This window comes from Brevibacterium sp. H602, assembly GCF_051172395.1.
GTDB lineage: Bacteria > Actinomycetota > Actinomycetes > Actinomycetales > Brevibacteriaceae > Brevibacterium.
The window spans coordinates 57,672-115,342 of sequence record NZ_JBPIZD010000003.1; the positions used below are offsets into that span (position 1 = coordinate 57,672).

General features: G+C 62.1%; 45 protein-coding genes and 2 pseudogenes (2 of these 47 cut by a window edge). 20 read left to right on the top strand and 27 right to left on the bottom strand.

What is annotated here, in order from left to right; all coding sequences use genetic code 11:
• The 3 genes from ACSBQT_RS03440 to ACSBQT_RS03450 all read left to right on the top strand — a co-directional run.
• On the top strand, window positions 1-1,435 hold the 3' end of the coding sequence (locus ACSBQT_RS03440; protein ID WP_435000882.1) for a glycosyltransferase. Its footprint begins 1,709 nt before the window's first position; the window shows 1,435 of its 3,144 coding nt (coding positions 1,710-3,144); its start codon lies beyond the left edge, outside the window; its stop codon occupies window positions 1,433-1,435.
• A complete protein-coding gene (locus ACSBQT_RS03445; protein ID WP_410709780.1) occupies window positions 1,432-2,427 on the top strand; it encodes a polysaccharide pyruvyl transferase family protein in 996 nt (331 codons plus the stop codon). Before ACSBQT_RS03440 ends, ACSBQT_RS03445 begins: the two co-directional genes overlap by 4 nt.
• Window positions 2,428-2,690: 263 nt before the next feature.
• Window positions 2,691-4,394 (top strand): hypothetical protein, encoded by a 1,704-nt coding sequence (locus ACSBQT_RS03450; RefSeq protein WP_435000884.1) that lies wholly within the window; start codon window positions 2,691-2,693, stop codon window positions 4,392-4,394.
• Between the two features lie 325 nt (window positions 4,395-4,719).
• Here ACSBQT_RS03450 and ACSBQT_RS03455 read toward each other — a convergent pair whose 3' ends face one another.
• From ACSBQT_RS03455 to ACSBQT_RS03475, 5 genes are all read right to left on the bottom strand, one after another.
• On the bottom strand, window positions 4,720-5,571 hold the full coding sequence (locus ACSBQT_RS03455; RefSeq protein WP_435000886.1) for a hypothetical protein: 852 nt from the start codon (window positions 5,569-5,571) through the stop codon (window positions 4,720-4,722).
• 437 nt (window positions 5,572-6,008) lie between these two features.
• Window positions 6,009-6,932, bottom strand: coding sequence for an LCP family protein (locus ACSBQT_RS03460; protein WP_410709783.1), 924 nt, complete (start codon window positions 6,930-6,932; stop codon window positions 6,009-6,011).
• Window positions 6,933-7,070: 138 nt separating this feature from the next.
• On the bottom strand, window positions 7,071-7,973 hold the full coding sequence (locus ACSBQT_RS03465) for a YceI family protein (protein ID WP_435000887.1): 903 nt from the start codon (window positions 7,971-7,973) through the stop codon (window positions 7,071-7,073).
• 238 nt (window positions 7,974-8,211) lie between these two features.
• On the bottom strand, window positions 8,212-8,772 hold the full coding sequence (locus ACSBQT_RS03470; RefSeq protein ID WP_410709785.1) for a hypothetical protein: 561 nt from the start codon (window positions 8,770-8,772) through the stop codon (window positions 8,212-8,214).
• 279 nt (window positions 8,773-9,051) lie between these two features.
• Window positions 9,052-10,374, bottom strand: a complete 1,323-nt coding sequence (locus tag ACSBQT_RS03475; protein ID WP_435000958.1) for an NAD(P)/FAD-dependent oxidoreductase — start codon at window positions 10,372-10,374, stop codon at window positions 9,052-9,054.
• Between the two features lie 896 nt (window positions 10,375-11,270).
• Here ACSBQT_RS03475 and ACSBQT_RS03480 point away from each other — a divergent pair.
• The 6 genes and pseudogenes from ACSBQT_RS03480 to ACSBQT_RS03505 all read left to right on the top strand — a co-directional run bounded on the left by ACSBQT_RS03480 (window position 11,271) and on the right by ACSBQT_RS03505 (window position 18,731).
• Window positions 11,271-12,554 carry an NAD(P)/FAD-dependent oxidoreductase gene (locus ACSBQT_RS03480; protein ID WP_435000889.1) on the top strand — a complete coding sequence of 428 codons (1,284 nt, stop codon included), beginning with the start codon at window positions 11,271-11,273 and terminating at the stop codon, window positions 12,552-12,554.
• Window positions 12,555-12,857: 303 nt separating this feature from the next.
• Complete coding sequence (locus ACSBQT_RS03485) at window positions 12,858-13,190, top strand: hypothetical protein (protein ID WP_410709788.1); 333 nt, start codon at window positions 12,858-12,860, stop codon at window positions 13,188-13,190.
• 746 nt (window positions 13,191-13,936) lie between these two features.
• Window positions 13,937-14,132: pseudogene (locus tag ACSBQT_RS03490) on the top strand (transposase); the annotation flags it as partial.
• 431 nt (window positions 14,133-14,563) lie between these two features.
• Window positions 14,564-15,670 (top strand): glycosyltransferase, encoded by a 1,107-nt coding sequence (locus ACSBQT_RS03495; protein ID WP_410709789.1) that lies wholly within the window; start codon window positions 14,564-14,566, stop codon window positions 15,668-15,670.
• Between the two features lie 170 nt (window positions 15,671-15,840).
• The gene (locus ACSBQT_RS03500; RefSeq protein WP_410709790.1) at window positions 15,841-16,803 is read left to right on the top strand and encodes a hypothetical protein; all 963 of its coding nucleotides are present in this window, start codon (window positions 15,841-15,843) and stop codon (window positions 16,801-16,803) included.
• A gap of 134 nt (window positions 16,804-16,937) precedes the next feature.
• Entirely contained in the window at window positions 16,938-18,731 is a 1,794-nt protein-coding gene (locus ACSBQT_RS03505; RefSeq protein ID WP_435000890.1) for a glycosyltransferase, read from the top strand.
• Between the two features lie 597 nt (window positions 18,732-19,328).
• Here the strand turns inward: ACSBQT_RS03505 and ACSBQT_RS03510 are convergent.
• A complete protein-coding gene (locus ACSBQT_RS03510; protein WP_435000959.1) occupies window positions 19,329-19,760 on the bottom strand; it encodes an Hsp20/alpha crystallin family protein in 432 nt (143 codons plus the stop codon).
• A 197-nt stretch (window positions 19,761-19,957) separates the two neighbouring features.
• On the opposite strand from ACSBQT_RS03510, the gene ACSBQT_RS03515 reads away from it, so the two are divergent.
• Window positions 19,958-20,173, top strand: a complete 216-nt coding sequence (locus ACSBQT_RS03515; RefSeq protein WP_435000891.1) for a MerR family transcriptional regulator — start codon at window positions 19,958-19,960, stop codon at window positions 20,171-20,173.
• Between the two features lie 10 nt (window positions 20,174-20,183).
• Here ACSBQT_RS03515 and ACSBQT_RS03520 read toward each other — a convergent pair.
• The 6 genes and pseudogenes from ACSBQT_RS03520 to ACSBQT_RS03545 all read right to left on the bottom strand — a co-directional run.
• Window positions 20,184-20,655 (bottom strand): annotated as a pseudogene (locus ACSBQT_RS03520) (ISL3 family transposase); the annotation flags it as partial.
• A gap of 197 nt (window positions 20,656-20,852) precedes the next feature.
• A complete protein-coding gene (locus ACSBQT_RS03525; protein ID WP_410709794.1) occupies window positions 20,853-21,344 on the bottom strand; it encodes a CinA family protein in 492 nt (163 codons plus the stop codon).
• A 10-nt stretch (window positions 21,345-21,354) separates the two neighbouring features.
• On the bottom strand, window positions 21,355-21,789 hold the full coding sequence (locus ACSBQT_RS03530) for a hypothetical protein (RefSeq protein WP_434593523.1): 435 nt from the start codon (window positions 21,787-21,789) through the stop codon (window positions 21,355-21,357).
• Window positions 21,752-23,212: an alpha,alpha-trehalose-phosphate synthase (UDP-forming) gene (locus ACSBQT_RS03535; RefSeq protein ID WP_435000892.1), complete on the bottom strand. Its 1,461-nt coding sequence runs from the start codon at window positions 23,210-23,212 to the stop codon at window positions 21,752-21,754. Before ACSBQT_RS03535 ends, ACSBQT_RS03530 begins: the two co-directional genes overlap by 38 nt.
• A gap of 84 nt (window positions 23,213-23,296) precedes the next feature.
• The gene (locus tag ACSBQT_RS03540) at window positions 23,297-23,494 is read right to left on the bottom strand and encodes a CsbD family protein (RefSeq protein ID WP_435000893.1); all 198 of its coding nucleotides are present in this window, start codon (window positions 23,492-23,494) and stop codon (window positions 23,297-23,299) included.
• 96 nt (window positions 23,495-23,590) lie between these two features.
• Window positions 23,591-23,902 carry a general stress protein gene (locus ACSBQT_RS03545; RefSeq protein ID WP_039209161.1) on the bottom strand — a complete coding sequence of 104 codons (312 nt, stop codon included), beginning with the start codon at window positions 23,900-23,902 and terminating at the stop codon, window positions 23,591-23,593.
• A 241-nt stretch (window positions 23,903-24,143) separates the two neighbouring features.
• Here ACSBQT_RS03545 and ACSBQT_RS03550 point away from each other — a divergent pair, with 241 nt between their 5' ends.
• From ACSBQT_RS03550 to ACSBQT_RS03570, 5 genes are read left to right on the top strand one after another with little or no spacing between them, the layout of a single operon-like run.
• A complete protein-coding gene (locus ACSBQT_RS03550; RefSeq protein WP_410709797.1) occupies window positions 24,144-24,806 on the top strand; it encodes a TetR/AcrR family transcriptional regulator in 663 nt (220 codons plus the stop codon).
• A 40-nt stretch (window positions 24,807-24,846) separates the two neighbouring features.
• The gene (locus ACSBQT_RS03555; RefSeq protein ID WP_410709798.1) at window positions 24,847-25,935 is read left to right on the top strand and encodes a hypothetical protein; all 1,089 of its coding nucleotides are present in this window, start codon (window positions 24,847-24,849) and stop codon (window positions 25,933-25,935) included.
• 42 nt (window positions 25,936-25,977) lie between these two features.
• Window positions 25,978-27,033: a hypothetical protein gene (locus tag ACSBQT_RS03560; RefSeq protein ID WP_435000895.1), complete on the top strand. Its 1,056-nt coding sequence runs from the start codon at window positions 25,978-25,980 to the stop codon at window positions 27,031-27,033.
• Complete coding sequence (locus tag ACSBQT_RS03565) at window positions 27,023-28,435, top strand: PIG-L family deacetylase (RefSeq protein WP_435000896.1); 1,413 nt, start codon at window positions 27,023-27,025, stop codon at window positions 28,433-28,435. Before ACSBQT_RS03560 ends, ACSBQT_RS03565 begins: the two co-directional genes overlap by 11 nt.
• Window positions 28,432-29,142: a glycosyltransferase gene (locus ACSBQT_RS03570; RefSeq protein ID WP_039209172.1), complete on the top strand. Its 711-nt coding sequence runs from the start codon at window positions 28,432-28,434 to the stop codon at window positions 29,140-29,142. The genes ACSBQT_RS03565 and ACSBQT_RS03570 overlap by 4 nt, the downstream gene beginning before the upstream one ends.
• Window positions 29,143-29,273: 131 nt before the next feature.
• Here ACSBQT_RS03570 and ACSBQT_RS03575 read toward each other — a convergent pair whose 3' ends face one another.
• Window positions 29,274-29,417, bottom strand: coding sequence for a GPGG-motif small membrane protein (locus tag ACSBQT_RS03575; RefSeq protein WP_162835624.1), 144 nt, complete (start codon window positions 29,415-29,417; stop codon window positions 29,274-29,276).
• Between the two features lie 341 nt (window positions 29,418-29,758).
• On the opposite strand from ACSBQT_RS03575, the gene ACSBQT_RS03580 reads away from it, so the two are divergent.
• On the top strand, window positions 29,759-30,496 hold the full coding sequence (locus ACSBQT_RS03580; protein ID WP_410709801.1) for an MBL fold metallo-hydrolase: 738 nt from the start codon (window positions 29,759-29,761) through the stop codon (window positions 30,494-30,496).
• A gap of 73 nt (window positions 30,497-30,569) precedes the next feature.
• On the opposite strand, the gene ACSBQT_RS03585 is transcribed toward ACSBQT_RS03580, so the two are convergent.
• Window positions 30,570-31,778: a YbfB/YjiJ family MFS transporter gene (locus ACSBQT_RS03585; RefSeq protein WP_435000897.1), complete on the bottom strand. Its 1,209-nt coding sequence runs from the start codon at window positions 31,776-31,778 to the stop codon at window positions 30,570-30,572.
• A 198-nt stretch (window positions 31,779-31,976) separates the two neighbouring features.
• Here ACSBQT_RS03585 and ACSBQT_RS03590 point away from each other — a divergent pair, with 198 nt between their 5' ends.
• On the top strand, window positions 31,977-33,608 hold the full coding sequence (locus ACSBQT_RS03590) for a hypothetical protein (protein ID WP_435000898.1): 1,632 nt from the start codon (window positions 31,977-31,979) through the stop codon (window positions 33,606-33,608).
• A 638-nt stretch (window positions 33,609-34,246) separates the two neighbouring features.
• Here ACSBQT_RS03590 and ACSBQT_RS03595 read toward each other — a convergent pair.
• The 8 genes from ACSBQT_RS03595 to ACSBQT_RS03630 form a co-directional block, all read right to left on the bottom strand.
• Window positions 34,247-34,981 (bottom strand): RES family NAD+ phosphorylase, encoded by a 735-nt coding sequence (locus ACSBQT_RS03595; RefSeq protein WP_435000899.1) that lies wholly within the window; start codon window positions 34,979-34,981, stop codon window positions 34,247-34,249.
• Complete coding sequence (locus tag ACSBQT_RS03600; RefSeq protein WP_435000900.1) at window positions 34,978-35,589, bottom strand: hypothetical protein; 612 nt, start codon at window positions 35,587-35,589, stop codon at window positions 34,978-34,980. The genes ACSBQT_RS03595 and ACSBQT_RS03600 overlap by 4 nt, the downstream gene beginning before the upstream one ends.
• 145 nt (window positions 35,590-35,734) lie before the next feature.
• The gene (locus ACSBQT_RS03605) at window positions 35,735-36,541 is read right to left on the bottom strand and encodes an anti-sigma factor domain-containing protein (protein WP_435000901.1); all 807 of its coding nucleotides are present in this window, start codon (window positions 36,539-36,541) and stop codon (window positions 35,735-35,737) included.
• Window positions 36,538-37,194 carry a sigma-70 family RNA polymerase sigma factor gene (locus ACSBQT_RS03610; RefSeq protein ID WP_435000902.1) on the bottom strand — a complete coding sequence of 219 codons (657 nt, stop codon included), beginning with the start codon at window positions 37,192-37,194 and terminating at the stop codon, window positions 36,538-36,540. The genes ACSBQT_RS03605 and ACSBQT_RS03610 overlap by 4 nt, the downstream gene beginning before the upstream one ends.
• A 133-nt stretch (window positions 37,195-37,327) precedes the next feature.
• Window positions 37,328-38,020, bottom strand: a complete 693-nt coding sequence (locus ACSBQT_RS03615) for a fasciclin domain-containing protein (RefSeq protein ID WP_435000904.1) — start codon at window positions 38,018-38,020, stop codon at window positions 37,328-37,330.
• 152 nt (window positions 38,021-38,172) lie between these two features.
• Window positions 38,173-38,958 carry a ferritin-like domain-containing protein gene (locus ACSBQT_RS03620; protein WP_435000905.1) on the bottom strand — a complete coding sequence of 262 codons (786 nt, stop codon included), beginning with the start codon at window positions 38,956-38,958 and terminating at the stop codon, window positions 38,173-38,175.
• A complete protein-coding gene (locus tag ACSBQT_RS03625) occupies window positions 38,948-39,865 on the bottom strand; it encodes a hypothetical protein (RefSeq protein ID WP_435000906.1) in 918 nt (305 codons plus the stop codon). The genes ACSBQT_RS03620 and ACSBQT_RS03625 overlap by 11 nt, the downstream gene beginning before the upstream one ends.
• A complete protein-coding gene (locus tag ACSBQT_RS03630; protein WP_435000908.1) occupies window positions 39,859-42,105 on the bottom strand; it encodes an HAD-IB family hydrolase in 2,247 nt (748 codons plus the stop codon). The genes ACSBQT_RS03625 and ACSBQT_RS03630 overlap by 7 nt, the downstream gene beginning before the upstream one ends.
• 104 nt (window positions 42,106-42,209) lie before the next feature.
• Here ACSBQT_RS03630 and ACSBQT_RS03635 point away from each other — a divergent pair, with 104 nt between their 5' ends.
• The 3 genes from ACSBQT_RS03635 (at window position 42,210) to ACSBQT_RS03645 (ending at window position 45,519) form a co-directional block, all read left to right on the top strand.
• Window positions 42,210-42,992 carry an SDR family NAD(P)-dependent oxidoreductase gene (locus tag ACSBQT_RS03635; protein ID WP_435000909.1) on the top strand — a complete coding sequence of 261 codons (783 nt, stop codon included), beginning with the start codon at window positions 42,210-42,212 and terminating at the stop codon, window positions 42,990-42,992.
• 77 nt (window positions 42,993-43,069) lie between these two features.
• Window positions 43,070-43,804 (top strand): lysophospholipid acyltransferase family protein, encoded by a 735-nt coding sequence (locus ACSBQT_RS03640; RefSeq protein WP_435000910.1) that lies wholly within the window; start codon window positions 43,070-43,072, stop codon window positions 43,802-43,804.
• A 14-nt stretch (window positions 43,805-43,818) separates the two neighbouring features.
• On the top strand, window positions 43,819-45,519 hold the full coding sequence (locus ACSBQT_RS03645; protein ID WP_435000960.1) for an FAD-binding oxidoreductase: 1,701 nt from the start codon (window positions 43,819-43,821) through the stop codon (window positions 45,517-45,519).
• A 37-nt stretch (window positions 45,520-45,556) separates the two neighbouring features.
• Here the strand turns inward: ACSBQT_RS03645 and ACSBQT_RS03650 are convergent, their stop codons facing one another.
• The 5 genes in view from ACSBQT_RS03650 to ACSBQT_RS03670 are tightly spaced (at most 6 nt apart) and all read right to left on the bottom strand, a layout consistent with a single transcriptional unit that may run on beyond the window.
• A complete protein-coding gene (locus tag ACSBQT_RS03650; RefSeq protein WP_435000911.1) occupies window positions 45,557-46,291 on the bottom strand; it encodes a 4'-phosphopantetheinyl transferase family protein in 735 nt (244 codons plus the stop codon).
• Complete coding sequence (locus ACSBQT_RS03655) at window positions 46,288-47,088, bottom strand: ABC transporter permease (RefSeq protein ID WP_435000912.1); 801 nt, start codon at window positions 47,086-47,088, stop codon at window positions 46,288-46,290. Before ACSBQT_RS03655 ends, ACSBQT_RS03650 begins: the two co-directional genes overlap by 4 nt.
• Window positions 47,085-48,068, bottom strand: coding sequence for an ATP-binding cassette domain-containing protein (locus tag ACSBQT_RS03660; protein ID WP_435000913.1), 984 nt, complete (start codon window positions 48,066-48,068; stop codon window positions 47,085-47,087). Before ACSBQT_RS03660 ends, ACSBQT_RS03655 begins: the two co-directional genes overlap by 4 nt.
• Window positions 48,068-48,274: an MbtH family protein gene (locus ACSBQT_RS03665; protein ID WP_435000914.1), complete on the bottom strand. Its 207-nt coding sequence runs from the start codon at window positions 48,272-48,274 to the stop codon at window positions 48,068-48,070. The genes ACSBQT_RS03660 and ACSBQT_RS03665 overlap by 1 nt, the downstream gene beginning before the upstream one ends.
• Window positions 48,275-48,280: 6 nt before the next feature.
• Window positions 48,281-57,671: the 3' portion of an amino acid adenylation domain-containing protein gene (locus ACSBQT_RS03670; protein WP_435000915.1), read on the bottom strand. The gene runs 1,259 nt beyond the window's last position; 9,391 of the gene's 10,650 nt are visible here — the last part of the coding sequence; the start codon falls outside the window, past its right edge — the gene reads right to left on this strand; the stop codon is at window positions 48,281-48,283.

Genomic DNA, 57,671 nt, shown 5'->3' on the forward strand with positions numbered 1-57,671 from the left:
TGCGGGATTGGACGAAGGTGGTCATTACACGGATAAATCTGTTGTACTCTTTGTCGCCCATGCTGATGATCGTCTTAAGGAAGAGATTGAGAATCAATCATATCCAGGGGTCAAACTAGTAGAGTCCACGGACGAGCAGTTTGCATCAAAAGCCGCTGAAGCTGCAGACTACATAGGATTCGTATCGTATGAGAATTCCTACGGCCCGAACTATGTACAAGATCGCATTAACGCGTTCAAGTACACAGATTCTAATTTTGTGACGCAGTCTTCGACCGTGCAGGCGGAAAAGGTTGTTGGTCGGGCTCACGAGTATGTTTCAGATGCGACTGTCGCTATGACCATATATTCGAATCGAGCCCTGACTCCTCAAGCACGACTCGAAATACTACGTGGATCGAATCCAGATTTGGGGAATGGCTATGCGATTCCGCCGTTTGAATCCTCTGTTCGTCAGCACGTACATACCGCATCGAAGAATTCTAATGACAACTTCGATCTGACGATTATCGTTCCGATCTATAACGCCGGCCATTTCCTCGAGACTAAATGCGTACCGAGCATTCTACGAAATGCGAGGAGCGACCGATTTGAAATACTTTTGATCGACGACGGTTCGACGGACGGGATCACCCCTGAAATCTGTCGGCGTCTTGAGCGTGAGATGCCCAACGTTCGTGCATTCCTCTTTGAGCCGGGGGGTAGCGGCAGTGCTTCACGTCCCAGGAACAAGGGTATAGAGATTGCCAGCGCGCCGCTGTTGGCTTTCCTAGATCCGGATAATGAAATTTCGGATGGGGGCTATGATCGACTACTCGAACTACTCGAAACTGCTCGATCTGAATACAACGAAGTGAAATTCGTATCCGGCTACCAAGTGAAAGTTGCCGCTTCGACTACGGTGACCGGCCGTCATACAAACCAAAGCATGTCTGTAATCCGAGACTTCCGTGGCAGCTACTTCGAGCGAGGACGATTCCCTGTAGTCTCGACGCAGGCTGCAGTGATGGATAAATCACTCTTCGAAGACGGTGAACTTCGTTTCGTGGAGAAGGCAGCAGGGCAAGACTCTCTGTTTGGGTGGCTGCTACTTCTTAAGGCTGGAGACGGGGCGTTTACAAACGATGTGCACCTCATCTATTACGCCGAGCGGCCTGATTCTGTTACGAATACAGTTGATCTCTCCTACTTTGAGAAGAAGCTGATTATGGAAGAAGCTCAAACGGAGACACTGAAGCGCCATCAGCTAATAGATCAGTATGTCAGTCATCATTTCTACAATTTTTTGGAGAATTGGTATGTGCCAAAATTGAATCTTGTGACTGAATCTGATCGAAACGATGCAATTGAAATAGTGAACAAAATTGCAGGTCTGTACGGCCTGAATATTGATGTGAACGACCATATTATCGTCGACAGTGAGGACGCGCGATGAAGAAGATCGCACTTGTTGGATATTTTGGATGGGGAAACTTCGGCGATGAACTGTTCTTGAAAGTTCATCGGCAGGAGCTTGGTAAGGAGTACGAGCTCAACGTAGCCAATGACCTGCTGGTCCAACCATATTTTTCGAGACCAGTGTCGGAGATTGTAGACGAGTCGGACGCTATTCTCATCGGTGGTGGCGATTTGCTCAACCCACTGCGAGTGAGTGATCTTTATTGGCAGACTGAATATCTTAGGAAGCCTACATTTGTCTACGGGCTTGGTGTTCCAAATCAGCCATTTAGGCGGGAGCACGTGTTGGATGTTTATCGGCGTTTCTTCGCGCACGAGAACTGTAAACTGATAGTCGCCCGGGATGTTGAGAGCTATAACTGGATCAAAGAGAACCTTGATCCCGGCGATAAACTGACATGGTACCCGGATCCAGTCTGCGCTCTCGACCGGCCGAGTCCCGGCAAGAGTGAAAAGGATGTATTCGGCGTCGTCATGCGCGAGCACCGTTCTCGTAGCGACGATTTGAGTCATCTTGAAGCAGCGATTACTCGAGCTCGTGACATGGGCTATCGAATACGGCATATTGCACTTGCGACTGATTCCCTTGGAGAGGGCGATCTCGCCCTTGCACGCGAGCTTGCTCAGCCGGGTGACGAGGTTGTTCATTCGGAGTCGTTAGACGAACTCTGCGTCGAAATTTCCAAGGTTGGATTGTTGGCAACTATCAAATTCCACGGTCTAGTCGTCGCTACGATGTACGGTGTGCCCGCCGTTGCCATGTCTGTAACCCCGAAGAACCGAAACTTCCTCAGGATGATCGAACGGCCTGAGATGCTTGTCAGTTACACAAATGAGGGCCTTGCTGACAGGATTGTAAAGTATCCTTCACGGGTTCATCAGAAAGTTCGGGCGTCTCTGTACTACGGTGCACGAGACGGGTACCAGTTGTTACGAAAAGAACTCGCTAAAGCACTGAGCGGTTCATAAACGACGATAACGTTGCGTAGTCGAACAAGCTGCTAGCTTCGGGCGGCCCGGATTCTAATTTTTGAAATGCGCTTGGGCCGCCCGCACTGTTGTCGGCTTCATCTATTCGCGCGTCCCCGCTGAATTTCTTCGCCCAACCCCACGAAAGAGTTGGCGCCGACACTTTCAAGAGAATAATCGTCATCAAACAATGTCGTTGATAAGGGGATAGCTAGAAATGGGTACTTGGCGCGAATGTCAATTAGTCTGAGAAAGGTTATCCAATGAGCGGATACGTACTAGCTGTTGGCGATGAGTCAAGGATTCGCCGGGTCTCTCAGCTATTCGTACCTGAAGAGACCGACATTCTGGCGTTGGGCAGTGGGATGAGTCTGCTTTACGTTTCAAACTCAGGTTATGTTAGCAATGGGGCAATCTTCCAAGGCTATGGGATCGATCACATTAGGGCAGCGATGGTTTTCGCAGGTGCACCCTCTTCAGAATTGCCGGAACCCAGCCATCCAATTGAAGGAAGCTACTTTACTGCCCGTTTCAGCGCGGCCGAAGTACGCGTTGGAGCTGATTCGTACGGGTTCGTGCCGATGTGCTGGTTCAACGACGGTGGAGTTTCCGCCGTTTCTGATTCATATCTGACGCTGATCATGATGCGTCAGGAACTCGGATTTTCTAGAACCCCAAATAGCGAGACAATTCTCGGGCGGATGTGGTTAAATTCGATGAGTCTTCAACAGATGGGGCGGGAAACATTCTGTGAAGAGATTCGATACGCGACGCCCGCCACCGAGCTAGTAATAGATGGACGTAACGGTGACCTGGAAGAGTACCCTATGGATCTCTCTGAGTTTTACCGCGGGTCATTTGCAGATCACGCGGATGCAGTGAACGAGTCAGCTGTTCGTATGGTGCGCACTTTCAAGACCTATGCGGCGTCTGAAAGTCTTACAACGCTGGGGCTATCAGGGGGAACCGATTCTCGAGTATGTCTCGCTGCGGCGCTGGCAGCGGACATGCAGGATAACTTGCACATAGCCAGCACTAACAAGAAGACTCGCCTCAACGATAATCAGGATTACGCTGTGGCAGTTGCACTGAGTGAAAAGTTTGGATTTTCATTGAATCAGCCGAGTAGCAATGTGCAGGGTTCTCTGACATCCAACGATTTGCTCGCGGGCTGGGCTGCGACTGGGATGGGACTGTACGACGCGCTCTACATGCCAGCGAAATTTAGGCATCGACCGATTCCCGTCTTTGCAGTTGGTGGTCAGGGTGCAGAAATCTCTAAAGGCAATTTTGGGTGGCGTCCTCTTGAGGCGATAAATATGCCACCTGAGGCATTGGCTCAAGCAGCTAGAGCGCTAGAGGCTATGGGTATTTCAAGGGAACACAAATGGGGATCCGAGTGGCATTACATCGGATTTCGAAATGCGATACATGGGGGGAGATCCACACTGAGTAGTGATTATGTCGCTCGCCCAGCAGCGCAGATCCCGTTGATTGGTCTTAGCCGATCCGGCGAGAATGAGCTTCCTGCGCCAGGAAAGACTTCACCGAGCGTTGTGTTGGACCTGTTGATCAAACTGAACCCGGGAATGGCCACTGCTCCGTTCGACGACGTGCGTAAGAATGTATCCGAGCACTACGTTGAGAAGCGTCTCGATGAACTCGGTGGGCCAATCGAAGCCGATCACCTGAGTCCCTACGTGCAGTACGGTACTCCGCAACCTGCCAAAGGTACGTGCATTTCTCAGACGGAACTTGCTCGTTCAGCGGGGTATGAGGGCAACTTGGACCCATCGACTCTGCTGCCGCTTGCTTACGCCGGCGTTAAAGACTTCCGTGACGTCGTGCCTGAAAGCATTATAGAGAAAATCGATGGACTGAACTCCGGTAGTCGAACTCGAATTGGTGCCGCTACAAGAGAAGCTGGTGCTCTTGGAAAGCTAATTGCGTTAGGTACCGTGGCCTAAATATTGAATTCTTGTATTCTTTGATTTCGTGTGGCCAGTTATGGGTGTTGCAGGAAGTGCTCAGTGGATTCGGTGCAATTGAGTCACGAGTTCGAGTTACGAACTGAATCACGGGGGGGGGGGGGGTGCTCTGATTTCGACTCGTGGAATTGAACTCACGATACTAATTGAGCTGAATGTGGCTGATTTTGCCGTAGCGTGATGCTACTATCTAATGCCTATGGGGCTGCTCTTTCGGTATTTGAGTGTTTTTTCGAGATCCGACTGCCTGTTCTATAGGGTGTTCATTGCAACTCGGTGGGATTAGTTGCGCGGGTGCGCGGCGTTAGGTATTTCTCGTAATTTCCAGTGACTTCAGTGCTGAAGCTAGAGCACTCCAATCGGAATTGTCGCGGGCGGCTCTAAGTATGTTTGTGAATGACTGACCGTCCGGACCTATGTGCCCTGGACCCAAGTTCGGCATCAAATAGATGATGTGGTTAGTGGAATGTGCTTCATCACTGAATGGTGAGTAGTGCTTCTCGATGTGGTCAGCATCGCCAGCGTTTTGGATGTAGATTACTTTTGCCTCATTCTGACGAGCATAAAGCGGCATGACTTCGTGTGTGAACGGCGGCCAAGCTGAATCGAGCTCATCTTGGCCCCATGCGATTTGCATGTATCTGTCCACCGCGGCTTTTGTGAATTTTGCGATATTTGTTTGAGGGTTTGACGCGACAACGGTGGAGTCTGGGAGTACTGCGCCTTGGAGTAGGGCTGCAAACCCGCCTCCTGATGGGCCAAACAAGATGGGGCGGGTGCTGGCTGTAACCTTTGTAAGGAACTGCGCGATGTCTTCTTGAAGTAGGGGCTGTTGGTAGTTTCCTGCGTACCATGCAAGTCGCAACTCGGTGGACAGGATTATGCTGGGATCTGAAATGAGTATTCGATTGATACCAAGGCCCGCGGAAACGCTATTGCCAATCCATGCTGGGACGTGTTGCATTTTCGCTGACGATGTTCCAGAGAATGTTACGAGTGTCGTGTCTGAATCACGCCAGTCATAGAAGAAGTGAAATGGTACGCCGTGTAGCTCAATTTCCACAGTGCCTCGGATGGTTTCGCGATTTTGCAGGAAATCTTCGACTGATTTGAATCGGGTCGGAGGCGTGGAGGTGTGGATTTGGCGCATCGTCATGAACTGATAGTATCCGCACCTTAGCGAGGAACCAAAGTGGGTTTGATCGTCCATCCTGCGAAGATATTACAAATCACAGCCCTGCTGCGGAGTTGGGACTGTATGAAGTTCGAACTGAACGAGGCTGTCGACCAGTCGGAGGGCGGATGAGACGTGTTTGCGACTTGGGTTAAATGTTCGATCGCCTTCGCCGAGCTTGATGCTCGTCTGGCGAAGTCTTCTGCGGAGATGATTTCTAGTGTTGACTTCTAGAACTGTGCTGAGGCCTGGGATTACTCGTCCGTTTCTGATTTGCTCCTCAGCTGTGGGTTGAGTGAGATTGTCCCCGGGGCACCAGGATTGTTGAAAGTCGGCTTTTTGACGCCTTATTGTGGGAATGTTTGAGTCGGCACCTTAATGGTTCTGGATCGGGCTATGGGCATTTGGTTGAGTATTGTTCAATATCCTGCGGACACGAGGTATCGGAAGAAGTCTGCGAGGTCGTTGCTGGCCAAAGCGTTCTTCAGCGCCGGAACCGCCTCGGGGTCGAAGTCGATGATGACTGTGCCATCATCCTCGCGACGCGAGTTCGTCGGCACGGTGACCACAGCGATGTCTTCATTCTGCAGCGTGCGGAGACCATTGGCGATCTTGACGAGCTCACCTGTCGTCAACTCGGCGTTGTGCTGAATCCCTGAAGCGAAGTGACCGAGCACGGCCGCGCCCTTGTTAGGATCTTTGACCAGTCCGCCCGATTTGAGTGCTTGAACGAGCGCACGCACCACCGCGCGCTGGTTGCGGGTTCGCGTCTGGCCGGCATCATCGACGGGGTCCGCTGCGGTGAAGATCGACGATGTCGCTCCGTCGAGGTTGTTCGTTCCCTCGACGAAGTCGGTGCTGCTCGCGCTGAACGCAGCGCGGCTGTACACCTGCAGACCATCGAGCTCGTCGATGACGCGCCCGAGCGCGTTTGATTCCAGCTGCGCGATGTGATCGATGCGGAGGCCGAGGAACTCCTCAACCATGGCGACGACAACCGGCCACCCGCCCTCGTCGGCGATGGTCGCGAAAGTCTGACCGGCCTCAATCTGAGTGGAGGGGTTGAGAACGAGGGCTGCGGCGAACTCGCCAGCGGCGGGTACATGGATGACCGCGAAGATGTCACCTTGGCTCGATGACTGCGGGGCCGCCTCGGCGAGGTTTCCGGGATTCGTCACCCGAAGCATCAAGGTACGGGAATCGTCCGCGTTCGGACGGATGTCTGCGGGTGGGAAGGCCGCCTCGGCGGGGATGGTCTTCGACGCGTCATCGAACTCGGCGCGGGCGGAGTTGAGGTCCTTGAGAGAACCGATGGCGGAAACCATCTTCGTCAGCTTGGCCATGGCAGTCCCACTTCCTCTGTCAGGTCACATGGTGATGGTCCCAATAATAGCCGCGGGTGAGATCGGCTCGTGTACCGATCTCACCCGCGGTGAAGACTGCTGTGCTGGGCCGCTGAAGTCAGCGGAGGAGTGCTGGACTCAGCGGAGGCCGAAGAGCTTTCCGAAGGCGCCCCCGGACGACTGAGTCTCCGACTGTTTGGCTTCCGGTGCCGATTCTGCCGGCTTCTCAGCTGGAGTCTCGGCCGGCTTGACCGGGGGTGGGGGAGGGAACTGCTCGGCGGCGGGCTCTGCTTTCGGGGCCTCCGATGCTGCGCTCTCCGGAGCCTTCGGCGCGGGCGGGGCAGTCTCGTCAGCGACTGGGGTCGGGGTCACAGACTCCGGAGCTTCGGGCTGCGGAGCCTCGGGAGCCGGGGCCGCCTCAGCGACGGGCGCCGGTGCTTCGGTGGGGGCCTCGTCCTCATCGGTGGTGTCCGCAGAATCGGCGGGGGCATCCTCGGCGAGGTTCTTGATCAGGGAGAGCTCGAATTCGAGCGTGATCTTGTCGCTGACGAGGACACCACCGGAATCGAGCTTCGTATTCCAGGTGACGCCCCAGTCCTTGCGGTCGATGCGGCGCGAGCCCTCGAGGCCGGCGCGCAGGTTGCCGAACGGGTCGGTGTCGATGCCGATGAACTCGAGAGGAACGGAGACGGTCTTCGTCGTATCACGGATCGTCAGCTCACCGGTGACGATATAGGAGCCTTCGTCGACCTCGTCGATGGCCGAGGAGACGAAGCGAATCTCCGGGTAGGTCTCCACGTCGAAGAAGTCAGCCGAGCGCAGGTGGGTGTCCCGGTCCGCGCTGCGGGTGTCGACGCTCGCGGTCTGGATGATGACCTCGGCGGTCGAATCGGCGAGGTCCTCGGCGATGTCGGCGAAGCCGGAGACATCATTGAACGCTCCGCGCACACGCGAGACCATGGCGTGGCGTGTGGAGAATCCCAGTCGAGAATGTGAGGGATCGATGTCCCAATGACCTATGATCCCAGGATTTTCTGTCATGGGGGCAGCTCCTTCGGTTCCTCCGCGCTCCTGTAGAGGAGGCTGTCGTAGTCGGTGTGCCAATTCGCAGATCGAGCGATCATTGAAAAAGCAATCGCCTACGTAGTCTTACACGGGCGGTCGGGTGTGTGCCACCTCGGTGCGGGCTGGTGAGGCGATGGCGGCGCTGACGTCGACCGCCGACCGTCCGGTTCAGAGATCACCCGCTGCAGACTCGATTTTCGCCCTCGTATCAAAGTCAATTCAACAGTGCCGCGACGAAGGGGACGGCGTGATTCCAGTCGTCTCCGTCCGGATCGGCAATTCCCGCCTTGTCCGCCCAGGTCTGGTCAGCCTCGGGGTGCGGGCCGACCAGACCTGCCATACCGTCACCGTGGTCGTAGCGTGCTGCGGCGATGTCGCCGTTGCCATAGCGCGCGAACACGGCGGCGCGATCCTCGGGTGGAGGAAGGGCTGCGCCCTCTTGGAAGAATGTCTGGCGATGATCACCCATCCAGGCGACGTCGACCACGGTCTCTCTGCTGTCGGTGACTGGGAATTCGGGACGACCGACCTCACCGTCGAGGTCCGATTCGACGAGACCGAGGGCGACCGGCCCCGCCAGGTAGGCGCCCATGCACAGACCGAGGTAACGACCGCCATCTGCAACATACTGTTCAAGGCCCCCGACGAATCGAGGCGGCAGCGCTTCGGCGGCAGCGTCGATGTCATCCCCGCCACCGGGTTGGAGGTAGAGGTCCACGTCTGCAAGGGAATCGGCCTGCAGCGGCAGACGTTCATCGCGACCGATGAAGACCACCTCGACGTCGGTGAAAGGCTCTCAGCCGTTGTGCGACCGTCTCGGGGCACCCGTCGCACGCGGCCTCACCGCGGTACACGGCCACGAGCAGGGAATCCGGACTTGAAGTGTCTGCGGCGGCACAGCCCAAGGAGGCGGCCGCAGTGAAGAGACAGGTCAGGAGGGCCGCAACAGCCCGTCGGATGGGGGTGGTCATGATGGCTAGGCCCGGGGCATACCCGGACTCCTCCGACACAGATGGGGGAGTTCCGCAGGTTGCGGTCATCGTTTCGCACTAGGTTAGTTGTCGGAACGGCGGGAGGCAGTTGAGAGTATTCCGGCGATTCCCTGCCCGGCTCGATCACCGGAGACCAAAGCGCCTTGGATCGAGCCGGTGTCACGGTGGTCGCCGCAGACGAATATTCTCTCGGAGATCCGCTGCACCGATCGGTCGATCAGCGGGGGAGCCGAGGCCGGCAGTGCGTGCGGAAGCCGATGATTGATCAGAACCTGCCACCTGCGGGTCGACGTGGCGTAGATGCGTTCGAGATGCTGCCGGATCTCCCGTTCGTCGGCCAGACCGTCGGGCCGATCGAGCAGCGTCGTTGCCTCAATGAGCGCCGATCCCGCAGGCGCGTAGCTCGGTGCTGCATTTGAGACGACTGCAGTGTGCCAGACGGGCCCATCTGGGCCTCCCTGGGGAGCCGAGGCATCCAGCACCAACAGCGGATCCTCGAGAGGAGGTTCCGGAGCTTGGAACCACCAGGTCGTCAGTCCGCGAGTAGGAGGAGTCTTCTCGCCGGTCAGCTCCTCGAGATCCTCAGCACCGACTGCGGTGACAGCGACACGCGCCCGTATCCGTCCCCGGTCGGTGTCGACTTCCACACCATTGTCGGTCTCGCGAAGGTCTCGTACGGCGGTGTTCACGCGCACGGGCGCTTCGAGAGACGCCGCCATCTGCTCGGGCAGAGCAGCCATGCCTCCCCTGGGCAGACCGGGGATCGCGCGCACGAACGATCTCATCAGCAGGCGAGCATAGTTTGCCGAACTCGCGCCAGTACTGTCGGCCAGCACACCGGCGAGGAACGTGTCGATGACGTCATGGCGCAACGCTCCCGTGACTCCCGCAACATCTAAAGAGTCTGCGAGAGTTGAGTCCCGCGTCGCCCGCGAGGCTGACGATGGCCGCAGCAGAGTCGGCCCGAGCCACCTCAGAAGCCCGCGGATCTCCTTCGGTTTAATCAGTCCAGAGCTCAACACCGATGACTCGCGGCCAAGCCGGCTCAAGGATGCGCGCAGCGTGGTCAGACGCTGTCCCTTGCGGACCATCACTCCGGCGCCGAAAGTCTGCAAGTCCAGTGAGGCGACGTCGATGAAGGCGCGCACTGCAGGGTACGAGGGATTGAGCAGCTGAAACCCGCGGTCACAGAGGAAGCCGTCGATTCGATCGGTGCGCACGCGACCGCCGACACCATCACTCGATTCGCAGACCTGGACAGTCAAGCCGTTGCGCTGCAACCGTCTGGCACACTGCAGGCCTGCGAGACCTGCTCCCACGACTACAACGTCGGCGTCCACGATTCTCCTCTTCTCGGTTCGACACCAGCATACGCGTCGCGCCACCGTGGAAAATCGAATCATCGGAATGCTGTGGGCTTTGAGACCGAGAACGCCAGCTCAGGTCATAGCGGACGTGCCGACGACCGTGGACGGCAGCGGAGATGTCCGAGACGGCTGATGCAGATCTCGCCAACGGGAATGCCGCGGATCGGGGACTTCAGCAGAACCCGGGAGTGTCCCGAAACGGAGCGATTGTGCAGCAGCGAATGCTTCTTCCGGAGCAGGTCTCACTGGGGGCATCTTCAGCTGGGGTTCATCGAAACACCGCATGTTCCAGTGGGTCTGCAAAGTCATCTAATCCAAGAAGACGAATTGCTGGTGGCGATCGGACCTCGACTTGAGTGGCGGCACGAAGGGACCAGCGCAGTTTGCAAGAACGGGTAGCGACAGCGTTTCTGACCAGGGAACTCGGGTGGGGAACGTATGAGGCTGCGCGGGATCTCCTCGTCGCAACTGACGATTCTTTATCGTCTGTGTAGGGGAGAACAACTTCACGGCCCCTGTCGCAGTGACTGGCCCTTTCAAGACCGACCGGGTTGCATACGGAACTGAGTAGAGCTTCAGTGCTGCAGGCTGACCTCAAACCGTGTGTTCCAATTCAAGGTCCGGTAACGGTAGAGGTTCGTTTCAGTGCTCGCGGAGATTCACAGCTGAGGTCTCGGTCGAGTAGACGGGGCTATCGCGTTCACATCATCGCTGACAGACTGAAGCCAAGAGCCCACCCAATGATCTCCCGCGGTTTCAGTCTCGGACTGTTGGCCGAGAGAGCACTAGCTGAGCGATTGCGGCAGCTACACGGTTGCTCGACAGCATGTCTTAGGAGGACAGACAGCATGAACGAAACTTCTACCGATCAGCGGGCTACAGGCGAGGAACCTGTGGCGCGAACCTGCGAAGTCGTGATCGTCGGCGCTGGCTTCGCTGGCCTCGAAGCAGCCAAGCGCCTCGGGCGGGCCGGAGTAGACGTGCTCTTGCTCGATCAGAACAACTATCACCAGTTCCAGCCCCTGTTGTACCAAGTGGCAACCGCCCAGATCGCCCTGTCAACGGTGGCTCGCCCGCTGCGCTCCATCCTCCACAGGGAGCAGAAGCATGTCACGATTCGAACTGCTCAAGTAGCTGCGATCGATGCAGCGAAGAGAACGGTCACCACCGCAGACGGTGTGCGCTACCGGGCGGAGATACTAGTGATCTCCTCAGGCGCGGAGCCGAACTTCTTCGATACTCCCGGAGCGGAAGAACACGCCTACCCCCTGTATTCGGTCGACGACGCCGCCCGATTGTCGTCAGCACTGCTCGGAGCTGTGGAGCGAGCATCCGCGAACCAAGAACACGCCACCAACAGAAAGTTCACGGTTGCCGTCGTTGGCGCGGGTCCCAATGGCGTGGAAACTGCCGGGGCCATCGCCGAAAACATCAGGGACGTAGTCGGCAAGTACTATTCGCACAGTTTCGCTTCGTCGTGCGCGGTTCACCTTGTAGACATGGTCGACACTGTGCTTCCGCCCTTCTCGCAGGCATCGCAGCAGTACACCAGAGACCGGTTGGAGAAACTCGGCGTCAAGGTGCATTTGGGCAGTGCGGTCGCGGAAGTCTCCGATACAGATATCTCCCTTGCTGATGGGACGAAGATCGATGCGGAGATCGTCGTCTGGGCCGCCGGGTTGAAAGCCTCGCACCTACTGGAGGCCGCCGGACTCACGACCGGTCGTGGCGGACGGGTCGATGTGGCCACAGACCTCACGGCACCGGAGTGCCAGGGAGTCTATGTCTTAGGCGATGCCGCCAATATCGTCGATGCCAAGGATCGGAAGCTGCCGCAGCTCGGCTCGGTGGCCAAACAGTCGGGCCGATGGGCGGCAGAGAACATTCGCGCCGACCTGACTGGACGGCCCCGCCGCGAATTCAAATTCGTCGATATGGGGTATATGGCAATGATCGGTCGATGGCAGTCAGTGGCCGAGCTGACTCCGCGCCGATATCAAGTGCAGGGGATGCCGGCGTTCCTTGGCTGGCTGGCAGTCCACGCATTTCTCCTCTCAGGCTGGCAGCAACGTGCCGCCGCGGTGGCGTCCTGGGCTCGTGACTATCTGACGACGAGTCGTCCTCACGCAGTGGTCTACCGACCGGAAGCCTATGAGATCGCCAGGTATGCCCGAACAGACCAATCATCCACGGTCTGAGGGCGATTTGAGATTGTTCACCGGGCGCGCCATACGGTGCGCCCGGTGTCATACGCGTTGGTTGAGCACTTCGATGGCCGGCCGACTTGAGCGTTCCAGCATGAGCAGATGTTGTGGTCGAGACCTCAGGTGTCGAGTGCGGGATGTTTCAGCAAGGGCCAGCGCTGCCTGATTCGTTCCAGGCCAGGCAACGCTCTGGGCGAAGATGCCGCTCCCAATTGTGCGCATTAAACGGTGCTCTCTCATCGAATTGGTCGGACTTGATGGGCAGTCGAGGGACCGCCGGACTGTTAGATTGTGTCCATGAGCACAGAAAAGATAACAAAGCGACCCGACTTCCCCCGACCTGGGCGGGCGCAGGCTCCTGCCGGTGACGAGGTCGAGAAGGTCTTCGAGCGTTTCTCTCCCACTTACGAGAAGCAAGCAGCGGATATCTGGGATGCGCTGGAAGAGCAGGATCTGAAAGTCTGGATCATCGACGGTGGTGAGAACGATGGCGAGACGATCTGCGCGGGTCGAGCCTACGATGACGCGGCTTTGGTGATCCATCTCGAAGACCCCAACGAGGCACTGGCTGTCGCAGCGGCCCGGGACGCTGGCAAGCTTGACGACTACATCGCCTCCGGGCTGGGGTGAGTCCCGGGTGCGATGATAGAGCTAGTCGTTGAGTAGGCGGACTCTTCGACAAAGCGTAGCTGTGGACATCTCAAGGTCCCGGGCTGCTTGTGCAGCAGTTTCACCACTGTCGATGAGTCGAATCGCTTTACGGATTTGGCTGTCGGCGATGGGACGGGGTCGGCCACCGAGGTCAGAGCCGCTTTCTCTGGATCCTTGATCGAATCGGTCATGCACACGGCGGCATCACCCCAGAGAAAATCGAGGACCACATCAACCTCGGTTTCGACCGAGCCCAACTGGGGGTCATTCAGCTACATAACCTCGGTTGCTCCCAGGGCAGGCAGCGTCGCGAGCTTCAGCTGATCGCGGCCCGCGGCGACAAGCTGCGATGCCCCAAGATGCTTCGCGACCTGCACGGCGGGCCGTCCAGCACCACCCGTCGCACGAAGGACCAGAACGCACTGGCCCGTCTCGAAACGGACTCGACAGCGCAAAGCGAACCAGGGTGCCAGGGTCGGGCTCGATGCATTGGCAATCTTCACGGGGTCGGCCGCTGCAGGAAGAATAATACTGCGAGCACGGTTGATCACGGTCCTATCTGTCATGGCGCCAGGTTGACCTAGGCCCTGGACGAAGTCATACAGATTGAATCGTCCGACACCCTTCCCACTTCGTCGACCGCGGCAATCGATGCGAGGCCGTTAGGGGCGTTATAGTGCTTGCCCGAGGCGCTTCCGAGGATCTCGTTATTCACCCCGGCTACGAGCACGTCGACGAGCCGGCGGGCCGACCTTCTCGCGTACTCTGCCCATCCGAGAACGTCGAATGGGCCTGCTGAGGCGTTGAACGGAAGACTGGAACATCTACGCGGTATCGCGTTAGGTTGTCCGCGACCGCGGCAACTGTCTCATCCGGTCGTTACTCCACGTTGGTGGAATGGACCGGCTCCTACTGCCCTGATTATGAAGAGCCGATTAAGGGAAGTAGTGCGCCTCGGAGGCGGGTTCCCGATCTTCGTGTTCTACCGGAGCCGCCTTGACCCGTTGATGCGTACCATCATGGACCCCGCCGAGCCCTTCCATACCTCCAACCCCCACAAAAAGGACTCCAACGGGCGACGCGAAAATTATCCGTAACCGCTGCCGCACTTGGAGATGCCCGCTGGGCTGATGGAGCTCCTGTGAGCAGACACCCTGGACCCATGGGAATCTTCGTCGCTTTCCGCGCCGTCCTGGAAGCTATGTGAATTCGTGCAGAAGCCTGTTATTGTGATTACAATGTAAACTCGTTTGGTGTGGAAGCCTGGAAATGACAGGGCGCATCGCAACCGCGATCTCTGCCCCATTGCGAAGAGGTCCGTCTGACATCGTCGGATGAGATGACAGCGGCGGGTGAACGAACGTCTAACGCCAGAACGGAGGCATCGAATTTTGCGGATCTGTCTGATAGCGTCGAGCCGATTTCCCATCTGTGAGCCCTTCGCGGGCGGCTTGGAGTCTTTCACACATGCTGTAGTGAAGAAGCTGGTCTCCCGTGGGCACTCAGTCACGCTGTTTGCCGCCCCCGGCAGCGATCCCGAACTCGGCGTCGAGATGATGGTCCCGGAGCACTTCCAATCCTCGGAGGCGGCTCAGAACGACGTTTCGGCGATGCCAGAAGAATGGATGCGGCAGCATCACGCCTACTTGGAGCTGATGCTCGGCCTGGCCGGGGAAACAAAGTTCGATGTCATCCACAACAACTCACTCCACCACCTGCCGTTGGCATTGTCCTCTCTGGTGCGCACACCGATCGTGACGACACTGCACACACCGCCGACACCGTGGTTGGAATCGGCCGCGGCTTTCCGTTCGCCGTCGACTTTCTTTGCGGCCGTCTCCAGCGCGACATCTCAGTCCTGGTCGCACGCGCTGGACAGCACTCTGATCTCCAATGGAGTGGATACGAATCTGTGGCAGGCGGGACCCGGCGGTCCTGCCTGTGTGTGGACAGGGCGCATGGTCGCCGAGAAGGCGCCCCATATTGCAATCGAGGCCGCCCGCGCTGTCGGGTTCCACATCGCACTCGCAGGCCCGATTATGGACGAGGAGTACTTCTCCTCTGAAGTGGTCCCGCGCCTGGGCGACGATGCCTATTACTGCGGGCATCTCAATCAACAGCAGCTGCGCACTTTGGTGGGTTCATCTGCCGTGGCTGTCGTGAGCTCGCAGTGGGACGAACCCTACGGTTTGGTCGCCGCAGAAGCCTTGGCCTGCGGGACTCCTGTGGCGGCGTTTCCAAGAGGCGGACTCGTCGAGGTCGTCCGCAGCGACGTAGGAGCGTTGGCCGGCCAGCTCACTGTCGAGGCATTGGCCCAAGCGATCCGCACTGCTGCCGGGCGGGACCGTGAGGCGGCTCGCAAATATGCGGTAGAACACCATTCCCTGGAGCGCACCGTCAGCGGCTATGAAGCACTGTATCGTCGTGCGGTTACCACTGTCGCAGGAAGTGCCGCGTAATGAACGTCGACCAGCGCTCTGTTCCTCCCATGATCGGGTGGTATATCCACCACCAAGGTTCCGGACACTTGCACCGCGCCGTGACTATGGCACGGGAGCTGACTCGTGCCGGATGGCACGTTACCGGACTGTCCTCCTTGTCTCGACCCGAACAGTGGTCAGGAGCATGGGTGAAACTGGCACGCGATGATGGGAATTCCGTCTACTGCGGAGCCGCAGCGGCGGCAGAACCGCCGGCCGATGCGTCCGTCGGAGGCCAGCTGGAACGAGAAGACGTCACGGCGGGCGGGAGTCTCCACTACGCGCCGATCGGGCATTCCGGGCTGGTGCGGCGCTCTGCACAGATCTCTGCATGGATCGATTCCTTCAGGCCTCAGCTGATGGTGGTTGATGTCTCAGTGGAAGTCGCGGTTCTCACACGCTTACACGGGATACCGGTGATGACTGTGGTCTTGCCAGGAGATCGCGGCGATTGCGCTCATCAGCTCGGCTTTCGACTCAGCTCGGCGATCCTTGGCATGTGGCCCCCGGCAGCGGACGGCATCGTCTCCGGGATCCCAGAAGACAGCGAGCACAAGTTCCATGCCCTCGGCGGGCTGTCCCGATTCCCCCTCCCCGAGGCGTCACAAGACGAGCATGCGGACAGGCAGCCTCGGGCGGACGTGAGCTTTTCCATCGTTGTGCTCAACGGCGCAGGCGGAGGTGCAATGGTAGAGGACCTTCCGCATCTACTCAGACAAGAATTTCCCGCCGCAGAAGTCACTGTCCTCGGCGGTCCGGGTGGGATATGGGTGAAAGACCCCTGGCCGGTGTTGTGTGAGGCCGCGGTCGTGATCACCGCGGCAGGGCAGAACTCGATCGCCGAAGTCGCCGCCAGCCGCACCCCGGCAGTCGTCATCGCCCATCCACGGCCCTATGACGAGCAGAATTGGATGCTCGAGACCCTCGTCCGAGGTTCGTGGCCAGTCGTTGCAGGTCCTGAGACCAGCACCGCCGCGGACTGGGCTCGGGTAGTTGACCAGGCGCTGCGACTTGATGGTCGGCGATGGTCTACCTGGTGCGATGAGAAGACATCCGGACGGTTCATCCGCCTCGTGCACATGTACTCCGACGACACCTGCGGGAATAGATGATGGTCAGTTCTGCGACAAGACGGCCGGACACCTACGTCATCACCGCCGTCCATGGACGGCACGACCATCTGCGCCGGCAGCGAGAAAGCCTGGCTCTCAGCACCGTACGACCGGCAGACCATATCGTCATTGCAATGAACGATGAGGACCTTCGCGGTCTTGAGCCGTCTCCTACCGTACCCCTGTCGGTCGTTTCGATCCCTAATTGCGGCCCTGCCCTGCCCTTAGCGGCTGCGCGGAACCTCGGTGTTGCTCACACCGGAGGCCACCCGGATGATCTGCTCATTTTTCTCGATGTGGATTGCCTCCCGACGCCCGACCTGATCGAGGCTTATCAGAGTGCCGCGCAGGCCCACCCGCGGGACCTGCTCTGCGGTCCTGTCAGCTATCTGCCTGATGTCGAACTCGATCCGATCACCCCAGGCTACGCCGAACGTCTGACGCGTCTGTGCGAACCGCACCCCGCCCGCCCCAACCCGGCGCCGGGGGAGATTCTCCTCGCCGGTGATCACGACCTCTTTTGGTCGCTGTCGTTCGCCGTCCGCCGTGAGATGTGGGAATACATCGGCGGCTTTGACGAGGACTTCGTCGGCTACGGGGGAGAAGACACCGACTTTGCATGGCAGGCCCGCGAAGTAGGGATAGCGTTGGCCTGGGTGGGCAGCGCTTCCGCCTTCCACCAGTACCATCCGGTGTCGTCGCCGCCGGTGGAACATCTCGATGACATACTCACGAACGGTCGCCTGTTCGCGCACAAGTGGGGTCAATGGCCCATGCAAGGGTGGCTGGAGCGCTTCGAAGCGCTTAGTCTAGTGCAGCGATACGCATCCGGATATCAGGCGGCACCCATCACTGTGGCTTCGGTCCCCGGCTCCCACGTCTATATTCGCCACCTTTCCAATCTGGATAATGCCGCTCCTGCGATTATCCGTCTGCCCGACCCTCCTCCGACACGCGCTGACACCCCCGTTGGGGCGCCGTGGTGGCCGCCGGCAATGCTCGATCCAGAGTGGGTCCGGGACTGCGAGGCGGATGTCTTCCACATCCACTTCGGCTTCGATGCTCACTCGCCTGCGCAGCTGCACGCCGTCATCGACGCACTGGAGGTGCGTGGGATCCCACTTGTCTACACTGTCCACGATCTGCAGAATCCCCATCACGAGGACGACGTGTTGCACTCTTCCCAGCTCGACGTCCTTATCCCCCGTGCCACTGAGGTCATCACTTTGACCCCGAAAGCGGCCGAGGAGATCCGGAGACGGTGGAACATCGACGCGCATGTCATTGCGCACCCGCATGTGGCGGAGTTTGAGACGATCACTGAACTTGGAGGCTCCTCCTTGCGGCGTCAGGAAGAGTTTCGACTCGGAATCCACCTCAAGAGTCTGCGGGCGAACATGGTGGGAATACCACTTCTGCAGGCCGCTGCTGGCGCTGTCACGAAAATTCCTGGAGGCATCCTGCAGGTGAATCTTCATCACGATGTCTTCGACGAAGCCGGCTCCCGGCACGACTCGGAACTTGTCCATTTTCTGCTCAACAGCGATATCGACCTGCGAGTGCACGACTACTTCTCCGACCGAGAGCTCTTCGAATACCTTGCCGGACTCGACGCCTCCATACTGCCGTACCGCTTCGGAACTCACTCGGGCTGGATGGAAGCCTGCCACGACTTCGGCACTCGCGTAATCGCCCCGGACGTTGGCTGTTACATCAGCCAAGGTGCTGATGCGAGCTACTCTTGGAGGTTCGAAAACGGAGTTTGGGCCCCAGACGCTCGGTCGCTGGACGCCGCGGTGCTGAGCGTCTCGTCCGAGCAGGAGGATCCGGTCGCAGAGATCGTCAGTCGACGCTGCCGCCAACGTAATGAGATCGCAGCGGCCCACGCCGCGATCTACCGCAGCGCCCTTGCGAAAAGCCGGTTCTGATTACTAGAACGGGTTACTCGATCGAGCCCGGCTGTCCGAGGCGCTCAGCCCAGGCCCACTGGGTGAACGTAGCGAACCACCCTTGTGAGAGCATTGCGCTCACCTTCGACTTTCTCATCGTCACCGGCGAATCAGCTCGGGAGAGTAAGCCGGGCCCCGGGCTGTAGCCCGGGGCCCGGCGCTGGACAGCATCGTGACAGTCTCACCGCCACCGTAGGTACATTGCCACGCAGGGTGCGGCGAGCAATTTGCGGCGAAGACCGAGACCAGCGTCTGCACGTTTCAGCTGCCGGCCACCTCTTATCTTTAGTTGTATCAGCGCTTCGCTGGGAGGGAGGGGAACGCTGACAGGCGATAACGCCTCGGACGACGGCCGAAGACCGCGAGAACCCGAGAACCCAAACGGTGGGAGGGGCCTCAGAGTGCCCGAAGACCCGGCACTCACAGGGGAGGCGAGATCGCCTCTGCTTGCCGTTGTACTCGTCCAGTTCTCGTAGCTCACGGTCACCGAGGGTGATCGTCCAGAACTCAGCACCGATCGCCAACTGGTCCTTTCGTGCACACATGCACTGCATGAGACGACACCAGCTACGGTGTTCAGGCGCTCATAGCCGCCGGTTCAGCAGAGCCCGAGCTGATGGCGATCTTGCGCGGTTTCGCGGATTCGGCAACCGGGATGGTGAGACTCAGTACGCCTGTGTCATAGCTGGCCGTGATGTTGTCGGTATCGAGATTGTCGCCGAGGACCAGTTGACGACTGAATGTTCCACGGGGCCGTTCCGCAGCCGCCGATGACTCCACGTGATCCGAGGCAGGCCGCTCAGCTTTGACGGTGACGACGTTGTTCTCGACGTCGAGGTCGAGATGCCCCGGTTTGATTCCCGGGAGGTCGAGTTCGACGTGGAAGGTGTCGCCGTCGCGCCAGGCGTCCATAGGCATCATCACAGGTCGGGTAGAAGTCCTGGTTGCTCCGAACACTTCGCGGGTCAAGCGTTCGACTTCTCGGAACAGGTCAGTGCGCATCATGATCATTTCTGAAACCTCCTGTTCTCGATGTGGTTGTGGTCAGATGATAGGAGCTACACCATCTGACGCATAAATCTTTTAAACTACGAATATGAGTTTGTCAACCTCCGGAAGGGCTCGAATTTGATGGAAGGTGAGGGAAGAGATGTGAGCCTCAGTGAGCACACATTCTCGATTTCGGTCACAGCTGAGCTGACGGAGTGGGCATCCAGTCGTTGCGGCAGTACGAGGCCCGAGGGCTTGTCAGTCCAGCCCGCAGCGAAGGCGGGACCCGGAGGTTCAGCCGCAGCGCCGTGGCTCGAGTCCGACGGCTTCGAGAGCTGATCGAGGCAGGCGCGAAGCTCACGAGTATCGGCATCATTCTCGACTTGCAGGACGAGAACACCTCGCTTCGCTACGAACTGAGGAGGAAATGACGAGAGAGAAGTACAGGCTCGGGGCCGTGATCTGCAGGCGGTGGCCGTCCGCGAGGATTACGCATTTCGCGGTGTGCCAGGACGCGGCGGGCTTGGAGGTGATCACAGACGCGGTTTCGTGGTCGAAACGCGAGCACGCAGCGCCCAATCGAGTCCGGTACGCGAGATCTTCGCTCGTGGTGGTGCCGCGGCAGCGTTGTCTTGGTGCCATGAGTGGCCGCATTCCATGCTTCTTTACGGGCGGGGCGAATATGGAGCGTGGTCGGCCAGTGGCCGAAGGGTTTGTGAGCGAGACGACGGGCGACGGTATCGCGGACGATCTCGTGCCCACCACCCCGTCGGTGCAAGTCATCAGCCGCGTTCGACCGGCATTCAGAGATAGGTCTGTGGCCGGTGATGTGTTGGCCGATGCAGGTGAGATCGAGGGCGTTGAGCCGGCAAAATGACGTGAGGCCAGAGGTCGAGGACTTAGGCGCGGTCACGACGAGGTTTTTCGGATGAAGAGTGTGAGAACTCCGATGATCGGAAGACCGCGACGGCGATGGGTGGCGCCGCCCGTTGTTCTGGATTTGCAGCTCCGTGCTTCTGATTATCGAGAGCCTCTAACCCTGCATCACTTTGCCTTTTGCCGCGGGGTGTGAGCTTCTCAGTCAGTGGGCAGTGATGTTCGGACGTTATTTCAGAGTGTTTCGCGCAGGACATCCCGCAATAGTGCCAGCGCCCGTTCCTGGGTCTGAGCGAGGATCGCGATCGGTTCACCGGAGAAGACCTGTCGTTGGGAATAAACTTCGGATCCGACAGCGACAGCAAGCCAAGTCGTGCCTGGCTCGTTCCCCTCCTGGCCCGAAGGGCCCCCGGCGCCGGAGGCGGCTACGGCGGCATCGGAGCCCAGAAGGGTGCACGCAGATCTTGCCATACTCTCGGCAGCCGTCTGCGAGATGACTGGCCCCCGGGGGACTTTCAGCAGTCGATGTTTGACATCGCTGAAATAGGCGACGACAGCACCCGCGAACCAATCGCCAGAACCCGGCACAGCGGCGAGCTGGCTGGCGATCTTGCCGCCTGTCAGTGACTCGGCAACACTCACGACTATCTGGTGGGTCTCGCACAGTTCACCCAACTCAGAAGCGATACGGGCGGCGCGGTCTTCGTATTCTTCGGCATTGCTCATGGCGTGCGTTTCACCGTTCGTCGGGGACGAGATCATCGGTGCTCATGACCTCTGCCAAAGCCTCCTGCAGGGCTCTGCGCGCGATGGGGCAGGGGATGGTGAGTTCGAGACGGCGGTTCCTGGCGTGCTCAGTCGCCTGTCGCATCAGCTCCCGGCAGTGTCTGTTCGCCTCTGTCTTCTCAATCGCTTCGCAGTAGACGAACATCATCGTGTTTTCGGCGGGGACAAGATTGTAGTGAAGGGCCGCCACGAGTCGGCCCGGAAGGTAGAGGTCGTATTTCGATGCCTCGCGGTTGTTGAGCAGGATATAGGAATTCATGTCGCTCTCAGTGAAGTATTCGGATATGAGGTGGGCGCCGCGGGATGAGATCGTGCGTGGGACGCCGCCGATCGAGTCGATTGCGTCGTCAATCAAAAGATGTAACCTTCTGCGCGGCTCGGTCATGATGGTCAGTCGCTGACTTTTCCGTTGCGGGACCGAGCGGCGCGGCTGCTTGCAAAGCTGCGAGGAACCTTTGGGCCCAGCGATGTACATCATGGTCCTCGACCGTTACCGCCATCGCTGCAATGCGCTCTCGTGCCTGGGCGGTGTCCAGGCTTGCGGCCTGGTGCATCCCGTTCTTCAGCTCTGAGATGTCATGCGGATTGACGACGATGGCTTCGGCGAGTTCGTCGACTGCGCCTGCGAACTCCGAGAGCACAAGCGCTCCGCCTCGATTTCTACGGGCGGTGACGAATTCCTTGGCAACGAGATTCATCCCGTCGCGGAGGGACGATACTACGAGGACATCGGCAGCGAGGTACAGGGCCACAGTGTCCTCGAACGAATACGAATGGTGTGAGTATTGGACGATGCCGCGACCCAGCGTCGCGAAACGACCATTGATCCGTCCCACCAGTCGCTCCACTTCGTCGCGGAGGTCCTGGTACGCTGCGATTCCTTCGCGAGAGGGCACAGCCACCTGCAGGAAGTTCGTCGTCTTCGGTGAGAGCAGGTCGTCGGCGAGGAGTTCATCGAACGCCCGGAGGCGGTGGGGGATGCCTTTGGTGTAGTCGAGACGATCGATGCCCAACATCAGAACGTCCGGATCGCCGAGATCGTGGCGGATCCGGGCCGCCGACCGAACGACGGTCGCAGAGTCTGCGGCTTCGCGGATTGCAGCGGTATCGACCGAGATGGGAAAAGCATCGATCAAGGGAGACGGGGCATCGACATCGACTGCAAATTTCCGCGCTGCCGACCGGAAGTTCTCCGCGTCCGAGTTGCGCTGGAATCCGATGACGTCGGCCCCGAGCAGACCTTCGACGACTTCTCTGCGCCAGGGCAGCTGCCCGAACAGCTCGACGGGGGGAAACGGAATGTGGTTGAAGAAGCCGATTCGCACGTCGGGTCGGAGCTGCCTGATCATGTGCGGGACCAGTTGCAGATGATAGTCGTGGACCCAGATGGTGGCTCCAGAGGCGGCCGATCGGACGGCCGCCTGCGCGAACCGGGAATTGATCGCCTCGTATGCGCGCCACCAAGTGCGATGGTACTGAGGGGTGACGATGAGGTCGTGGTAGAGCGGCCACAGCACGCCATTGGAGAACCCCTCGTAATAGGCGCGATGTTCTGCCTCAGTCAATGGGACAGGAACGAGTGACATCTGGTCGAATTCGAATGGCACGATCGTTTCGTCGAAGCATCCAGCCCAGCCGAGCCACGCCCCACGTTCGGCTCTGACTATCGGCGCAAGTGCGGAGACGAGGCCTCCCGGCGCGGCCTGCCAGGTGTCTTCGCACCGGTCGACGGGTAAGCGGTTCGCCAGGACGATGAACGAATGTTCAGGGTTGGTCTCTGCCATGTTCTTCTCGCTCTTCTGACTCATCTGCCGCTGAGACTCGTTGAGTTCTTCTCCTGCCGGGGCAGCGGAAGGGCGAGAACCTGGTCCTCGCCCTTCCTCCGGGCAACGTCAGTGCTTCGGACCGTTCCTCAGAGATTCGGCGGCTTCACGAGCCGTGTCCCTGATCTCTTCTGCGGCTTGTCTGCCCTCGGCCTGGATCTTGTCGGTCTTGCCTTCGGCCTCCAGTCCTTTGTCACCGCTGGTCTTGCCTGCGGCAGATTTCGCGGAGCCCTTGAGCTTGTCGACTTCGGGGGAGCTGTCGTTCATCTTTCTTCCTTTCGCGTGCATGACCGGTCTCGCGCAAGCAGGCAGGATCCGATGCGATGGGAGATTCTGTGTGAGAAGTGTTCGGCTGCCTGTGCGTCAGCTGTTGATCAGCAGCAGGATCTTGCCGTGGTCGAGCTTCTCTTCGAGGTCGTCGGACTCGTTCGACGTGAAGCCGAACTCCTCGAAGATCGCACGCAGCTCGTCGCCCTTCTTGTCGTACCGGGTGCCCACGAGATTGCTGAGATCGTCGGGTTCGTTGGCGTTGACGCTGCCTGCGACGCGGTCGGTGCGGTCATCGTCATGGGAGATGACGAAGAGGTCATCCTTGGCGATGCCCGCTGCCGCCTGGCGCTTCACTTCATCCATCAGTGCGGTATCGTCCTGGAATTCTTTGACTGCGGGTTTCATGTCGACTCCTTTCATGTTTACGACGTAATCACGCTAACAGACACTGTGGGTCTGCGCGAAGAGCCTACGGCGAATTTTGCAGGGGGTTCTCGTTTTTGCGGTGCCGATGTAGCCTGGACGGCATAGCATAAAAGTGTTTACGCGCTAATCGCGACTGAGCAACGAAAGGAGGTCCTGGACTGTGTGACATGTGACGCGAGTGAGCAGGTTCAACGTTGTCAATTCGGGCAGGGAGGATCCCATGGCCCAGAACCGTCTGACCAGAAACGACATCGTGCGAGCGGCGATCACCTTCGTCGACGTACACGGACTCGATGCGCTGACAATGCGACGCCTCGGGCAGTCCCTCGGGGTCGAAGCCATGGCCTTGTATAGGCATGTCTCCGGACGCGAAGACCTTCTCGAAGCGATGGTCGAAGGTCTCATCGACAGTCTGTTCGATAACCGGCTGATGAGGCAGACGCCGTCATCGTGGGAGGACTATCTCCAGCGGGTGGCCAACACGACGAAAGAACTGGCGCTCGATCATCCCGGGATCTTTCCCCTGATCGCTACTCAACCGTCCCAAGCCCCGTGGCTGCGTCCTCCATTGCGCAGCCTGCGCTGGGTCGAAGAGTTCCTCTCCACTCTGCAGCAATTCGAGTTCTCCGATGCGGCCGCGGTCGGTGCCTACAAATCGTTCACCAGCTTTCTCATCGGGGATCTGCTCCTGCAAGTCCATTCCACGAATTTCGCCATCACCGACGAAGACGATCACGACAGGCCCGATGACGACTCCGACTTATCGGAGTATCCCACCGTGAACGAGCTGAGTGACCTGCTCAGCGAAGATCATCGCCAACGCCAGTTCGACGATGCCCTCGACGAACTCATCGAACGCATCCGCCTCTCACCAACCAATTAGCCATACCCTCAGACAGCTCACTGAGCTGAGAAGGATCAATATGCTCGACACCTCTTCAGAGGCCCTCCAGGTCCTTCTCGTGGCCGACCCGGGCCTGCCCAGCCGCCGAGCGGCCGCTATTCATCAACGACTCGAAAGGCTTCTGCAAGACGCGTATGGGGTCACAACGACCTTGTACACGGCGACTGACACCATCCGCTTGACACCGGAAAGCGAACTCGACCTCAGCGCTGTCGAGGACCTTCGGGCCGACTACCCGGACGTCAACATCGTTCTGATCCTCACCGAGATCCCGCGCCATACTCAGGGCGACCCGCTGATCGCCGAGGTCCATTCCGACAGCAACTTAGCGATCGTGTCCTGTCCCACTCTTGGCGCATGGTCGACCAAGCGCCGCATCATCAAAGTGCTGATGAGTTCGGTCAACAAGTTGGTGCCGTGGGATCCCGAAGACACGACCCGCCGGTTTCTGCTGCGCTGGTCCGACTGGTCCGACAACGAAGACGCACAGCACCAGTCGCTGCATGCACACACCATCACCGGAGGCCCACGTCTGGTTCTGGGAATGACGATGGCCAACGACCCGTGGCGCACCGTCCCGAAGCTTTCTGGAGCCCTCGCCGCGGCATCGGCCACAGGAGCTTTCGGCATCTTCTACAGTTCCATCTGGCAGATGTCGACCTATCTGTCCACCACGCGGCTGCTGTCGATCGGCGCGGCCGCCATCCTGGTCATGGTCACCTGGCTGATCATCAACCACAAACTCTGGGACGAACCACGCAAAGACAACCTGGCGACGGTAGTGATGTACTACAACTTGTCGACCGTCCTGACCCTGCTGATCACCGTGCTCGCGCTCTACGCGGGACTGGTCGGCTTCATTCTGCTGGGCGGCCTCGTCGTCATCGACCCCGAGTTCATGTCAGCCCAGATCCAGCAGGAGGCGGCGGTCGCCAACTATCTCGATATCGCCTGGCTCAGCGCAGCGATGGGCGTCGTTGCCGGCGGTATCGGCGCAAGCTTCGACTCCGACGTAGATGTGAAACGACTGACTCACGGACAGCGTATGCGCCAACGGGTCTACACCGACAACCACCCGGACACAGATGATGTCAGCCAGACCGCCTGATGGCTGATAAGGACCTGCCCGACGATTTCAGAAAGACTCGACATGAACACACAGCATCGGTTAGACGTCACTGGGATGATTTCGGCGCCTCTGGGCTCCTGGCGCGACGAACCTGCCTGCCACGACGAGCTCAGGAAGCTGGTCACCAGCGATGCGCAGACCGCTGACAAGGTTCGCGCCTTGAGTCGATTTCTCGAACTCACCGGGACGTCGTCTCAGATGCGGCAGTGGGAGTCGCTGCTCGAGGTGGCGGCCGTCGATGTCGCTGTCGCTCGGATGCTTGAACCCCATGTGGATGCGCTGGGCATCCTTGCCGAAGCCGGACACGACGCACCCGATGGCTCGACCTGGGGGGTCTACGCCGCCGAGTCTCCAGCTCGCGTCCTCACCGTGGGTGCAGATGGCGAACAGACCGTGATCGATGGAGAAAAAGCCTGGTGTTCCTTGGCCGCCGAACTCTCGCACGCCATCGTCATCGCCGGCAGCGACGGGGGATCGTACGCCTGTGCCGTGGACCTCAGGGACCCCCGAGCGCAGGCCCAGCCGACTGCCTGGCCGAGCGTGGGGCTGCAGGAGATCCCGAGCGGAAGTGTCGCATTCACGAAAACGCCCGTCACCGTCCTCGGTCCGCCGAACTGGTACCTGGATCGAACTGCATTCGCTTGGGGAGGCATCCGAGTGGCAGCATGTTGGTTCGGCGCCGCCGTGGGACTGGCAAGAAATGCCGTGCGACGGCACAGCAAGCGCTCCAACCCATCCACAGTCGGTGAGATGCTGATCGGTCAGCTCGAGGCTGAGATCTTCTCGATTCGCAGCGTCTTCGCGCAGGCAGCGGCCGCAGCCGACGGGGGTGACGAGTACTCCCGTGCACGTGCCTGGACCGTGGCCCTGACAGTGCGCAATATCGTCTACTCAGGAGTTCGCCGGATCCAGCACCTGAGTCGCGAAATCGCGGGACCGGCGGCGCTGACAGGCGATGTCGGCTTCGCCAAAGCCGACGCTGACCTCACCGTCTACATCAGTCAGCACCACGGTCCACGCGATGAAGCCGCTCTCGGCACGGAACTTCGCACGAAGGTCGACCACAATGGGTTTTGACCATCGTGACACCGGCACGCCCGAAGCCTGTTGGAGGGAAGCCGGTGTGCAGGATCTTCCCGCGCTCGGGGTCGAGGCCATGCCTGCCGGGGCCACGTTCATCATCCTTGCCGCACATCCGGACGATGAGGCCCTTGGAGCCGCCGGCCTGCTGGCCCGCCTGCGCCGGTCCGCTCATCGAGTCGTCGTCCTGCTCTTCACCGCAGGGGAACGATCCCATCCGGCGTCTCCCACCCACTCGACGAAGGAACTCAGAGAGATGCGTCTGCGCGAGTTCGATGCGGCACTGGATCTGTTTGATCACGAGCGTCTGTCCCGCCGTTTCGTGGGGTTGCCTGATGGGCAGCTGGACGCATTCAGCCAGAGGATCGTCGACGAGATCGCGGTCGAAGTGGACCAGCACCAGGGGCACGTCGTGCTCGTCTCACCCTACAGCCGGGACGGACATGGCGATCATGAGGCGATCGGAGCAGCAGCCCTGCAGCTGGGGCGTGACCGCCACACGACGGTGCTCGAGTACCCGATCTGGTACTGGCATTGGGCAGACCCCGCCGACGAGGCGTGGCGCAGCTGGTCGTTTCTGCCCGATCCAGCGAACTTCGACAGGCAGGCAGTGTTCGACGGGTATCCGTCGCAGGTGTCAGCGCTATCCGATCAGCCCGGAGACGAAGCAATCCTCAGCCCCGCTCATCTCGAACACTTCCGTCGTGGTGGAGACATCTTCGCGGTCTCGGACTTCCGCGACGGTGCGGCTCCGGTTTCCTGCGGCGGCGGCAGCTCACAGACGCTCCACGACGCCAGTGCGGCCTCTGCGGTCTTCGACGAAGTCCACGTTCAACGGTGTGACCCCTGGCAGGTGTGGAGTTCCGAATATGAGATCGCAAAACGCCGGAATCTCCTCACCCATCTGCCTGCGGTTCCGTACGCTCATATCCTTGAGATCGGCTGCTCGGTCGGCGCTCTGACCCATGAGCTCGCTGGTGTCGGGGCGCAGGTGACGGCAGTCGATGCGAGTTCGCAGGCTCTGCGAATCGCCAGACGCCGAGGGGCTGCGCCTTCATCGGCAATCAACTTCGTCCATGCCACCATTCCCTTCGAGTGGCCCCAGGGCACTTTCGACTGCGTCGTGCTGTCGGAGACCGGCTTCTACCTCAGTCGTTCCCAGCTCTTCGACACCTTGGAGAAGATCGATGGCTCGACAACGGTTCGTTTCGTCCTCGTGCTCTGCCATTGGAGGGGAGAGATCGACGATTGGCCACTGGATGCCGATGAAGTGCATCGCATCTGCTTAGGCGCCTGGCCTCGTCATCGGATCGAACACCGGTATGAAGGGGATTATCGTCTGGACATCATCACGATCGACAAGGATTTCCGCCCATCCGCGGCCGAGGGGCACGCATGATCACGCGTTTGGGTGTGATCATCCCGGCTCATAATGAGGAGGAAGACATCCTCGGGTGCCTCGAGTCGGTGCAGCGATCGCGCTCATGCGCTGTCGAGAGAGGCATCGACTGTCGGTTTCGAGTACTTGTCGTGGCAGATGCCTGCACCGATGCCACGGAGGGCATCGTCGAGGATTTCGCCGCCCGACATCGCGACGTCTTCGTCCTCGCGACCTCTTTTCAGTCCGTGGGTCGAGCCCGCGACTTCGGATGGAGGCACTTCATGCGAACAGAGAAATCGACGACAGAGCAAGACTCCGACTCGGCGTGGATCGCATTCACAGACGCCGACAGCAGAGTGCCCGAACATTGGATCACCACACATCTTGAACTCGCCGCTACAGGTGTCGATTGCCTGGTGGGCACTGTGGCCCCACGCCCGGAGACAGCATCGACCGAACTGATCGCAGCTTGGCATGCCAACCACGAACTGCTCGAGAACCACCCGTACATATTCGGAGCGAACATGGGTCTGCGCGCCGGCGTGCTCGAAGCCATGGGCGGCGTACCGCCGCTGGTGTGCGGTGAGGACGAGGCAATCGTCGACGCGGTGCTGCGGGAGGGCGGAGATATCCGCAGAACCGACGACTGCAGAGTGCTCACGTCTGCTCGTCTGTCCGGTCGCACGCGCGGCGGATTCAGCAGCTATCTGCGGCAGCTGAGCTGAAGCGGTGGTGCCTTCCGGTCCCGAAGATCGGGGCGCTTACGGGGCGGTGGCGCTCTGGTCCTGACTCGTTCTCCACCTGCACGTGAGGCGCCCCTCCGGAGAGAGACGCCTCACGTGACGGTGCGAGCAGATCAGGCGAAGATGCTCACCCCTCCTGGCCCCACGAGGCAGCCGACGACGATGAGGACGACGCCCCAAAGAATCTGCTTACGCAAGATCGCGAAGACGCCCGAGACGACGAGCAGCGCTGCGAGGATCCATAGGACAATAGCCATAATTTCTCTTCCTTATCGGTTTCGCTGTGAGCGTGGCACCACCGGATCGATAGCCGGTGCGGAATCTGATCAACGCCGAGGCTGAGCGCAACGACGTCGGAGAGCTGCCTTTCACTTGGCCGGCCGAAGGGTGCGATTCCATGTGCCTTTGCATCCTCCGAGTCTGCCGACCTCAAACAGCACTCGCCGAGAAGATTACAGCGTAAACACCGCGAACGATACCTCCTCCTTCACAGAGGGGTCGTCTTCGCGGCCACAGCGGAGTGAGAGAGGCGATCGGTCCCGACCCCCGTATGACGAAGAATGTGGACGGTACGAGGCAGGCGTGACAGGCTGATGTGATGCGTACACTCACGGTCCTCGGAGCCTCGGCCGCCCACCCCGTCCCAGGGGAGGCTTGCAGCGGCTATTTCCTTGACTGGGATGGGTTCCGACTTGTGCTCGATCTCGGCTATGGCACGTTCCCGCGCCTGTTGAGCCATGTGCCAGATGCTGAGATCGATGCGGTTGTCATCACTCACGAACACCCTGACCACTGCATCGATCTTCACGCGCTGTTCCGTTTCCGTCAGTATGCCGAGACACCGACGAAGAAGCTGCCGCTGTACTGCCCCGCCGGAGTCATCGACCTCCTCGGCGCTGTGGAACCAGGCCTTGACATGACCTCGGCATTCGACATCCATCTTCTGCCTGGGCACTTCGAAGTCGGGCCTTTGAGGCTCAGCTCCGTGTCTTTGCCGCATTTCGTGCCCAATTACGGAGTTCGCCTCGAGACCGCGACGGCAGCGGTCGCCTTCACCGGAGACACCGGACCGCATCCGGGACTCGCTGATCTCGGTCGCGCAGCCGATCTCTACATCGTTGATGCCACCGACCGACCCGGCGAGCAGGACAGCACCCGCCGCAACCTATTGACTGCTTCCGAAGCCGGTGAGTGGGCTCAGAGAGCCGGTGCCAAGCGGCTGCTTCTCACCCATTTCTGGCCAGGCAATGACCGTTCAGCGTCCGCTGAAGATGCAGGCGCGCACTTCGATGGAGAGGTCCTCACCGCCGAACCCGACTTGCGCATAGCTTTCTGACCGCTCGCACCGGCAACCGCGGCGGAGGGCCGTTGGCAGCTGACCGCCGAGACACAGAGATGGCCGGCACGCGTCACCGCCCGACATTGCCGGTGAGGACGCCGACCAAGGTCAGGACCATGGCGATGGCCAGAGCGATCGCCGAGGCGACGAAGGCGGCGGCGATGTGCTCGCTCAGGGCCGCCGCGACGATGGCCGGTCCGACGATCTGACCGATGCTGTACCAGGACGTCAGCTTCGCCGAGGCGTTCGCGACGCCCATCTGCGTGCCGACGCCGATCGTCATCATGACCACCCCGATGAAGGTGAAGCCGAAGAGGGCGGCAGCGATGATGAGGACGACCGGTGAGGATCCGAAGACCGCGAGCAGGGCACCGAAGACCTGGAGGCAGTAGCAGACGGTCAGTGCCTTGACCGTGCCGATGCGGGCGGCGACCGCTGACCAGGTCAGGGGAGAGGCTGCTGTTGCGATCCCGGCGATGAGCCACGTCGAGGCGGCCGCGGTTGTTCCGAAAACGGGACCGGCCAGCACCACGAGGTAGGTGCCGATGATGATGTAGCCGCCGCCTTGGAAGAAGTAGCCGGTGGAGAGGATCGCCATGGCTCGGCGACGGTTGGCCGCAAAGGGGGTGACCGCCTCGGCGGGATCGTCGGTGTTGGTCTCGGTCGGGTTGGCTGACTCGGTAGGGGCTGCCGCCTCGGTGGGGGTGGGGTTTTGTGGGATCCGGGCCGGGATCGGCCAGGTCCAGGCGATGATGGAGAAGATCGCGGACACGGCCGTGCAGATGAGCCACAACTGTCGCCAGTCGGCGAAGCTGCCGGCGGCGAGCACGATGGCTCCGGAGACGAGGATGCCGAAGCCGACTCCACCGTAGGAGATGCCGCCGTCGCGCGGTCGGCGGGAGTTCGCGGGAATGCGTTGGGTCACGCACACGAAGATCAGCCCCGAGGCGATTCCGGCGATCGTGCGGATGCCGCCCTGCCAGATGAGATTCGGGGTCAGGGCGACCGCGGCGAGACCCACGGTGGAGACGATGAGGCTGAGGCGGTAGACGAAGCGGTTGGGTTCGACCCAACCTTGGGCGATGACGAGGGTGCCGACGAAGTAGCCGACGTAGTTCAGCGTCGCGATCCATGCACCGGGCGCCGAGCTCCAGTGGAGGGCCGCGACCATGAGTGGCAGGGCCGGAGTGTAGAAGAACCGGCCCATGCCCATCGCCACCGCGAGACCGAGATTGCCGCGGATGGGAGTGAGAGAGGGGACGGCGGTGCTGTCGGGCACGGTGGGTCCTCTCGTCAGGCGGTGCTTCGGGCGGATGTTCGGGTGGCGGTGTCTCCGACCCTACGATGCCATGAGAATGGGGCGACCGCCTCGGCGGGAGGAGATGCGGACGTTCTCTGTGTATCGGTGGTGCGGGTGGTGTCTCAGTTCGCACTGTGGAAGTTGTTGTATCCGGGCGGACAGGGCAAAGTTATTTCCGTGAACATCAGAAGGAGTTTTCAGGGCGGCGTGCTGGCGCTCGCCCTCGTTCTGTCGGGGTGTTCGTGGTTCGATCCTGATGGTTCATCGCCCACCTCGAACCCGAGCCCCACTCCGACCGAATTCGAGCAGTCGAAGGTCGATGCGTCGGGGGCAGCTGCCGAAGTCACAGTCACTGCTGACAAGACCGGTCCCAGTTTCAGGGCTGACAACATCGGGGTCTCCTTCGAAGCCACCGATCTGGCCGACCCCCGGCTCGATCCGGCGAATTCCAACCTCGACGAGCAGCTGAAGGCGCTCGGGTCTCCGGCGCTGCGATTCGCCGGCAATGCCCTCGACCGAAGGACGTTCTGGACGTCGAAAGGGGAGAAGCCGAAGCACGGCGAACAGACCACCATCACTCCCGATGACCTCAAGCGATTGAAGAAGCTCGTCGATGTCACCGGTTCCACTGTCACCCTCGGCGTTCCGCTGGGCACGTACGATCCGGAACGCGGAGCGGACATGGCCGCGCACGCAATCGACATCCTCGGCGATTCCCTCATCGGTCTGGGGATCGGCAACGAACCGAACGGATACACCGTCGACGATGTTCCCGGTGGTGCGGTCCGCGGTGACGATTGGAACGAGGACAAATACGTCAAGCAGCTCGAAGCGTATGCCAAGGCCATCCATGCGAAACGGCCCGAGGCACCGATCATCGGCCCCGACGTCTACGACGGGGCATGGATGACGGCCTTCCTGGACTCTGGAGTGAAGAAGAAGACCGCGCTCGCGCAGCATTGGTACCAGCTCTACGACTGCGATTCTTCCTCGGTGCCTGGTCGGGGCCCGCAGGCGCCGAACCTCATCGAGCCCATTGCGAAAGAGGCGGCGAAGAAGAACCTCGGCATCGGGAAGGACAAGGCCGACGCTGCGGGGCTGCCGCTGTGGCTCGAAGAGACCGGGCCGACGAGTTGCCCGGGCACGAACGACACCTCACTGACGAACGCCTCGGCGCTGTGGGCCGCCGACTACACGCTGTATGCGGCCACCTTGGGTGTCGAGCGCATGGCCATGCACTCGATGCTCGGGGCTTGCAAGGGTGGAGCGCCGATGTCGCTCATCTGCGATCCGGCCGACCGCGGGGACCGGTCGGATGAGTTTCAGGTGAGGCCGAACATGCTCGGGCTGCGACTGCTGGTGCCGAGTGTTGGTGGGCATTTCACGAAGACCTCGGTGGCTGGCGGCGGGAATATGAGCGCCTACACGGTGGTGAAGAACGACGGCCGCACGTTGGTCACGACGGTGATCAACGCGAACGATGCCGCTTCGGTGGGCGGGAACCCTGTGACTCTGTCGATGCCGTCGGGGTTCAGTGTTTCGTCGGCGTCTCAGGTTTATGGGGAGTCGAATGATGTGAAGAGTGCGACGCAGGTGGTGCCGGCGAACCCGCTGCCGGCCGATGTGCCGTTCAGCGGGGACGGGGCTTCGGCGTCGTCGTCGTCGGGTGGGGCGTCTGGTTCGGCGTCGAACTCGCCGGATACGTCCGGTTCGCCGACCGCTCCGATCGGCGGTATGGGCGACGACGGGAAGCTGCGGATCGACCTGGCCGGGAGCTCGGTGACGGTCTTCATCATGCGCAAGGGGTGAGGAGGCCGGGCGGGCAGAGTTGTTACGGTGAGGATTTATCTAATCCAATCAGAACATTGTGTCGCGAAAGAATGAGGCAGGCAATCTTCTTCGGCATTGAATGACAGATCTGGTGTCAGTCGCTTCACATATGATGGATTTGTAGTACCACAGCGCACCGCGAGGCATCTGATGGAAACGTTGAAAGCGGAACGCTTCAATCTTTTGTGGGACAAGCTAAGTGATGCCCTTGACGATCAACAGAAGCGCAATACTGTGATGAACCTTCTGACTAAGCTGCGAACGTCAGGCAAGATCGTCAACGCAGGGAGCCGGTCGAAGTCGCGATGGAAGCTTACTTAACTTTCGTCAAGTGTAAGAGAGCTAAGTAAGAAGGATTGCCTCCCGACTGATGTCATCGCTGGTCAGCGCCGCGATTGCTTTCTTAGATGTACGGTTGTGATGCCTCAACCAAGTAAGAAAGCCGGCCTCTTCATAGGGCAGAGCAGTGGGCAACAAGCCCAGCGAACTGCAGACGAAACACCACGGTTGCCGGCGTCCTCGCGATGAGGAGATCGGCACCCGTGTTGGTTGTGTAGGCGACGACGGGAAACTGTGGATCGATCTGGTCAGGAGGACGTCGGTCGCGTTGGCCGTCATCAGTCCCAATAGTCGACGACGGACACACCGAGTCTGTCGAGCAGCGTATCGAGCTGCACTTGCCCTTCGCCTTCGTAAAGGGAGCCGATGGAGTCCCGTCCCGGGTTGAGGCGGAAGGCGTCCCGGCCTTGGCTCAGACGCTCTTCGAAGAGAACCATGACGAGCACTCGGGGCAATCGACTGACCTCTACCTGCCGGGAGTGCCAGATGATGCCGCTGAAATTCTGAGGCGAAGCATGGATGGCTTTGGCGACAGTGCGAGTGCAGGGGTAATGCTGGCTGGGGCTGGACGAGATCGCTGTCCGCTTCAGGCCAAGGTCATCCAGCTGCGGATCACGAAGGTCGGCAACCTTAAAAACTTCCGAAGCAAGCAGTTCGACGTGCAGAAGTCCGTGGAAGCTTTCCTCCTCAGCCTCCGGAATGCCGTCCACGTCGACATCGCGAAGGCTTCCTTCGAGGAGGGCAGCCTCCGGGGTTTCGGCGAGGTAGATCGCAGCAACACGGTTCCCGCCCAATTCGGAGTCGAACGGGGAGAATCGTGCGTTGCCGAACCCAGGGTTGAACTCCGTGCGTCCAAACCGGGAGTCATAAACGCGACTCCAGGCTGTGTCTGCGGGGATGGTCGTCGACGGCAGCTGGCCCTTGCGGGCCAGGTCAGTCAGTGCTCCGATCGCCACCGTGCACGTAGACGGCTCCGGACAGGTCAGGGCTTCGGGTTTGAACGCGCGACTCATGCGCCGGCTGGGAAGTCGAGGTCATCGATGTGCGCCTGGACCGAGTTTTCAACCACCTCTGGTTTCTCGTGGACCAGCTTGGCGGGGATGCGCCCGCTGAGCAGTCCAGTGGGCCGAGTACTCCATGCCCAGATTGCCCACGGTCGGACGCCGGCCTTGAGCAGCGGTTGGACGATGGTGCTGCTGACCGCCTTGTCGAGGTCGCCTTCGTCGTCGAGCTGAAAGGCGGGCACGAGGACTCGCCCTTGTGCCTCGACGGTGAATAGCCTCTGTTCGTGGCGCTGGCGCGATACCCACTGACGTGCAGCCTTTTCGTTGGAGTCGCGCATGTCAGCCACGGCCGAGTAAGTGGCCGCACCTTCACTCTCGAGGAGCCGCTTGCGAATCTCACCACTGCGGACCGCCTGGCGCTGAGTCGCTCCAGAAACGATCTGCGCATTGTCGACATAGTCCTGATCGATGTGCTTTCGCAGCGTGGCGCGACCGGAGACCCGGAGCCGTTTGCGCTGTTTGTAGAGTCGGATGGCGTCTTGAACTTCGTGTGGACTCAGCCCTTCGAAATCCACCTGCTCATCCTGGGCCATAGGTTGATGCGCCTGTGCAGTCATAGCAACCTCCTACTTCTGCTCTCCAGTGTAGCACTTGTGCAATTCCGGCAGCAGGTTATTCAATCGCTACATTTCGCCGTCAAGTTCGCCTGTCTTGGAGCAACTCCCCGAAGGGCGGAAAACTCTTCGCGGTTGACCTCGGGCCCTATAGATTGATCGCCACGACCGGGTCCGTAGTGGGTTGATCGGATCCGCCCTCCGGCTCGATGGTGATGCCGAAGACGCTGCCGTCGGTGAAAGTGTGGCCGCCGATCGTCGTCGATTCTCCGGTCATCAGTCCGGCGCTTTCTGGCCCCTCATCGCCGATCACCCACATCTGCATTGATTTCCCCTCTGGAGCCCGTCCGACACCGTCGGGGCTGATCCGGATGAGCTGTTCGGACTCCGAGGACGACACGGTGACCGTTCCTCCCTCCGGAAGCTCGTCCGTGCTCGTGCGCAGATCGTCGGCTTGCATCAGCCGTGTGGATTCGTCGAGCTGCCGCTGCGCGGCGGTGAGATCCTCCTCGAGCTGGTTCTGACGCTGCGTCTGCTGCCAGACGGTCACCCCGGATCCAGCCGCGACGATGAGCGCGGCCGCGGCGGCCGCATAAGGCACCCAGGAGCGACGACGTGACTCGCGGTGATCGGCCAGAGAGGTCGGAGGCGCGAGGGAGACCGGGTTCGCTGCAGTCGAGTTCGCCTCCGTATGCGTCGCCGGGCTCAGCAGCCCGTTCGTCGACCTCTGCTGCGCATGCGTTTGGGGGATGGAGAGAATCGCCTGTCGAGTCTCCGAGCTGACCTCGACCGGCTCGTCGGACTCGGCTGCTTCGGCCATGACGTCGGCGTAAACGGCGACCTCGGCACGGAAGTCAGCATCGGAATCGGCCAGCGTCTGAGCCTCGGCGAGCTCGGAGTCGCTGAGTCCGCCGAGCGCCAGGCCGGCGGCCAGATAGTCACGATCGGTGCTCATCGACTCGCCTCCAATTCCTTTCGCAGCTTCTTCATTCCGTCTCTGATCCGTGACTTGATGGTGCCCAGCGGCACCTTGAGGTTCTCCGAGATCTGAGCGTGGGTCAGACCCTGATAGAACGCCATGACGATCGGTCTGCTCTGATCCTCCGGCAGTCCCTTCAGCGCCGAGACTGTCCGGTCCGATTCCGCCCGGTCGATCACGGTCTGCTCGACCTCATCACCCGCCTCGGCGGTGGACCGCAGTCCATCGGCGAGGTCCCGGTCCTGCTGGGACTGGACGCTGCGCACGCAGTCGATGGCCCGTCTGCGACACAGAGTGATCAACCATGCCCGGCCCGTTCCCTTCGCGGGATTGAAGCCCGAGCACCGAGTCCACACCTCGGTGAAGCATTCCTGCAGGACCTCCTCGGCCAGTGACTGGCTCTTGACGATCCGGACGATCACGGCCATGAGGATCCTGGACTGGTTCGTGAAGAGTTCCTCGAACGCCGCCGCGTCACCCTCGCTGATCCTCAGCAGCAGCTGACCGCTGGGATCGGCCGAACCGTAGTCGCCAGACGTGGTGTCCGTTGAGGTGGGGGCCGGTTGCCGGGGTTGCGGCGCAGACTCCGGGGGACTGTGTCGAAACGTCGTCGGATCGTCGGAACTCATGCACCAATCTTCTCATCCCCCGAGCAGTGCCTGGCACGTTCGCCGGTGGTGAGAGGAGGAAAGAGGGGTGGCCAGGGGCCGATCGCGATATGAAGGATCGATCCCTGACCGGTGCTGCGAGGAGTATGGGATGTCAGTCCTTCGGCATCATCACGGCATCGACCATGTAGACCGTGGCGTTGGCGGTCTTGACTCCGCCGCAGACCAGTCCGGCATCGTCGAACTTCATGTCCTCGCCCTCACCGGAGATCTTGACCTTCGAGCCTTCGACGGTCTCGTGCTCACCGGCGATCTCATCGGGGGAGAGCTGACCGGGGATGACGTGGTAGGTCAGCACCTTCGTCAGCTGGTCCGAATCCTTGGCCAGGGCGTCGAGGTCGTCCTTCGGCACATCGGCGAACGCATCGTCGATCGGGGCGATGACCGTGAACTCGTCACCGTTGAGGGTGTCGACGAGGTCGACATCGGGATTGAGCTCACCCGAGACAGCCTTGGTTAAGGTGGTCAGCATTGGGTTGTTCGAGGCGGCAGTGGCCACCGGATCCTGGCCCATGCCCTCGACAGAACCGGCCCCGTCCGGGTTCGCCTCCGCGTAGGCCGAGCAGCCCTTGCCGACGAGGTCGGAATCGGCCATGGAGGAGTCGCCGGACTCGTCTGGCATCTCGGACTCGCCCGAGTCAGCGGGCTGAGATTCGGAGCTGCCCGATTCCGAACCGGACTCCTCCCCGCCGGAACCGGAATCCATTCCGCAGCCGCTCAGAGCCAACAGGCCGATGGCGCCGGCCGAGAGGATGGTGGCGGTGCGTGTGCGAAGCAGTGTCTTCATTGTTCTTCTCCTAATCAACAGTGATGCGTATTCGCGCACAGCTGTGAAGTGATCTCCATTGCTCGCTGTGTACTGGGTATTCGGTGCGGTGCCGGGATCGGATGGGCGGATGGAGAAGAAACCTGAGTAATCCTTCGCGGAACCGGCGGCAATCAGCCGACTCCCAAGCGGGCGAAGGCATCGCGGAAGATGGTCAGCGAGTCCAGACCCGGCAGCTTCTGGACGCTCTTGTCGAGCTTGTCCAGTTCGTCTGTGTGCTCTTGGAAGAGATGACTCATCACGTGCTTGACTTCGGCATCGTCCATCATCCCCGAGCCGACAGGCTTCCACAGCTTTCCCAGCGCCAGGCGCACGATCTTCTGAGCTCGTGGGTTGTCTTCGAGCCTCTGTCGTGCCTGAGTCGTGTAGAAGGCCACATGTCGAGTCTCCTGTTTGGCGATGCGCTCAAGCAGCGGAGAGAGCACCGGGTGGTCCTGCATCGCCGCCATCCTGCGATATCCGGCTGTGGCGGAGAGTTCGTTGGCCGCACCCCAAGCCATATGCACGGCAATGAAGTCCGTGCCCACCATGTTCGACAGCAGCGACTGCTTCGCGGGTCCCAGCGCGAGTTTCCACCCCAAGCTCATCCGCTTGGCTTTGACCTCGTCGTAATCGACGTGGATCCCGTGTTTCTCGAGCACGGCGGCCAATGCCTCTCCGTGCCAGAACTCCTCACGGTTCCACATGGTCATGAATGCCGCCGTGGCGTCCTCGCTGTGTGAAGGAGTGACGAGCAGCTCCCTGACGAAACATGTGGTGTGGTATTCGACGTCGCACATGTATCGCACCGACCGGAGAGTGTCTCTGTCCAAGGGCATGTCATCGAACACATCGAGATCCAGATCGGTCCAGTTCACCGCCTCGGACGTCTCGGCGTACTTGTCGAAGTCAAAGGCCATGGTTTCTCCCTGCTTGAGCATGGGCTCTGCGCGTCGAGCGCAGCGCCGCCGTCACTTGGTTCATCGAAGGCTGCGGGTTCCCCGGCAGGAACCGTCCGATCTCGGCATCCGAGTCGATCAGACGTCGTCTGTCGGAGGCAGAGGCGAAGATGCTTGTCAGAGCGCTGGCTTCATCCGGTTCGGGCACTCCGACGATCCTCAGAGGAGCCCACGGCCGCATGAGGTGAGCACGAGCGGTGAGGGCTTCGATCCGTGATCGTCGGATCCGAGCCACCGCCTCCGAACGGAAGAAGCGGACGATCGCCTCGCGCCGGTCGATGATCTCGGTCAGGACGCGAGCGGCTTCACCGCTGAGTCGTGTACGCACTGCCCGTTCAGCTGCCTGGAGGCCCGCCTCCTGTATCGCGAGCCTGGCCATGTGTCCGGCGGTGAGAGGTTCCTTGACCAGTCCGCCGACGACAGGTGCGAGGATCGGCAGGCCCCGTTCGACCCACATTCCGCGCAGTCTCCGTGACCTGCCCCCGCGAAGGTCCTCAGGGCTGAGGGTGGTTTCGAGCATGTCGCGCAGTGCCCGCGCCAACCAGTACCGCTCGTAGCCCCATCCCGTCACGAAGGCTGTGATTCGCGCTTCGTTGGACGTCCAGGAGGCGAACATCGCCCGGGTCTCGGCCAGCGCTGAGTTCTCCAGTCGCCATAGGAAGCCGAGATCGTGTGCCACGTCCTCGGTCATCTCGATGCGCTCGGGGTCGAATTCGATTCGTCCTCGAGCGTGAGCAAGATAGTCGTCGACATCGAATGCTGTGCGGAGCACGATGGGATGCTCTGCATCGGAGAACAGTCGTCCTCTGACGTGCCCGGGCGGATGTTCGATGAGGGGGTTGTGGAGTGTTCTGTCGCTTGTCACCATTCCATCACTTTCCATCGCTTCTTCAGTGCCAGGCCGTAGAGACCGAGATCCGGAGTGACGGCAACGGGACTGCCGACGAGTTCGAGCCATGCGGCATCGCCCAGAGAGTCGCCGTAGCCGGTCGAACGTCCCAGATCGGCACCCACAGTGTCGGCATATTTGCGCAGCCAGTTCGCCCGAGCCTCATCGACCAGCGGAGGGCTCGCGAGGAACCCCGAGAGAACACCGTCAGCGGTGACGTCCATCCGGGTGGCGACCACCTCGTCGAAGAGATCGGCCAGAGGTTCGACGAGGACGTCGAGAGCGCCCGTGAGCAGGACCGTTCGGTGACCGGCCGCGCGGTGCTCGTCGATGAGCTGCCGGGCCTGGGGGCGGATGGAGTCGCGGATCGTCTGCCCGAGGCGGCCGGTGACGGCCGCTCGGAGCTCATCGAGTTCGAAGCCCTGATACCGACGGTTGACCATGCGGATAAGGTCCGAACGGTCGCGGTACTCGGCGCGCAGCAGTCCGGGGACGACTCGGGCCATCGTTCCCATCATCGCCGGCCACTTGTAGATCGGCTGCGTGGCGCGCACGACCGCCGCGAACTGCTGCACGATGTTCGCCGAGATCACCGTCCCGTCGAGGTCGAAGACGGCCAGAGCCTCGGAAGTCGGCGGCAGGGGACGCGGAGTGGGCGGGGCCTCGCTCTGGCGGCGTCTGCGCGAATAGCTGCGGGTGAGTTCTGTGATCGCCGGGATGTGGACGTCCTGGAAGTATTCCGTCCAGTCGATCTCGGTCACGTCGAACCTGCGGTTGGTCGGGCAGTCCTCCGGCAGCCGCTCAAGCAGCCGTCTCGTGTTCGCATCATCGAAGATCATCTCTGTCTTCGTGTACTGCTGGTACAGGTCGGCGAACTGACGCAGCGACTTCAGTTTGGCATCGGTTCTGTGCAGCCGTGAAATCAGAGCGCGTGTGCGCGCCGAGGCGGGCAGCCGCTCGACGACTTCGCGGCCGACGCCCGTGACCAGTTCCTTCAGCCGGATGCGCTGTTCGATGAGTTCGGAGCTGGGGAAGCTCCATTCGGGCACCACCGTGGGAACCCCCTCTGTGTCAGGCAGGGGATGGGCGAGGAAGTACTCGCGGACGGTTCCGACCAACTGGTGGAACGGCAGGGGATTGCTCGTGCCCGAGACGACCTGGTAGTAGTCCGAACGACCTCGATCCGGCTGTCCGGAGCTGCTGTCGTGCTCTGCCGGCTGCCGCTCGAGAGGACCCTGTTCGGCAAGGGCGAGGATGACATTGACGACATAGTCGACGGGAATGATGTCGAGCACCGAATCGGCGTGCCCGGGGAACTCCGAGAGGCTTCCTTTGGCGTAGGCCATGATGAGGGGGTCAGCGACTTTGAAGCCGTCGATCCACCCGGGGCTCGGTCGACGGAACGCGGATTCGATGATGGACGGGCGAACGAACGAGACCTGATGCCCCTCGGCGGCCCATTCTTCGCCGATCCGCTCGGCAAGCGCCTTGGTGAAGGTGTAGATGTCTGTCCACCCGAGGGACTGGGCACGGGTGCGTCCGAACTCGACGAGTCGATCCCGCACATAGCTCTCCCTGGCGGCTTCCGCCCCGGCGGCCACCGATTTCGGGCCCATCCGAGAGCTCTGTGCTTGGGCTGTGCGGATGAATCGACTCAGATTCTCGGGCTGTCTGGATTCGGACTCGACGCTGGTCCTGGCCTGTCGGGCCGCCCGGGACTCATCGCCATGATCGACGGTGTGGGGCAGCCGGGACTCCTGCACGAGGCCCTTCGCGATGCCTCCGACATAGGCTGTCGAGACATGGATGACGTGGGGGCTCTGATCCGATTCCCGCAGAGCGGCATAGAGTCGTTCGACGCCCCCGACATTGGTGTCGAACGCCTCATCGATAGCAGCGTCGAAGGACACGCTCGATGCGGAGTGGATGACGACGTCGAAGCGATCGGTCAAGGGCGGCAGATCAGCGAGGTCTCCCTCGAGGGCCGTGACCCGTGAATCGAAGGCCTCACGCACAGTCTCTTCGCCGACCCGATCGATCCAGGACGCGAAGACCGGCTTGCCGAGCAGCCGCTGCAGACGATCATGTCCCGAGTGGGTTCCGCGGGGACGAACGAGTGCGGTGACGGCGACGTGCGGGTCGCTTTCGAGCAGCGCTTGGAGCAGCGCCTGACCAAGGAACCCTGTGGCACCGGTCAAGAGGTATCGGCTGGCGTACATGCGGAAACCTATCGGGTAGAGAATGCGATTCGGTGGAAGCGCGGACGTGGTTTACACGATTGATTCGGTGCGGACCGGTGTTTGGATGCCTGTATCGTAGCAATATGAATGTGGCCCTCATCACCGGAGGCACTGCGGGGATCGGTGCGGCTTTCGCCCGCGCTTTCGCCAGACGTGGTGTCAGTCTTGTCCTCGTCGCTCGGGACCCCGGCACCCTGGAGTCGTTTGCCGAGCAGCTTCGCGCCGACTACGGCGTTCATGTCGAAACGATCGCGGCTGACCTCGCCGACCGAGGTGCCCAGGCTCGCGTGGCGGCTCGGATCGAGGAGCCCGGTTCGGAACCCGATATCGACATCGTGGTCAACAATGCGGGATTTTCGGTCCGATCGAGCCTGCTCAGCCCGGATGTCACCGAACATGATCGCGGCTTCGAAGTGATGCAGCGCGCTGTGCTGATCATCGGCGGTGCCGCCGCCAGAGCGATGAAGCATCGAGGGCGGGGATGGATCATCAATGTCTGCTCCGTCAGCGCTGGGCTGACGCAGAATAATTACACCGCCATCAAAGCGTGGACGCAGAACTACTCCGAGGCGCTGTCGGTCCAGACTGCGGGCACAGGCGTGAATGTGACCGCTCTGGTGCCCGGATGGGTGCGCACTGAGTTCCATTCCCGAGCCGGCATCGCTGGAACGTCGATTCCCGACCTGCTGTGGATGGATGCGGACATGCTCGTGGAGGGGTGCTTGCGAGACGTCGCTCGCGGGAAGAGGATCTCGGTGCCGCAGCTGCGGTGGAAGATGATCTCGTCGACGCTTCGGGTGCTGCCGCGTCCGGCAATCCACCGTCTGTCCGCTCTGCTCACTTCTCGTCGGCAGCAGGAGGGGTAGGGCGGCGACGCTCGACCGGTCGAAGAAATTCGGGGAAATGCCCATCCGAATGCGATAGCGGCTCCGAACCAGTGGAGATGACTGATCACACTCTCTCCCCGCCGGCGCCGCCGAAGTACCGGTCGCGCACGCGCTCCGCGCTGCGATTCCTCCTCCAACGTGTCCTCTTCCGGGGCCTCGTCCGTTCGACGATCACTCCGACGGTGAGTATCGCTCCAGGAGTGCGCAAGCTCGACCGAGGCTTTCTCGTGATTGCCAACCACACCTCACACCTCGACGCGCCCATGATCGCGCAGAGCCTGCCGCGCAGACAGTCGCGGTTCCTTGCGACCGGAGTCGCCAACGACTACTTCTTCACCGTATGGCACAAGCGGCTCTTCGTCCGGTGGCTCTTCAACGCGTTTCCGATCTATCGCGAAGGATCACGCGGCAGCGCGCATCTGCCCCGCGCTCTGCTGCGCTCGGGTGTGCCGGTTCTGCTGTTTCCCGAGGGCGGTCGGCAGAAGTCAGGCACGATCGCTGATTTCAAGGTCGGGTCGATCAAGCTGGCAGTCGACTCCTCTGTCCCCATCGTTCCGACGGCCGTCGTCGGAGGCTACGAAGCGATGCCCAAAGGCTCCGCCTGGCCGGTGCCGGGCAGGCCACCTGTGCATGTGGTCTTCGGTGAACCGGTCACCGCCCGATCAGAGGAATCGCTGTCTGAGCTCACCGCGCGGGTGCGGCAACTCGTGGCGGAGCTCTTCGCCGCGGGAGCCGATGACATCGGTGTCGGCAGTGCACACGCCGAATCGCCGGAAAGGACGAAGAAATGAGAGAACCCATGAGAATGCAGGACGTCAAGCGGCATCGCTGGTGGGGCTGGGGAGCAGAAGGAGTCGACTTCCGGTGGGAGACCAAACCCGACTTCGCTGCGATCGCCAAAGACAAAGTCGGTCTCGACCTCTGGAATGCTCCGCGGCCGACCACGCCGGCGCTCAGCGATCTGAACATACCCGAGTCTCGTATGACATCGACGCTTCTCGACGAGCTCGGCGCCGTGGTCGAGTCGGACAATGTCAGCGTCGACGACGAACTGCGCGTGGTCCATTCGTTCGGCCGCTCCCTGCCGGACCTCTACCGGGTGCGCCACGAGCCGATCACCCGCCTCGTCGACGCCGTTGTCTACCCCGGCAGCGAGGATGAGATCGCCGCTGTCCTCGCTCTCGTCCTCGAGCGAGATCTCGTGCTCATCCCCTATGGCGGCGGCTCGTGCATCTCCGGCTCAGTGACCCCGAGTCCGGATGAGGAGCGTCCCATCGTCTCGCTGAATCTCGGGAGGATGCGTCGAGTCATCGACATCGACGAGTATTCGGGCCTCGCCCGAGTCGAAGCCGGAGCATACGGGCCCGACCTCGAGGAGCAGCTCAATCTTCGCGGATGGACGATGGGTCATTTCCCCGACTCGTTCAGCTATTCGACCCTCGGCGGATGGGCGGCGACCCGGTCATCGGGAATGCAGTCGGACAAGTACGGTGACATCGAAGACATCGTGCGTGGACTTCGCGTCGTCCACCCTCGTGGCGTCATGGTGAGCAAGCCCATTCCGGGCCGCGATTCGGGCCCGTCGGTGCACGAGATGGTCCTCGGCAGCGAAGGACGTCTCGGCGTGATCTCGGAATGCACGGTGCAGGTGCATCGACTGCCGAAGGTGCGACAGGTCATCGCCTACCTCTTCCCCGATTGGGCGAGTGGGGTCGAGGCCATGCACGACATCGCCCGGTCCGAAGTCACACCCGCGTTCACCCGTCTCTCCGACGGGCCCGAGACTCGGTTCAGTCTCGCGATGGTCTCTGAGCCGAGGGGCGTGAAGGCAACGATCGCGGCTCGCGGTCAGGACGCCCTGTTCGCCTACCTGCGGTCCAAAGGATGGGACACGACAGAAGGCATGTGCCTGTCATACGTCTGCTTCGAAGGGTCGAAGGAGCGCGTGGCACGTGAGAAGGCCGAGGTGAAGGAAATCATCGGTCGCCGAGGCGGAATCAGTCTCGGCTCCGGGCCCGGCACCGTCTACGATCAGAAGAAGTTCGACACCCCGTATCTGCGCGACTTCCTGCTCAACTACAAGGTCTTCGGCGATGTCTGTGAAACGGGAGTGACGTGGGGAGATCTCAAGAACGTCCATGCTCGAGTGCACGAGCGATTCCGCCAGACCCGCAGTGGGCAGGGCGGACCGGGGTTCATGTTCTGCCATCTGTCCCACAGCTATCACGGCGGCGCCTGCCTGTACTTCACCTTCGCGATTCCCTACACGGATGAGGGCACGGCGCTGGCGGAGTATCAGGACGTCAAGGACAGCATTCAGCAGGAGTTCATCGACTCCGGCGGAGGCCTGTCGCACCACCACGGAGTCGGCACCGAACACCAGCCATGGCTCGTCGACGACATCAGCGAGCCGGGGGCATTCTTGGTCGATGCCGTATTCCGAGCCACCGACCCCGGACAGAACCTCAACCCGGGGAAAGTCCTCGGCGATCGGGCTCCGTCCTGAGGAGGTTGGTCTCGCTGGGCTGCACGCATCCGCATCCTCACCGTCCGGCGAGAATCTCCTGCAGGCCGACAGCCTCGACGGGCAGTCGATCGGCACTGCACAACGCAGCGACATACGGTCGAGGGCATGTGAGCCGGGAGATGTTCAGTGCGTCGAGTTCGGAATTTCCGGGGGCCGCGATCGTGGCCGTCCATTGTCCGTGCGGGCCGATTCCCGACGGCAGGTTCATGATTTCGATATCACTGGGCGGCACAGACAACCCGTGCCCGGTGGTCTTCACCGCGGCTTCCTTGCACACCCAGAGGTCGACGCGCTGACGCACGGAATCGCCGCCCTCGGTCAGAGTCTCCGTCGGGCCGAGGACGTAGTCGTCGAAGCCTGAGAAGACATCGGGAGGGACCTGTTCGATGTCGACTCCGATCGGTGAGGTCCCAGGCGCCGAGGCGATCGCCACGGCCCCGTTCGACCGAGACAGGCTGAGCTCCGCCCCGGGGACTGTCGGCTTGCCATGAGGGCCGCCGCACGTGCGACAGCGGCGTGTCAGTTCCAATTCGCCGGCCTCTTCGAGGTCGACGCCGAGGCGGCGAGCCGCCATGAGTCGAAAGATCAGATGCGCCCCTCGGAACGCGGCCCGATCGGAGGGTCTGCGAAAGCGGTCCGCGCGAGCGGCCTCGTCCGGTGATAACAGCGAATCGAGCCACGGGTGCTCGGCGAGCACCCGTTCGATCGCTGCTATGTCGCTGATGAGGTATTCGATCGGGGCTCTCGTCATCTCCGACTGATCCGACGGTACTGGGAGACGGCGATGGGAGAGAAGACGGCGATGACCGCAACGCAGCTGAGGATCGCATAGATGACGGCGTTGTCGGCCGCCCAGCCCGTGCTGGTGACGAACCCGACCGGCGGTGGGTTGCCGAACAGTTCTCGGACGCTGGTGGCGACCGCGGTGATGGGGTTCCACGCGGCGATCGTCTGCAGCGGGCCGGGAAGGGTGTCGATCGAGACGAAGGCTCCGGAGATGAAGGTGACGGGGAAGAGCCAGATGAGGCCGAGGCTCTGTGCCACCTCGACGCTCCTGGCCGTCAATGCGATGACCGCACCGATCCACGACATGGCGAAGCTGAAGAGCAGCAGGAGCGTGATGCCCAGCAGGGCTGAGCCGAATCCCTCGGTGATGCGCCATCCGATGAGCAGACCGCAGATCATCGTCACCGCCACGGAGATGAGGCTGGTGACCAGGTCCGAGGATGTTCTGCCCAGAATAACGGCGACCCGTGACATCGGCAGCGAACGGAAACGGTCGATGAGTCCGAGCTGGAGGTCCTTGGCGAGGTAGACGGCGGTGAAGGAGGAATTGAAGGTCAGCGTCTGAGCCAGGATCCCGCCGATGAGGAACTCCCGGTACGGCCCGCCGCCGAGGCTGCCGCCGAAGACGAACGCGAGGAGGAAGACGAAGATCACCGGCTGGACGACTCCCGTGACCAGGGCGCCCGGAGTCCGACGGACGGTGAGCAGATTGCGCCAGGCGATGACGGAGCTGTCGCGAGCGGCGGAGACGAGTGCGGTCATGCTCCCACCTCGGCGGTGTCTGCCGGTGTCCGTGCGGGCCTCGCCGAGGTGGGCTGTCCGGTGAGATCGAGGAACACGTCGTCGAGCGTGGGACGGCACAGGGCCGCCTCGGTGACGGAATGCCCCTCTTCATCCAAGGCGGCAAGGACCTGCAGAAGATCCCTCTGTCCCAGAGGTGCGGACGCGGTGATGCGCAGTCCCGACGAGTCCGTCTGCGGGTGGGCGGAGTCGCCGATGATGCGGTCGAGGATCCGCAGGGTTCTGTCGAGGGAGTCGCGGTGGGTCAGCGTCAGTGTGATCCGTTCGGCACCGAGCTTGCCCTTGAGGTCCGTGGAGGTTCCCTCGGCGATGACGTGTCCGGAGTCGATGACGGCGATGCGATCGGCCAGCTGGTCTGCCTCCTCCAGGTACTGGGTCGTCAGCAGCACTGTGGTGCCGCCTCTGACCAGAGTGGTGATGACCTCCCAGGTGTCGAGACGTGCGCGCGGGTCGAGCCCGGTGGTCGGTTCGTCGAGGATGACGACCGGCGGGCGCACGACCAGGGCCGAGGCCAGGTCGAGTCGTCGCCGCATGCCTCCCGAATAGGCGCCTGCGCGTTTGCCTGTGACGTCGCTGAGACCGAATTCGGCCAGCAGCTCGCGGGCACGGGCCGCCGATTCCCGGCGGCTCATCCCGTAGAGGCGGGCGACCATGACGAGATTCTCGTAACCGGTGAGCTTCTCATCGACGGCCGCGTACTGGCCGGAGAGGCCGATGCTGCGGCGGACGGCAGTCGGATCGGCGGTCACCGAGTGGCCTGCAACGACGGCAGTGCCGGAGTCGGGGCGGATCAGTGTGGACAGTACCTTGACGGTCGTTGTCTTCCCTGCTCCATTGGGGCCGAGGAGACCGAAGATCTGTCCCTCCTCGATGTCCAGGCTGATGCCGTCGAGAGCTCGAAAGGCCCCATAGTTCTTCCTCAGGTTCTCCAGGCGAATCACTATGAGGCGATCTCGGCGAGCCGGCGCGGAGTGATGTCCGTCCAGTTCTCCTCGACGAATTCGAGGCAGTCGTCGCGGCTGGCCGGTCCGAACACGAGGACCCATCCCGTGGGCACATCGGCGAACGACGGCCACAGCGAATGCTGCTGCAGGTCATTGACCAGCACGCGGAAGGTCCCTGTTGTGTCATCGAAGGGGTTATTCACGGGGTTTCAGCTCCTAGTGGTGTTGCTTGGCGGGGTTTGGTTCCAGGAGTGGATGGAACTCATCTGTGATTCGGCGGCCTCGTCCATGTGGATGGACAGGACGGGAAGAATCTCTTCGAGAGCCTCGGCACTCAGCATGTCCGAGTGCCGGGCGTCGACCTCGGTGACGTGGATGTCGCCGGTGACGAACCGACGCCATGAGTCAGGACCGGGAGTGCCGTTCGGAACGTCCCGGGCCGCGGTGAAGAGCACCAGCTCACCGTCGAACGTCTCCACCGGGGCTTCGCGGATCAGTCTGGCCAGGGTGAAGAACCCGCGGGTCATCGCCGCAATTGTCTCGGGTGCCACATTGCCGAGGGGATCACCGTGTGCACGCAGGATCTCCAGGGCCCGTTCGTCATCGAGACCCTCCGTCGTCGCCGTGATCGCCGGATGATTGGCGCCGAGGTAGTTCGCCCACAGCTCGGACCCTTCGCCGACATCGGCGTTGCGCTCCTGCCCGGTGGGGAAGGCGTCGAGAATTCCGAGGAACGCGACGGACGCGCCCTGCTCCTGAAGGCGGGTTGCCAGACGGTGGGCGAGGATGCCGCCGAGAGACCACCCGATCAGGTGGTAGGGGCCCGACGGCTGAACCGTCTGCAGATGGTCGATGTAGTCGTCGGCGAGTTCGGTCAGCGTCTGGGCTGTCATCTCCTCAGAGTCCCCGGGTGAGAGGCCGGGCATCTGCAGTCCGATCAGCGGGCGGTCCGGATCGAGGCCGTGAAGCATCGCGGCGAAACCCCAACTGATGCCCGTGGCCGGGTGAACGGCGAACAGCGGCGGCTTCGCACCCGCGCGGCGCAGCGGGAGCAGGCGGTGGAGGCTGTCGGCGATGGACTCCGCACTGCCTCGGCCGACCTCGCGAACGAGCTGTTCGACGGTCGATGAGCGGAACAGGGCCTGGACCGACAGATCGGCACCGAAGGCCTCGTTGACGGCCGCGATGAGGGGCCGGGCGAGGAACGAGTGCCCGCCGAGTTCGAAGAACGACTCATCGATGCCGACACGCGGCAGGGACAGTACGCGCGCGAAGATCGCGGCGACGGTCTCCTCCTGCGGCGTGCGTGGTGTCAGTCGCGATCCGACGGTCGCGGTCGACGGGTCGGGCAGGGCCGCCTCGTCGATCTTGCCGTGAGCGGTGAGGGGGATCTCGTCGATGACGACGAGGTGCGAGGGCGCCATGTAGGAGGGAACGACCGAGCGCACATGGTCGCGGGCCGCATCGGCGAGGAGGACCCGAGACGAATTCCCGGTTGAGTCCTCGGCGAGCTGGGCGTTGGTATCCGTTCTCGCGCCGACCTCGGCGACGATATAGCCGACGAGCTGCATCGTGGCAGGGTCCGCGCCGAACGGACGGACGACGGCGTCCTTGACGCCCGGCGCCTGGCGCAGGGCCTGCTCGACCTCCCCGAGCTCGACTCGGTATCCGCGCAGTTGGATCTGATCATCGCTGCGACCGATGAACACGAGCTCTGCGCCCTCGTGCCTGACGACGAGATCCCCGGTCCGGTACATGCGCTCGCCCGGGCCCCCGTAGGGGTCGGCGATGAAGCGTTCGGCGCTCAGGCCCGGTCGGCCCCGGTACCCGTGGGCCAACTGCTCGCCCGCCAGATACAGTTCCCCGATCGTCCCGGCCGGCACATGATGGAGGCGTTCATCGAGGACGTATCCGCGCATGCGCCCAAGCGGCGACCCGAGAATCGGCGTCGGGGAGGCACCCACAAGTGCGGCGAATGCGTCGACCGTGGTCTCCGTAGGCCCGTAGAGGTTGTGGGCGATGATGCCCGGGTGGCCACGCAGCCACTGCCAGAGATCGGGATCGATCGCTTCCCCGCCGAGGGCGAGGATGATCGGAGAGTCTTCTTCAGCGTTCTCAGCGATCATGCGCTCGAAATCCGGTTCGGCGGAGAGCAGACGAAGGTAACTTGGTGTCGTCTCCCAGAATCCGATGCCGAGTCGGCGCAGATCGGCCGCCAGCTGCTGTGGATCGCGTTGGACGGCCTCCGAAGCGATGTGAAGCGGATGCCCGACCACCATCCACAGCAGCGGATCCCAAGCGGCATCGAAGCCGATTCCGGTGGTGTGGGCGACCGGAATCCGGTCGGCCTCATCGGTCGGGGTCGGCAGGAACCAGGCCCGGTGGGAGGCGAGGAGGTTCGCCAAGGCCGAGTGGCCGACTGCGACACCCTTGGGCCGGCCCGTCGAGCCGGAGGTGAAGGTGACATAGGCCGCCGAATCCCGGTGAGGCGTGGGCAGCGTCGCGGTCGTGGTCGCAGCGGTTCCCCTTGGGATCGGCGTCCCCTGAGGAGCAGGCGAGGTGCGAACCGAACCGTCGTCGGGCGAGATCTCGATGATGTTCGGGGTGATCCCGGCACCGACGAGGAGGGGCGAGAGCTCTGAGGTGCTGCCCGACTGCGTGATGACGATGAGCGGTTCGGCGTCGGCGAGGATCGCAGTGGTGCGACCGCGGGGATAGTCGATGTCGATCGGGTTGAAAGCTGCACCGGACTTGAGCACGGCCAGTGTCGCGACGATGACGCCGAGGCCGCGACTCAGCCGAACGGAGACCGTTTCGCCGGCACCTGCTCCCTGGTCGATGAGCTCGTGCGCCAAACGGGACGAGGCGGCGTCGAGTTCGCGGTAGGACAGTGACGTCTGGTCGGACCGGACCGCTACGGCATCGGGCATTCGGGCTGCGGTGACGGCGAAGACGTCGAGCACCGGCGGCGGCGTGTCAGCAGGCATGTGGCCGGTGAGGGACTCGATCGCCGTCCGGGTTTCGACCGGGTCGAGCAGGGCGATGCCCTCAAGCGGTCGTTCGGGATCCTGCACGGCCTCATCGACGAATCGGGAGAATCGTCGGCAGATGTCGGCGATGGTCTCCGCGTCGAACATCGATGAGTTGTAATCGAGGACCACCGCAAGTCCCGCGTCGGCATCGCTGCGGCGGAAAGTGAACGAGAGATCGAACTTCGCGTCACCGGTCTCGACCTCAGGTTCGATGCTCGTGGTCACCCCGGGCAGCTCGAGTTTCGGTGCTGCCGACTCCTCGAGGGACAGCATGACCTGGAACAGGGGATGGCGTCCCAGTTCGCGAGGCGGATTGACCGATTCGACGAGACGCTCGAACGGCACGTCGTCGAGTTCCACAGCATCGATGACTGCGGCGCGGGTGCGAGCCAGGAGCTCGCGCAGGCCGGGGCCCGCCGAGGTGTCGGTGCGGATCGGAATGGTGTTGACGAAGAGTCCGACCATGTCTTCCAACGCCGGGTCCGAGCGGCCGGCGCTGGGGGAGCCGATGACGATGTCCTCACCGGCACCGAGCCTGCTGAGATAGCCGGCGAGCACGGAGTGCAGCGCCATGAACAGGCTGGCCCCGTTCTCCGCAGCCACCGCTGCCAGACGGGCAGAGGTACGGGCGTCGAGGCTGAAGTGATAGTGACGACCCGACTGTCTGGCGGTCGTGGGACGGGGACGATCGGCCGGCAGGGTGATGTCGGTGGGAATCCCCTCGAGCCGGTCGTGCCACGCCCGGACCTTTCGTTCCAGGAGCGGGGCCTCCGCTGCCGGGGCTTGCTCGTCCTCGAGAACATGGCGCTGCCAGAGCGCGTACTCGGCGTATTGGACCTCGAGGGTCCGCTGCATCGGATGGGCCGAGCCGCGCAGTGCGGCATAGGCGGTGGACAGGTCCTGCGTCAGCGGTCTCAGCGAGGCGCCGTCGGTGGCGATATGGTGCATCACCAGGTGGAGGACCCACTCGTCGCCTTTAGTGAAGAGGCTCGCACGAATGGGAAGGTCGCGGCTGAGGTCGAATCCGACGGCGGCCTCGTCCCGCATTCGCTCCGCGGTCTGCGTGCCAGAGGTTGTGGTGCGGCGTGCCATGAGACCCTCACCGGCGTCCGGGGGCAGGATCTGCTGGACGGGGCTGCCATCGACACTGGGGTAGACGGTGCGCAGGATCTCGTGTCGGGCGATCACGTCCGTCAGCGCCCGGCCGAGAGAATCCGCGTCGAGATCTCCGGAGAATCGGACAGCCAGGGAGATGGTGTAGTCCGAGGCATCGGTGTCGAGCTGATTGAGGAAGTGCAGCCGCGCCTGCCCATAGGACAGAGGGATCAGCTGCGGGCGGGTCTGCCCGTGCGACCGACTCCACGCGGTGAGGCTCATGGGCGGCGCACCGTCGGCCGATTCTGCCGTCATCGCGGGCTCCTCGGCGGGTGCCGGCTCGGTGCGGCCGCGAGAATCGAGTCGATTCAGCAGTGCAGCCGGGGTGGGGGAGTCGAAGATTGCGCGCAGCGGCAACTCGGTGTCGAAGGCAGTGCGGATGCGGCCGATGAGGGAGACCGCCAGCAGCGAGTGCCCGCCGAGGTCGAAGAAGTCGTCGTCGAGGCCGATCTCATCAGCACCGAGCACGGAGGAGAAGACTCGGCACATGGTGTGTTCGTCCGCGCTGCGCGCGGCTCTGGAGTCGGTGGTCCCCGAAGCAGTGGGGGCAGGCAGCCGGGAGCGGTCGAGTTTGCCGTGTGAGGTCAGCGGGATCGAGTCGAGACCGATGAGGATGTGGGGGACCATCGGTGCCGGCAGCTGGGCGGCGAGGTGATCACGGAGGGCAGCCTCGTCAGCGTCCCCGGTGTAGTAGCCGATAAGCCGTGCCGATTCGGGATCCGTGAGATTCTCGACGATGGCCGCCGCCTGGGTGACGCCGCTGCCCGAGGCCAGGGCGTTCTCGACGTCTCCGAGCTCGACCCTGTATCCGCGCAGTTTGATCTGGTCGTCATCGCGGGAGACGAAGTCGAGGCTGCCGTCGGGGTGTCGGCGCACGAGGTCGCCGGTCCGGTACATCCGAGCGCCCGGTTCGAGAGGATCGGCGACGAATCGCGTTGCCGTCTCCTTGGGCCTGTTGACGTAGCCGGAGGCGATTCCGGCGCCGGCGAGATAGAGATCGCCGACGACTCCATGTGGGACCTCACGCAGATTCTGATCGAGGACCATGGTTCGAACATTCCTGATCGGGTGCCCGATGGTGGGTCGGTCTCCCGCGACTGCGGCGGTGACGGAATCGATGGTGAATTCGGTGGGACCGTAGAAGTTGTGGGCTCGCACCTTGGGGTTCGCAGCAAGCTCCTGCCAGAGATCGGCGGGCACGGCCTCTCCGCCGAGGGCGAGCGACAGCGGGACGCGGTCTTCCTCGGTCTCGTCGTCGAACAGTCCTGAGATGATGAGCTGCCTGACGAACGACGGGGTGGTCTCGAGGGCCCGGATCTCATGCTCGCGGCAGAATCGGACGAGTGCTTCGGCATCGCGGCGGATCTCGTCGCCGACGATGTGCAGGCTCGCTCCTGCCACGAGCCAGAGCACCGGGTCCCAGGCGGCGTCGAAGCCCAACCCCGCCGTGTGCGCCGCCTGGACCGGTCCGACGTCGAGTCCCGCCTCGGCGAAGATAGTCTCCCGATGATGGGCCAGCAGATTCAGCAGTGCACTGTGGGGGACGGCCACACCCTTCGGAGTGCCGGTCGAACCCGAGGTGTACATCTCATAGGCGCGGTCGCTCGGAACCGGACGGTCGGCCCAGCGGCGACCGTGGTCGGCGGTGTCATCGGCACGTCGACCCGCCTCGGCGGTGTGGAGTTCGGCGGTGCCGATCGCTGTGCCCGGGCGGACCGGGAGTTCAGCCTCGTCGGTGATGACGGCCGCGGGGGTGCTCGCGGTGAGGATCAGCCGGATCCGCTCTCCGGGGTAGCTGAGGTCGATGGGCACAGCGACTGCCCCGATCGAGAGCACGGCCAAGGGGGCCGCGACGGCGTCGGCGGACCGGGGAAGGGCGATGGCGACGGTGTCTCCCGCTGTGATTCCGCGGGCGGCCAGGACATGAGCCATGTGGTCGATGCGGGACCCGAGGCCGGCGAAGGTCAGCTCACCGTCGTCGGCGATGAGCGCCCGACGGTCGGGATGCCTCCTGATCGTCGAATCGAGGACGTCGAGGACCGTCGACTCGGGTGCGACCGCGGCGCGGCCCTGACCCTGAGTGCGGATCTCTGCGAGCTCGTCCGGGCGCAGCACCTCGAGTTCGCGCAGCGGTGTGTGTGGGTCGGCGGCGAACTGGTCGATCACTCGCACGAATCGCGCGGCGATGGCTTCGGCGGTGGATTCGTCGAAGAGCGCGGAGTCGAACTCGAGGGAGCCGGTGATGCCGGCAGCCTCATCGACCGTGGGCATTGTTCCACCGACCGGGCGCGACACGCCGTCGTTCTCACGTTCGGCCAGGTCGAGGAGGAGGTCGAACTTCGCCTCCGACACCTCTGGCCCGGGTGCGGGTTCGACGTCGAGGTCACCCATGTCCAGAGCCGCGGGGGCAGTGTTCTGCAGGGTCAGCATGACCTGGAACAGCGGATGGAGCTGGCCCGAACGTGGGGGTGCGAGTTCGTCGACGACGCGTTCGAACGGCGCATCCTGATTGGCATAGGCGGAGAGGTTGGACGCCCGGACCCGATCGACGACATCGACGAGGCTGGGGTTGCCGGAGGTGTCGGTGCGCAGAACGATGGTGTTGACGAAGAAGCCGATGAGATCGTCGAGTTTCGTCTCCGTCCTGCCGGCGACGGGAGTGCCGATGGGAATGTCGTTGCCGGCACCGAGTCTGCTCAGCAGCACAGCGAAGGCGGCTTGCAGGACCATGAACAGACTGGCATTGCGCTCGCCGGAGAGCCGGCGCAGACCAGCGTGGGTCTCGGCGTCGATGTCGACGGGGATCCTGCGGGAGACACGGTCGGTGTTCTGTGCGCTCCTGGGCCGATCGACGGGAAGTCCGAGTTCGACCGGAGCCCCGGTCAGTGCGTCCTTCCAATAGGCCAGCTGGTCGGCGATCTCACTGTCGGGGTTGTCCTCGGAGCCGAGAGTTCTCCGCTGCCACAGCGCGTAGTCGGCGTATTGGACCGGCAGCTCGGGGATGGCGGGGGTGGTGCCGCGAGCCCGAGCGCGATAGGCAGCGGAGAGGTCACCGGCCAGGGGCCGCAGCGACCAGCCGTCGGCGGCGATGTGGTGGAGCGTGAGGAGCAGGAGATGATCCGCGGTGCCCAGCCTGATCAACAGGCACCGGATCGGCAGCTGCGACGAGACGTCGAAGCCGCGTGTGGCCTCCGCATCGACGGTGTGATCGACGAGGTCCTCGCTGATCTCCACAACGGGCAGGGCGATCTGCGCATCGTCGGCGGCGCGGACCACCTGTTCGGGCTGACCCTCGGTCCACGGGAACACGGTGCGCAGGCTCTCGTGACGAGCAACGACGTCGTTGATGGCAGCACGCAGAGCATGGGTGTCCAGGTCTCCGCGGATGCGCAGGGTGAGCGGAATGTTGTAGGCCGCGGACGCCGGGTCGAACTGGTTGAGGAACCACAGACGGCTCTGCGCGTAGGACAGGGGAATGGTCGCGGGACGGTCTGCGGCGACGAGTTCGTCTGCCGGCTCCTGTGCCGTGTCGTCGAGGTCGAGTCCGGCACTGAGTTCGCGGACGGTGGGATGGTGGAAGATCTCGCTCAGGGCGGGTGGGGACGCGAACCTCTCCCGCAGTGAGGCCACCAGCTGGGTGGCGAGCAGGGAGTGCCCGCCGAGTTCGAAGAAGTCATCGTCGATGCCGACGGTCTCCACCCCCAGCACTTGGGCGAAGGCCTCGGCCACGGCCTGCTCCTGGACTGTCCTTGGTGCTGCCGATTCCGATTGCGCCGACTGCGGTTCCGGCAGCGCGGCGCGGTCGAGCTTGCCGTTGACGGTGAGGGGAATCCGCTCGATCTGTGTGATGAATGACGGAACCATGTAGTCGGGTACGCGCGTCTTCATGCGCCGACGCACCTCGGCAGTATCGATCTGCTCATCGGCGGTGATGTAGCCGAGAAGCTGACTGTAGCCGGCCTGGTTCTGTCCCAGGATGACCGCGGCCGACCGGATCCGGCCCTCCGACTGGAGGGCGAGCTCGACCTCGGAGAGTTCGACGCGATAGCCGCGCAGTTTGATCTGCTCATCGGCCCGGCCCAGGAACTCGATGCCTCCGGCCAGAGGCCTGCGGACGATGTCGCCGGTGCGATACATTCTGGAGCCGTCGTCGGCGAAGGGGTCGGCGATGAACCGCTCTGAGGTGGTGGCCGGGCGGCCCACATAGCCGCGCGCCAGATTCAGCCCCGCAATGTAGAGCTCCCCACGCGCCTGCGCCGGAACAGGGGCCAACCGGGAGTCGAGGACGTAGTGCCTGGTGTTCGCCACGGAGCCGCCGAGGTCGGGTGAGGCACCGGCGACGATCGGAGCGGTGAGACTGTCGACCGTCGTTTCCGCCGGGCCGTACAAGTTGAAGGAGTCCACCTCGGGCAGGGCCGCGAGCTGATCCCAGAGACCGCGTTCGACCGCTTCGCCGCCCAGGGCGACGACGCTGGGATGCTCGGTGCCGCTGAACGTGCCGTGCGCGAGAAGGGCCTTGACGAATGAGGGAGTCGTCTCGATCGAGTCGATGCCGTGGGCGGCGAAGTAGTCGGTGAGAGCTTCGGGGTCACGGCGGGTGATCGAGTCGATGAGGTGGAGTTCGTGCCCGGCGAAGAGCCACAGCAGCGGATCCCAGGAGGCATCGAAAGAGATCCCTGCCGTGTGCGCCACGCGCAGTCCTCGTCCGAGTCGACGGGCGGCCGGATCGAAGATGGTCTCCTTGTGGCTGTGGAAGAGATTGAGCAGCGACCGGTGCTCGACCCCGATGCCCTTGGGCCGACCGGTCGACCCGGAGGTGAAGATGACGTAGGCGAGGTCGTCGGGAGCAGGAGTCGATCCGGTCTGCTGTGATCCGGCCTGCGCTGACCCGGTCTGGGTCGACTCGGTCGTCGGTGCTGTCGACTGTGGTTCCGCGTCGATGTCGATGACGGGTCGGTCGGTGCTCACACTCGTTTCTCCGGCGGGACCCGACACTGCAGAGGAATTGATGACGAGCACCGGCGCGGAATCGGCGATCATCGCTTCGAGGCGGTCGGCCGGATAGTCAGGGTCGAGGGGTACGTAGGCGGCACCTGTTCTGAGGATTCCGAGCACGGCGATGGGCAGCGTGGTGGACCGGCCCAAGCGTGCCGCGATGCGAGTCCCGGGCCCTGCACCGCAGTCGCGAAGACGGTTCGCGAGCTCAGTCGAGCGGCGGTCGAGTTCGCAGAAGCTGATGTGCCCGTCCTCGGCGACGACCGCGGTGGCGAATGGAGATTTGCGGGCGTGACGGGAGAATTCCTCCACCACGGTGTGGCGGGGAAGGCTCTGGGCCGGTCCCTGGCCGCCCGCGATGAGTTCGTCGGACTCGCCGGCATCGATGAGCGCGAGCCCCGACAGGTGCTGATCTTCG

What these genes read in the sequence shown, in the direction of transcription:
- ACSBQT_RS03455 (WP_435000886.1), bottom strand. Translation starts at nt 5,571, where the DNA reads ATGACGATGCGCCAAATCCACACCTCCACGCCTCCGACCCGATTCAAA.
- ACSBQT_RS03525 (WP_410709794.1), bottom strand. Translation starts at nt 21,344, where the DNA reads ATGAGCAATGCCGAAGAATACGAAGACCGCGCCGCCCGTATCGCTTCT.
- ACSBQT_RS03645 (WP_435000960.1), top strand. Translation starts at nt 43,819, where the DNA reads ATGCAGGACGTCAAGCGGCATCGCTGGTGGGGCTGGGGAGCAGAAGGA.
- ACSBQT_RS03540 (WP_435000893.1), bottom strand. Translation starts at nt 23,494, where the DNA reads ATGAACGACAGCTCCCCCGAAGTCGACAAGCTCAAGGGCTCCGCGAAA.
- ACSBQT_RS03615 (WP_435000904.1), bottom strand. Translation starts at nt 38,020, where the DNA reads ATGAAGACACTGCTTCGCACACGCACCGCCACCATCCTCTCGGCCGGC.
- ACSBQT_RS03610 (WP_435000902.1), bottom strand. Translation starts at nt 37,194, where the DNA reads ATGAGTTCCGACGATCCGACGACGTTTCGACACAGTCCCCCGGAGTCT.
- ACSBQT_RS03640 (WP_435000910.1), top strand. Translation starts at nt 43,070, where the DNA reads ATGACTGATCACACTCTCTCCCCGCCGGCGCCGCCGAAGTACCGGTCG.
- ACSBQT_RS03460 (WP_410709783.1), bottom strand. Translation starts at nt 6,932, where the DNA reads ATGGCCAAGCTGACGAAGATGGTTTCCGCCATCGGTTCTCTCAAGGAC.
- ACSBQT_RS03535 (WP_435000892.1), bottom strand. Translation starts at nt 23,212, where the DNA reads ATGAGTCAGAAGAGCGAGAAGAACATGGCAGAGACCAACCCTGAACAT.
- ACSBQT_RS03560 (WP_435000895.1), top strand. Translation starts at nt 25,978, where the DNA reads ATGAACACACAGCATCGGTTAGACGTCACTGGGATGATTTCGGCGCCT.
- ACSBQT_RS03570 (WP_039209172.1), top strand. Translation starts at nt 28,432, where the DNA reads ATGATCACGCGTTTGGGTGTGATCATCCCGGCTCATAATGAGGAGGAA.
- ACSBQT_RS03605 (WP_435000901.1), bottom strand. Translation starts at nt 36,541, where the DNA reads ATGAGCACCGATCGTGACTATCTGGCCGCCGGCCTGGCGCTCGGCGGA.
- ACSBQT_RS03595 (WP_435000899.1), bottom strand. Translation starts at nt 34,981, where the DNA reads ATGAGTCGCGCGTTCAAACCCGAAGCCCTGACCTGTCCGGAGCCGTCT.
- ACSBQT_RS03450 (WP_435000884.1), top strand. Translation starts at nt 2,691, where the DNA reads ATGAGCGGATACGTACTAGCTGTTGGCGATGAGTCAAGGATTCGCCGG.
- ACSBQT_RS03565 (WP_435000896.1), top strand. Translation starts at nt 27,023, where the DNA reads ATGGGTTTTGACCATCGTGACACCGGCACGCCCGAAGCCTGTTGGAGG.
- ACSBQT_RS03635 (WP_435000909.1), top strand. Translation starts at nt 42,210, where the DNA reads ATGAATGTGGCCCTCATCACCGGAGGCACTGCGGGGATCGGTGCGGCT.
- ACSBQT_RS03650 (WP_435000911.1), bottom strand. Translation starts at nt 46,291, where the DNA reads ATGACGAGAGCCCCGATCGAATACCTCATCAGCGACATAGCAGCGATC.
- ACSBQT_RS03550 (WP_410709797.1), top strand. Translation starts at nt 24,144, where the DNA reads ATGGCCCAGAACCGTCTGACCAGAAACGACATCGTGCGAGCGGCGATC.
- ACSBQT_RS03555 (WP_410709798.1), top strand. Translation starts at nt 24,847, where the DNA reads ATGCTCGACACCTCTTCAGAGGCCCTCCAGGTCCTTCTCGTGGCCGAC.
- ACSBQT_RS03580 (WP_410709801.1), top strand. Translation starts at nt 29,759, where the DNA reads ATGCGTACACTCACGGTCCTCGGAGCCTCGGCCGCCCACCCCGTCCCA.
- ACSBQT_RS03630 (WP_435000908.1), bottom strand. Translation starts at nt 42,105, where the DNA reads ATGTACGCCAGCCGATACCTCTTGACCGGTGCCACAGGGTTCCTTGGT.
- ACSBQT_RS03655 (WP_435000912.1), bottom strand. Translation starts at nt 47,088, where the DNA reads ATGACCGCACTCGTCTCCGCCGCTCGCGACAGCTCCGTCATCGCCTGG.
- ACSBQT_RS03575 (WP_162835624.1), bottom strand. Translation starts at nt 29,417, where the DNA reads ATGGCTATTGTCCTATGGATCCTCGCAGCGCTGCTCGTCGTCTCGGGC.
- ACSBQT_RS03445 (WP_410709780.1), top strand. Translation starts at nt 1,432, where the DNA reads ATGAAGAAGATCGCACTTGTTGGATATTTTGGATGGGGAAACTTCGGC.
- ACSBQT_RS03625 (WP_435000906.1), bottom strand. Translation starts at nt 39,865, where the DNA reads ATGGTGACAAGCGACAGAACACTCCACAACCCCCTCATCGAACATCCG.
- ACSBQT_RS03620 (WP_435000905.1), bottom strand. Translation starts at nt 38,958, where the DNA reads ATGGCCTTTGACTTCGACAAGTACGCCGAGACGTCCGAGGCGGTGAAC.
- ACSBQT_RS03485 (WP_410709788.1), top strand. Translation starts at nt 12,858, where the DNA reads ATGAGCACAGAAAAGATAACAAAGCGACCCGACTTCCCCCGACCTGGG.
- ACSBQT_RS03545 (WP_039209161.1), bottom strand. Translation starts at nt 23,902, where the DNA reads ATGAAACCCGCAGTCAAAGAATTCCAGGACGATACCGCACTGATGGAT.
- ACSBQT_RS03600 (WP_435000900.1), bottom strand. Translation starts at nt 35,589, where the DNA reads ATGACTGCACAGGCGCATCAACCTATGGCCCAGGATGAGCAGGTGGAT.
- ACSBQT_RS03465 (WP_435000887.1), bottom strand. Translation starts at nt 7,973, where the DNA reads ATGACAGAAAATCCTGGGATCATAGGTCATTGGGACATCGATCCCTCA.
- ACSBQT_RS03505 (WP_435000890.1), top strand. Translation starts at nt 16,938, where the DNA reads ATGAACGATGAGGACCTTCGCGGTCTTGAGCCGTCTCCTACCGTACCC.
- ACSBQT_RS03530 (WP_434593523.1), bottom strand. Translation starts at nt 21,789, where the DNA reads ATGACCGAGCCGCGCAGAAGGTTACATCTTTTGATTGACGACGCAATC.